Annotated in this window: 45 protein-coding genes, 1 tRNA gene and 3 pseudogenes (1 of these 49 only partly in view); 15 read left to right on the top strand and 34 right to left on the bottom strand. The window is 69.0% G+C overall.

Annotated features, from left to right (window positions below):
* Window positions 1-2,025, top strand: partial view of an aminotransferase gene (locus tag GA0115254_RS18480; protein ID WP_256102653.1) — the 3' portion only. The gene continues 90 nt to the left of window position 1, outside the view; 2,025 of the gene's 2,115 nt are visible here — the last part of the coding sequence; its start codon lies beyond the left edge, outside the window; the stop codon is at window positions 2,023-2,025.
* Window positions 2,026-2,240: 215 nt separating this feature from the next.
* Here GA0115254_RS18480 and GA0115254_RS18475 read toward each other — a convergent pair whose 3' ends face one another.
* Complete coding sequence (locus GA0115254_RS18475; protein ID WP_093896408.1) at window positions 2,241-2,966, bottom strand: TetR/AcrR family transcriptional regulator; 726 nt, start codon at window positions 2,964-2,966, stop codon at window positions 2,241-2,243.
* A gap of 117 nt (window positions 2,967-3,083) precedes the next feature.
* On the opposite strand from GA0115254_RS18475, the pseudogene GA0115254_RS18470 reads away from it, so the two are divergent.
* A pseudogene (locus GA0115254_RS18470) lies at window positions 3,084-4,308 on the top strand (saccharopine dehydrogenase family protein).
* 419 nt (window positions 4,309-4,727) lie between these two features.
* Entirely contained in the window at window positions 4,728-5,477 is a 750-nt protein-coding gene (locus tag GA0115254_RS18460) for a hypothetical protein (RefSeq protein ID WP_093896406.1), read from the top strand.
* 129 nt (window positions 5,478-5,606) lie between these two features.
* Here the strand turns inward: GA0115254_RS18460 and GA0115254_RS18455 are convergent, their stop codons facing one another.
* Window positions 5,607-6,287 (bottom strand): sigma-70 family RNA polymerase sigma factor, encoded by a 681-nt coding sequence (locus GA0115254_RS18455; RefSeq protein WP_093896405.1) that lies wholly within the window; start codon window positions 6,285-6,287, stop codon window positions 5,607-5,609.
* A gap of 128 nt (window positions 6,288-6,415) precedes the next feature.
* On the bottom strand, window positions 6,416-7,207 hold the full coding sequence (locus tag GA0115254_RS18450; RefSeq protein WP_093896404.1) for a hypothetical protein: 792 nt from the start codon (window positions 7,205-7,207) through the stop codon (window positions 6,416-6,418).
* A gap of 235 nt (window positions 7,208-7,442) precedes the next feature.
* Between GA0115254_RS18450 and GA0115254_RS18445 the strand changes: the two genes are divergently transcribed.
* Window positions 7,443-8,594 (top strand): MFS transporter, encoded by a 1,152-nt coding sequence (locus GA0115254_RS18445; RefSeq protein ID WP_256102652.1) that lies wholly within the window; start codon window positions 7,443-7,445, stop codon window positions 8,592-8,594.
* Window positions 8,591-9,670 (top strand): sugar ABC transporter permease, encoded by a 1,080-nt coding sequence (locus GA0115254_RS18440; RefSeq protein ID WP_256102651.1) that lies wholly within the window; start codon window positions 8,591-8,593, stop codon window positions 9,668-9,670. Before GA0115254_RS18445 ends, GA0115254_RS18440 begins: the two co-directional genes overlap by 4 nt.
* 10 nt (window positions 9,671-9,680) lie before the next feature.
* On the opposite strand, the gene GA0115254_RS18435 is transcribed toward GA0115254_RS18440, so the two are convergent.
* Window positions 9,681-10,811 carry an acyl-CoA dehydrogenase family protein gene (locus GA0115254_RS18435; protein WP_256102650.1) on the bottom strand — a complete coding sequence of 377 codons (1,131 nt, stop codon included), beginning with the start codon at window positions 10,809-10,811 and terminating at the stop codon, window positions 9,681-9,683.
* 191 nt (window positions 10,812-11,002) lie between these two features.
* Between GA0115254_RS18435 and GA0115254_RS18430 the strand changes: the two genes are divergently transcribed.
* Window positions 11,003-12,784, top strand: a complete 1,782-nt coding sequence (locus GA0115254_RS18430; RefSeq protein ID WP_093896401.1) for a CoA transferase — start codon at window positions 11,003-11,005, stop codon at window positions 12,782-12,784.
* Window positions 12,781-14,460: a class I adenylate-forming enzyme family protein gene (locus tag GA0115254_RS18425; RefSeq protein ID WP_093896400.1), complete on the top strand. Its 1,680-nt coding sequence runs from the start codon at window positions 12,781-12,783 to the stop codon at window positions 14,458-14,460. Before GA0115254_RS18430 ends, GA0115254_RS18425 begins: the two co-directional genes overlap by 4 nt.
* Window positions 14,461-14,574: 114 nt before the next feature.
* Here the strand turns inward: GA0115254_RS18425 and GA0115254_RS18420 are convergent, their stop codons facing one another.
* The 3 genes from GA0115254_RS18420 to GA0115254_RS18410 are packed head-to-tail and all read right to left on the bottom strand — an operon-like array spanning window position 14,575 to window position 16,837.
* Complete coding sequence (locus tag GA0115254_RS18420) at window positions 14,575-15,381, bottom strand: metal ABC transporter substrate-binding protein (protein ID WP_093896399.1); 807 nt, start codon at window positions 15,379-15,381, stop codon at window positions 14,575-14,577.
* A complete protein-coding gene (locus GA0115254_RS18415) occupies window positions 15,339-16,205 on the bottom strand; it encodes a metal ABC transporter permease (RefSeq protein ID WP_093896398.1) in 867 nt (288 codons plus the stop codon). Before GA0115254_RS18415 ends, GA0115254_RS18420 begins: the two co-directional genes overlap by 43 nt.
* Window positions 16,202-16,837 (bottom strand): ATP-binding cassette domain-containing protein, encoded by a 636-nt coding sequence (locus GA0115254_RS18410; RefSeq protein WP_093896397.1) that lies wholly within the window; start codon window positions 16,835-16,837, stop codon window positions 16,202-16,204. The genes GA0115254_RS18415 and GA0115254_RS18410 overlap by 4 nt, the downstream gene beginning before the upstream one ends.
* Before the next feature lie 191 nt (window positions 16,838-17,028).
* Here GA0115254_RS18410 and GA0115254_RS18405 point away from each other — a divergent pair, with 191 nt between their 5' ends.
* The gene (locus tag GA0115254_RS18405; protein WP_256102649.1) at window positions 17,029-17,229 is read left to right on the top strand and encodes a hypothetical protein; all 201 of its coding nucleotides are present in this window, start codon (window positions 17,029-17,031) and stop codon (window positions 17,227-17,229) included.
* A gap of 18 nt (window positions 17,230-17,247) precedes the next feature.
* Here GA0115254_RS18405 and GA0115254_RS18400 read toward each other — a convergent pair whose 3' ends face one another.
* Window positions 17,248-17,775 carry a copper chaperone PCu(A)C gene (locus GA0115254_RS18400; RefSeq protein WP_093896395.1) on the bottom strand — a complete coding sequence of 176 codons (528 nt, stop codon included), beginning with the start codon at window positions 17,773-17,775 and terminating at the stop codon, window positions 17,248-17,250.
* Window positions 17,772-20,069 carry a heavy metal translocating P-type ATPase gene (locus tag GA0115254_RS18395; RefSeq protein ID WP_093896394.1) on the bottom strand — a complete coding sequence of 766 codons (2,298 nt, stop codon included), beginning with the start codon at window positions 20,067-20,069 and terminating at the stop codon, window positions 17,772-17,774. The genes GA0115254_RS18400 and GA0115254_RS18395 overlap by 4 nt, the downstream gene beginning before the upstream one ends.
* Before the next feature lie 866 nt (window positions 20,070-20,935).
* Between GA0115254_RS18395 and GA0115254_RS18385 the strand changes: the two genes are divergently transcribed.
* Window positions 20,936-21,355, top strand: a complete 420-nt coding sequence (locus tag GA0115254_RS18385) for a hypothetical protein (RefSeq protein ID WP_176740176.1) — start codon at window positions 20,936-20,938, stop codon at window positions 21,353-21,355.
* An 871-nt stretch (window positions 21,356-22,226) separates the two neighbouring features.
* Here GA0115254_RS18385 and GA0115254_RS18380 read toward each other — a convergent pair.
* A complete protein-coding gene (locus GA0115254_RS18380; RefSeq protein WP_093896391.1) occupies window positions 22,227-22,838 on the bottom strand; it encodes a TetR family transcriptional regulator in 612 nt (203 codons plus the stop codon).
* A 63-nt stretch (window positions 22,839-22,901) separates the two neighbouring features.
* Here GA0115254_RS18380 and GA0115254_RS18375 point away from each other — a divergent pair, with 63 nt between their 5' ends.
* Complete coding sequence (locus GA0115254_RS18375) at window positions 22,902-23,384, top strand: hypothetical protein (protein WP_093896390.1); 483 nt, start codon at window positions 22,902-22,904, stop codon at window positions 23,382-23,384.
* A 323-nt stretch (window positions 23,385-23,707) separates the two neighbouring features.
* On the opposite strand, the gene selD is transcribed toward GA0115254_RS18375, so the two are convergent.
* Window positions 23,708-24,739 (bottom strand): selenide, water dikinase SelD, encoded by a 1,032-nt coding sequence (selD, locus tag GA0115254_RS18370; protein ID WP_093896389.1) that lies wholly within the window; start codon window positions 24,737-24,739, stop codon window positions 23,708-23,710.
* Between the two features lie 140 nt (window positions 24,740-24,879).
* Here selD and GA0115254_RS18365 point away from each other — a divergent pair.
* A tRNA-Sec gene (locus tag GA0115254_RS18365) sits at window positions 24,880-24,975 on the top strand.
* 20 nt (window positions 24,976-24,995) lie between these two features.
* On the opposite strand, the gene GA0115254_RS18360 is transcribed toward GA0115254_RS18365, so the two are convergent.
* From GA0115254_RS18360 to GA0115254_RS18335, 6 genes are all read right to left on the bottom strand, one after another.
* Window positions 24,996-25,283: a hypothetical protein gene (locus GA0115254_RS18360; protein WP_093896388.1), complete on the bottom strand. Its 288-nt coding sequence runs from the start codon at window positions 25,281-25,283 to the stop codon at window positions 24,996-24,998.
* Window positions 25,280-25,609, bottom strand: a complete 330-nt coding sequence (locus GA0115254_RS18355) for a hypothetical protein (protein ID WP_218105552.1) — start codon at window positions 25,607-25,609, stop codon at window positions 25,280-25,282. Before GA0115254_RS18355 ends, GA0115254_RS18360 begins: the two co-directional genes overlap by 4 nt.
* 106 nt (window positions 25,610-25,715) lie before the next feature.
* Window positions 25,716-26,210: a hypothetical protein gene (locus GA0115254_RS18350; protein WP_141720853.1), complete on the bottom strand. Its 495-nt coding sequence runs from the start codon at window positions 26,208-26,210 to the stop codon at window positions 25,716-25,718.
* 163 nt (window positions 26,211-26,373) lie between these two features.
* Complete coding sequence (locus tag GA0115254_RS18345; RefSeq protein ID WP_141720852.1) at window positions 26,374-26,706, bottom strand: hypothetical protein; 333 nt, start codon at window positions 26,704-26,706, stop codon at window positions 26,374-26,376.
* Window positions 26,703-27,227, bottom strand: a complete 525-nt coding sequence (locus GA0115254_RS18340) for a hypothetical protein (protein ID WP_093896384.1) — start codon at window positions 27,225-27,227, stop codon at window positions 26,703-26,705. Before GA0115254_RS18340 ends, GA0115254_RS18345 begins: the two co-directional genes overlap by 4 nt.
* An 8-nt stretch (window positions 27,228-27,235) precedes the next feature.
* Window positions 27,236-27,883 (bottom strand): MauE/DoxX family redox-associated membrane protein, encoded by a 648-nt coding sequence (locus GA0115254_RS18335; RefSeq protein WP_141720851.1) that lies wholly within the window; start codon window positions 27,881-27,883, stop codon window positions 27,236-27,238.
* A 167-nt stretch (window positions 27,884-28,050) separates the two neighbouring features.
* Here GA0115254_RS18335 and GA0115254_RS18330 point away from each other — a divergent pair, with 167 nt between their 5' ends.
* Entirely contained in the window at window positions 28,051-31,356 is a 3,306-nt protein-coding gene (locus GA0115254_RS18330) for an AfsR/SARP family transcriptional regulator (protein ID WP_093896382.1), read from the top strand.
* Between the two features lie 154 nt (window positions 31,357-31,510).
* Here GA0115254_RS18330 and GA0115254_RS18325 read toward each other — a convergent pair whose 3' ends face one another.
* Together GA0115254_RS18325 and GA0115254_RS18320 are read right to left on the bottom strand one after the other, a co-directional pair.
* A complete protein-coding gene (locus GA0115254_RS18325; RefSeq protein ID WP_093896381.1) occupies window positions 31,511-32,110 on the bottom strand; it encodes a cysteine hydrolase family protein in 600 nt (199 codons plus the stop codon).
* A 96-nt stretch (window positions 32,111-32,206) separates the two neighbouring features.
* The gene (locus tag GA0115254_RS18320) at window positions 32,207-33,475 is read right to left on the bottom strand and encodes an MFS transporter (protein WP_093896380.1); all 1,269 of its coding nucleotides are present in this window, start codon (window positions 33,473-33,475) and stop codon (window positions 32,207-32,209) included.
* Between the two features lie 134 nt (window positions 33,476-33,609).
* On the opposite strand from GA0115254_RS18320, the gene GA0115254_RS18315 reads away from it, so the two are divergent.
* Window positions 33,610-34,545: a LysR family transcriptional regulator gene (locus tag GA0115254_RS18315; protein ID WP_093896379.1), complete on the top strand. Its 936-nt coding sequence runs from the start codon at window positions 33,610-33,612 to the stop codon at window positions 34,543-34,545.
* 110 nt (window positions 34,546-34,655) lie between these two features.
* On the opposite strand, the gene GA0115254_RS18310 is transcribed toward GA0115254_RS18315, so the two are convergent.
* Together GA0115254_RS18310 and GA0115254_RS18305 are read right to left on the bottom strand one after the other, a co-directional pair.
* Window positions 34,656-36,866 carry a HelD family protein gene (locus GA0115254_RS18310; protein ID WP_093896378.1) on the bottom strand — a complete coding sequence of 737 codons (2,211 nt, stop codon included), beginning with the start codon at window positions 36,864-36,866 and terminating at the stop codon, window positions 34,656-34,658.
* 437 nt (window positions 36,867-37,303) lie between these two features.
* Complete coding sequence (locus GA0115254_RS18305; RefSeq protein WP_176740179.1) at window positions 37,304-38,287, bottom strand: helix-turn-helix domain-containing protein; 984 nt, start codon at window positions 38,285-38,287, stop codon at window positions 37,304-37,306.
* Between the two features lie 217 nt (window positions 38,288-38,504).
* Here GA0115254_RS18305 and GA0115254_RS18300 point away from each other — a divergent pair, with 217 nt between their 5' ends.
* Together GA0115254_RS18300 and GA0115254_RS18295 are read left to right on the top strand one after the other, a co-directional pair.
* Complete coding sequence (locus tag GA0115254_RS18300; protein WP_093896416.1) at window positions 38,505-39,917, top strand: aminopeptidase P family protein; 1,413 nt, start codon at window positions 38,505-38,507, stop codon at window positions 39,915-39,917.
* Between the two features lie 324 nt (window positions 39,918-40,241).
* Window positions 40,242-41,206, top strand: a protein-coding gene (locus GA0115254_RS18295; protein ID WP_256102648.1) for an IS5 family transposase whose coding sequence is annotated in 2 segments (ribosomal slippage) — window positions 40,242-40,610 and window positions 40,613-41,206 — 963 coding nt in all. Because the reading frame shifts where the segments join, the coding sequence is not laid out codon by codon here.
* A 4-nt stretch (window positions 41,207-41,210) separates the two neighbouring features.
* On the opposite strand, the gene GA0115254_RS18290 is transcribed toward GA0115254_RS18295, so the two are convergent.
* The 13 genes and pseudogenes from GA0115254_RS18290 to GA0115254_RS18230 form a co-directional block, all read right to left on the bottom strand.
* Complete coding sequence (locus GA0115254_RS18290; RefSeq protein WP_093896376.1) at window positions 41,211-41,645, bottom strand: hypothetical protein; 435 nt, start codon at window positions 41,643-41,645, stop codon at window positions 41,211-41,213.
* A gap of 48 nt (window positions 41,646-41,693) precedes the next feature.
* Window positions 41,694-42,446, bottom strand: coding sequence for a hypothetical protein (locus GA0115254_RS18285; protein WP_093896375.1), 753 nt, complete (start codon window positions 42,444-42,446; stop codon window positions 41,694-41,696).
* Between the two features lie 489 nt (window positions 42,447-42,935).
* A pseudogene (locus GA0115254_RS18280) lies at window positions 42,936-43,154 on the bottom strand (transposase family protein); the annotation flags it as partial.
* A 188-nt stretch (window positions 43,155-43,342) separates the two neighbouring features.
* Window positions 43,343-43,522, bottom strand: a pseudogene (locus GA0115254_RS46170) (transposase); the annotation flags it as partial.
* Between the two features lie 31 nt (window positions 43,523-43,553).
* Window positions 43,554-44,138: a S1 RNA-binding domain-containing protein gene (locus GA0115254_RS18270; protein WP_093896415.1), complete on the bottom strand. Its 585-nt coding sequence runs from the start codon at window positions 44,136-44,138 to the stop codon at window positions 43,554-43,556.
* A 112-nt stretch (window positions 44,139-44,250) separates the two neighbouring features.
* Window positions 44,251-45,693 carry a dihydrolipoyl dehydrogenase family protein gene (locus tag GA0115254_RS18265; RefSeq protein WP_093896373.1) on the bottom strand — a complete coding sequence of 481 codons (1,443 nt, stop codon included), beginning with the start codon at window positions 45,691-45,693 and terminating at the stop codon, window positions 44,251-44,253.
* A 641-nt stretch (window positions 45,694-46,334) separates the two neighbouring features.
* The gene (locus tag GA0115254_RS18260) at window positions 46,335-46,793 is read right to left on the bottom strand and encodes a CBS domain-containing protein (RefSeq protein ID WP_093896372.1); all 459 of its coding nucleotides are present in this window, start codon (window positions 46,791-46,793) and stop codon (window positions 46,335-46,337) included.
* A gap of 216 nt (window positions 46,794-47,009) precedes the next feature.
* Complete coding sequence (locus GA0115254_RS18255) at window positions 47,010-47,309, bottom strand: hypothetical protein (protein ID WP_093896371.1); 300 nt, start codon at window positions 47,307-47,309, stop codon at window positions 47,010-47,012.
* A 220-nt stretch (window positions 47,310-47,529) separates the two neighbouring features.
* The gene (sbnA, locus tag GA0115254_RS18250) at window positions 47,530-48,606 is read right to left on the bottom strand and encodes a 2,3-diaminopropionate biosynthesis protein SbnA (protein WP_093896370.1); all 1,077 of its coding nucleotides are present in this window, start codon (window positions 48,604-48,606) and stop codon (window positions 47,530-47,532) included.
* 209 nt (window positions 48,607-48,815) lie between these two features.
* On the bottom strand, window positions 48,816-49,886 hold the full coding sequence (gene sbnB / locus GA0115254_RS18245) for a 2,3-diaminopropionate biosynthesis protein SbnB (protein WP_093896369.1): 1,071 nt from the start codon (window positions 49,884-49,886) through the stop codon (window positions 48,816-48,818).
* Window positions 49,883-50,887 carry a TauD/TfdA family dioxygenase gene (locus GA0115254_RS18240; RefSeq protein WP_093896368.1) on the bottom strand — a complete coding sequence of 335 codons (1,005 nt, stop codon included), beginning with the start codon at window positions 50,885-50,887 and terminating at the stop codon, window positions 49,883-49,885. The genes sbnB and GA0115254_RS18240 overlap by 4 nt, the downstream gene beginning before the upstream one ends.
* 23 nt (window positions 50,888-50,910) lie before the next feature.
* The gene (locus tag GA0115254_RS18235) at window positions 50,911-54,198 is read right to left on the bottom strand and encodes a non-ribosomal peptide synthetase (protein ID WP_093896367.1); all 3,288 of its coding nucleotides are present in this window, start codon (window positions 54,196-54,198) and stop codon (window positions 50,911-50,913) included.
* Between the two features lie 64 nt (window positions 54,199-54,262).
* On the bottom strand, window positions 54,263-56,794 hold the full coding sequence (locus GA0115254_RS18230; RefSeq protein ID WP_093896366.1) for a Pls/PosA family non-ribosomal peptide synthetase: 2,532 nt from the start codon (window positions 56,792-56,794) through the stop codon (window positions 54,263-54,265).
* Between the last annotated feature and the right edge of the window lie 877 nt (window positions 56,795-57,671).

Below are 57,671 nucleotides of genomic sequence, written 5' to 3'. Positions count from 1 at the left end.
GCCGCACTCGACCGCGAGTGGCGCATATTCGAGCAGGCCACCCGCCTGCCGCTTCCGGTGATGACCCACCTCGTCAAGGACGCGCTCGGCATGGCCGACGCGCCTGCTCGAGCCGATGCACCCGGACACTCCCTGCTGCGCGGCCTCGCCGCCGACGACATCACCCTCCTCGACCTGTCCACCGGCGCCGACTCCATCGACCACGGAGCCTGGCTCGAAGCCGAAGCCGAAGCCGAAGCCGAAGCCGAAGCCGAAGCCGAAGCCGAAGCCGAGGGCCGACTGGCGGCCGCCGCGCTCGCGGACGGAGCGGCTGCCGTGGCCACCCGGTACGCGCACGCACGACTCACTCAGGCTCCGGCACTGTCAGCCGATTCTCCTGCCACGGTGCCCACCGGTGTCGATCTGTGGCTCGGCCGGGCCGCCGTAGCGCAGGCCCCTGCCGCAGCAGAGGTCCTTGCCGCGTCTCCGGGCCGCGTGGAGATCAACTACGGCCCGCAGGTGCTGACGCTGACCCTCCCCAGCGCGGTCGAGCCGGTCGTCTGCACCGGCTCGACCGTTCAGGCGGGCGATGACCTCGCCGATGTCCCCTCCGGAGCCTCGATCCACGTCGCGCTGCGCAGCGCCGACAGCCCCGCCATCCCGCACCTGGTACGCCCCGAGTACGCCGCCGGCTGGCTGGCGCTCACGGCCGACCCCACCCCACTCATCGGTCTCCCGGCCGTCGACCGTGCGGAGCACTTGGACCTGCTCGAACGACATGACGCCGTGTTCGCGACAGTGCAGGAGCACTACTACGCCAACCCTCCCCGCATCGAGCGTGGTTGGCGCCACCATCTGCTCTCCGCCAACGGCCGTTCCTACCTCGACATCGTCAACAACGTCACCCCGATGGGGCACGCACACCCTCGCGTGGAGGAGGCGGTCTCCCGGCAGCTGCGACGGCTCAACACCAACTCGCGCTTCCACTACGCCTCGGTGGTGGAGTTCACCGAACGCCTCGCTGCCCTCCTGCCCGAGCCGCTGGACACGGTGTTTCTGGTCAACTCCGGTTCCGAGGCGGTGGATCTCGGCCTCCGGCTGGCCACCGGTGCCACGGGACAGCACGACGTCGTCGCCTTGCGCGAGGCCTACCACGGCTGGACCTATGCGTCCGACGCGGTCTCCACCTCACTCCAGGACAACCCGAACACCCTTGCCACCCGCCCGAGCTGGGTGCACACAGTGGACTCGCCCAATTCGTATCGCGGCCGGCACCGCGGGGCTGACGCGGTGCGCTACGCGCCGGAGGCCGTCGCGTCGATCGACGAGCTCGCCGCTTCGGGCCGCCCGGCAGGAGCCTTCGTCAGCGAGACCTACTACGGCAACGCCGGGGGAGTGGCCCTGCCCGACGGCTACCTCGCCGAGGTGTACGCGGCGGTCCGCCGCCACGGCGGCCTGGCGGTCGCCGACGAGGTGCAGGTCGGCTACGGCCGTCTGGGTCACTGGTTCTGGGGCTTCGAGCAGCAGCAGGTCGTCCCCGACGTCGTCTGTGTGGCCAAGGCCATGGGCAACGGCCACCCCCTCGGCGCAGTCATCACGTCCAAGGCAGTTGCCGAACGGTACCGGGACCAGGGCTACTTCTTCTCCTCCACCGGTGGCAGCCCGGTCTCCAGCGTCGTGGGTCTCACCGTCCTGGACACCCTGAGTGACGAGGACCTGCAGGGCAACGCGGTGCGGGTCGGAGATCGCCTCAGGAACCGACTCGAAGCACTGACAGATCGCTACGGCATCATCGGCGCCGTCCACGGCTCGGGCCTCTATCTCGGCCTCGAACTCGTCCGTGACCGCGGCACCTTGGAACCCGCCACGGAAGAGACCGCCGAACTCTGCGACCGTATGCTCGACCTCGGCGTGGTCGTACAGCCGACCGGCGATCACCTCAACATCCTGAAGATCAAGCCGCCGTTGTGCATCGACGTCGCCGCGGTCGACTTCTTCGCCGACATGCTGGACCGTGCCCTCGCTCAACTCGGTCACTCCGGCTGACTCCCGCGCAGAGCGGCGAACGAGTGGGACTGCGCCCCGGTCATTCCCCTGCCCGAACCGGATAAGGGTGGCCTCGCCGGATCCAGGCAGGTTCAGCCACCGTTCGCACCGACGAGGGCCGCCGGGACAAGCCGTTCCTGGAAGGCGCGCTGGAAGGCGTTGAGTGGTGCCTTCCAGCGCGTGGTCCATCGCTTGCGGCCCTTGCCGGTCGGGTCTCACTCAGTGCCGGTGGCCTGGTTTCGCGCGGCGACGAGCCGTGCCTCCGTCCTGTTCAGGAGCGTGTCCAGCACGATCGGATAGGCACTGAGATTCATCCGGTCCGCCAGCAGGTGTGCGGTGGCGGCAATGTGCGGATGAGTTTCGGAGGGCAGCCGGGCATAGGTGGAGGTCCACATTTCCTCGTCCGCCTCCCTGACCTCGTCCTTGATGGCCAGTGCACCTGCGTCCAGGGCGGCGAAGGCCAAGGTCAGGTCGATGAATGCGTGGTATACGCCGACGGTGTCCGCGTCGCCGAAGCCCGCGCCACGAAGGATGCCGAGGATCGTCTCGTCCACCTCGATCTCCCGGGGGCGGCCGGTGACGCGGCTGGCAGTCAGCAGGGCGGCATGGGGGTGGGAGAGGTAGGAGGCGTGGATGGCCAGGCCCAGGGCGCGCAGGTCGGCGCGCCACTTCCCGGTGGCCGTCCAGCTGTCCAGGGCGCACCCCATCAGTTCCTCGCCGATGGCCCGGGTCAGGTCGTCCAGGCCGGCGAAGTACCGGTAGAGGGTGCTCGGGTCGGCGCCGAGAGCGGTGCCCAGACGGCGAGCGGTCAGGCCGGCACTCCCGTGCTCGCGCAGCATCCGCAGCGCTGTGTGCACGATCAGCTTCTCCGACAGTACGGTGCCCTGCCGGGTCGGCCGTCGCCTGCGTCGTTCCGCCTCCGGAACCACCTTCTTGGGCATCGTGCCCTCCCTCGGAGCTCCCTTATGCCAACGTCGTAGACCTTAACTGTCGGGTTCGTGTTGCATCGAGGCGTCCCGGGCGTTCGCCGGGACTGCCTCGAAGAAATGGTGTGTGACATGCGTGTACTTCTCGTGGGTGCGGGCGGCGTCGGAACCGCCGTCACCCGTATCGCCGCCCGGCGAGACTTCCTGACCCACATGGTCGTCGCCGATTACGACCTGACCCGCGCCGAGGCGGCCGTGGCCGCGCTCGACGACCAGGAGAGCCGGTTCAGCGCGCTCCGCCTGGACGCCTCCGACGAGGCGGCGGTCCGTCGTCTCCTCGTCGAAGAAGGCTGCGACGTGCTGCTGAACGCGACCGACCCGCGGTTCGTGATGCCGCTGTTCAACGCGGCACTGGCCGCCGGCGCGCACTACGTCGACATGGCGATGTCGCTGTCCGTGCCACACCCGGCCGCCCCCTACGAACAGTGCGGGGTGAAGCTCGGCGACGAGCAGTTCGCCCTGGCCGAGGCATGGGGGAGCGCCGACCGCCTGGCTCTGGTCGGCATGGGCGTGGAGCCGGGCCTGTCGGACGTGTTCGCCCGGTACGCGGCCGATGAACTCTTCGACGAGATCGAGGAGATCGGCGTCCGTGACGGCGCGAACCTCACCGTCGAGGGCTACGACTTCGCGCCCTCCTTCAGCATCTGGACCACCATCGAGGAGTGCCTCAACCCGCCCGTCGTCTACGAGAAGGGCCGCGGCTGGTTCACCACGGCACCCTTCAGCGAGCCGGAGGTCTTCGACTTCCCCGAAGGCATCGGCCCGGTGGAGTGCGTGAACGTCGAGCACGAAGAGGTACTCCTCATGCCCCGCTGGCTGGACGCGCGCCGCGTGACGTTCAAGTACGGCCTCGGCGACGACTTCATCGCCAAGCTCAAGACCCTCCACGACCTGGGGCTCGACTCCACGGCGAAGGTCACCGTCCCGGGCGCGGACGGTCCGGTCCAGGTCTCCCCGCGCGACGTGGTCGCCGCGTGTCTGCCCGACCCGGCCACGCTGGGCGACCGCATGAAGGGAAAGACCTGCGCGGGCACCTGGGTCAAGGGGGACAAAGGATGGTGTCGCACGCGAGGTGTACCTGTACCACGTCGTCGACAACGAGTGGACGATGCGCGAGTACGGCTCCCAGGCCGTGGTCTGGCAGACCGCCCTCAACCCGGTGATCGCCCTCGAACTGATCGCGGACGGTACGTGGAAGGCAAGCGGCGTCCTCGGCCCCGAGGCACTGCCGCCCCGGCCGTTCCTCGACCTGCTCGGCGCCTACGGGGCTCCGTGGGGGCTGCGCGAGGGGCACTGACCCGCCCGTTCCCACAGCGAAGCGCCGCCACAGCGCGACGCCCGGGCGGCTATTGCCGGGCGACATATCGGCCCGGGGCCAGGTGCTTTCTTCCACGGCGTTCGACGAGGGTGACGTGGATGGGCTGACAACGGAGGACCACCGGGGCTTCTCGGACGAGGAGGCCCCGGCGGTTCATGGCGTTGAGCAGCTCCGCATGTTTCCTCAGGAACTCTGCCCGGGCACCGAGAGAACGCAGCGTCCCTGAGCATGGTCAGACCCTCGTGTGACTGGCCTGCCTGCGGATCGTTTCGGCGGACGTGGGGGGCGCGTGATCAACAGCACCCTCTTCTGGTTGAGGACCGGCATCCCGTAGGGGGGCGGGGCCAGTGCTGCGATCATCGTGACAAAGAGGGAAGGCGCGTCCGAGGGGGAGCAGGATGATTTCCGAGCCGGAGATGGCGGGGGATTTCGATGGGGTTGAAACCCGCGAGGTGCTGGGCGACTTCGACCGGGAGTTCGTGGGGAAACGTCGGCCGCGAAGGCCGTGGCTGTGGGCGCTGGGCGGGATGGTCATGGCGTCGGTCCTCTGGGCGGCGGCGCTGTTCCTGTACGGATTAGGCGATCGGAAGCCGGACATGCATGGGTACCAGCTGGACCAGGACCCTTGCCCATCTCTACAGCTGAAGTCGATCGGCGACGCGATCGCACCGAGAGAGCCCACCACCAAGGTCGAATCACGGCTGTTGAACCATGCCGTCCTCGACCAGATCCAGTGCTTCGTTCCTCTTCGGTCTCGGGCCGGGGCGGAGCGGCCCGGAAACGGCTGGTCCATCGACTACACCGTCGGAATCACGGTGGCACTCCACAAGAAGACCGACCCCGGCGCCGAATTCGAGGCGCGGCGACGAGTGACCGATCTCGGCGTTGATCCTGAAGCGAAGCTGGAGACGGTTCCGAACCTTGGCGACAAGGCGTATCTGCTGACCCGGGACGACGGCAACGCGGAGCTGCGGGTGCTGGAGGGCGGAGCGGTCCTCGCGCTGAGTCTCTCCGCCTTCACTCAGTACCAGGGCGACGATTACAACGAGGACGAGCCCGGTGATGAGCCGGACATCCCTGACCTGTCGCCCTACCAATCGGCCATGATCAGCGACATGCGTGACCTGATGTCAAGCCTCAAGCAGTGAGCTTGAGATCCCATCCGGCACCGCGACAACGCGTATGCGCGTGCGGCCCGGATGAAGGGCGGCGCCGACGGGCGCCGGCGCCGTTCATCTCTGCGCCGGCGACCCGTGGAGCCTGTGGTCCTTGACTTCTCAGACAGCTGCGGCGAGAAGTGCCGGCACTCGGCCACGCGAGATCGGCCGCACCGGCTCCCTGTGCGCGGCGGGAGTTTCTGCGTCCTTCAGTAGTTCGAGCAGGGTGCTGCGGGCCCGGGCCACACGTGAGCGGACGGTGCCGACAGGGCAACCCATGGCTGCCGCGGTCTCCGCGTAGGGGAGTCCCAGGAGTTGGGTGAGCAGGAACGATTCACGGCGTTCTGCCGGGAGGTTCACCAGGAGTTCGGCGAGTGCGATTCCGTCTTCGAAGCCGGGCAGGTCGCGTGGCTGTGTCCGCTCGGCGGCGGACTGCCAGTCGTCCCGGTCCGCGATTCTGGGTCGAGCGGCGGCATGACGGAGGCTGTCCACGACGGTACGGCGGGCGATCGAGAGTAGCCAGGTACGAGCGGATGAGCGTCCCTCGAACCGATGAAGGCTGCCGAGTGCGCGCAAGAACGTGTCCTGAGTGAGATCATCGGCCGCTTGGGGATCGGCGCTGAGGTGGGCCACGTAGCGCCAGACGTCGCGGTGCAGGGCGCGTACGAACCGGTCGACGGCGTCGGGGGAGCCGTCGCGCGCAGCCAGCGCCAGTCGTGTCACCGGTTCGTCGGCGCTATGGGTATGACGTGATGTGCCGTCGCCGGCTGTGGCGTTGTGTGGCGGCAGGGCAGGGGGCATCGCCTGATGTCCTTCCGGGATCCGGTTCCGCGCGTGCGCGGGCCGGTGAGATGTACGGCACCGCCCGTGGGCGATGCCGAGTCCCGAGGCGTGCGGTGAAGGACACCGGCACGTCGGGAATTCAGCTGTCAGATGACAGCGATCCCGGACGGTGGACCTCGCGAGGTGAGGGCGTGGATGAGGAAGAGTTGCCGCGGTCTGCGGGCTCCGTAGTCGCGGCGAGCACGGATGCGTGGCCGGTCAATTGGTGTGGGAAGGCGGAAGAGCAGGTGCAGTGGGGCGGTGACCCACCCGGCGAAGGTGCGCAGCAGACGGAAGGCGGCTCGTTCTCCGCAGGCGAGCCAGAGGCCGCACAGCAGGGCTGCCAGCAGGTGGGCTGCCAGCATCCCGGCCGGCGACATGCCTCCCATGTAGTGCCCTGTGGGCATGACCGTCGAGGGGTCGGTCATCGTGTGCATGCCGGCATGGGCGTGCTGCATCCCACCCGGCATGGTCATGTCCGTGGTGCCCGGCGGTGGCTGGTGCAGGCGGCTGCCGAGCCCGGCGTCGGTGACGATGCGTACCGCTTCCGACTCCGAGATCGAGGTGGAGCTTGTCGGACCGCAGAGCAGAGACCGGGCCCATTGCTGGGCGAAGGACGGAGCGTCGGCCACGGAGGGGAGAACCGCTGTCTGAGCCAGTGAGAATCCGGTGTGCAGTGCGGCCTGGGCGGCAACCATCATCGAGGTCACCGCGAGAACGCCGCGCTCACTTCCACTGAGGAACCAGGCCGTGGCGGCAGTCGCCGCGAAGGCGGCGGCCACGGCCCACCAGGGGACGGCCGTTCCCGACATGAGGACGTGGCCGAGGGCAGCGAGCAGCACGCAGGTCGCTGCGAACACCGCAGCGCGTACCGCGCGACAACATCGGCCTGGAGTCATGGCGGGCCCATCCTTGCATTCCTCCCCCGGTCGCCACGGGTGGGTAGGCAAAGTGCGGGTGGCGGCGCTCAACCTGACGCTTGTGGCGCACGTCACATGAATCGCAGGGAACTCCAGTGCCGTGCGGTCCGACTCCTGACCTGGCGACAAGGTGAACCAGCAGCGCGGGACGGAGACACCGGTGCGGACAGGACGGGGAACATCGGCGGCCCCGGCGGCAGGCGCTGACAGACCGTTGACGGCGCTGCTCACCTGCGCCATGGCATTTTCGATGCTGCAGCTCTTCCTCCTGGGAACCCTCAGCCCGTACCTTGTCGACGAACTGGGGATTTCGCCCTCGGTGCTCGGCCTGACGACGACGATCGGCTTCGGGACCGCGGCGGTTCTTTCCCCAGTGGGCGGGCGCATCGTGGACCGGGTCGGCCCCAGGCGGTCACTCGTTGCCCTGCTGCTCGTGTCCGCCGGTGCCCTCGCCCTGATCGCCGCGGCGCCCGGCACGGGGTTTCTCCTCGGCGCCGTTGCACTCGGGGGTCTGCCGCAGGCGTTGGCCAACCCGGCTACGAACAAGGCGATCCTGACTGCCGTTGCGCCGGCCCGGCGGGGTTCGGTGACCGGAATGAAACAGTCGGGCGTGCAATTCGGGGCGTTCGTCGCCGGGCTGCCCCTGGCCGCGCTGGCCTCAGGGGTGGGTTGGCGTAGTGCGCTGTGGACGGCTTCCGGCACCGCTTTGGCCGTGGCTGTGTGGGCCATGCGTGCGCTGCCCTCCGATCCACCGGCAAAGGGGGCGCCGCTCCGCACCTCGCTGGTGCCGCAGGGTGCCATTGCATGGCTGGCAGGATTCTCGTTGCTGCTGGGCTGTGGCATTGCTTCGGTCAACACTTATCTGGCGCTCTTCGGCGCCCAGGAACTCGGAATGAGTCCCTCGACGGGCGGTGCACTGGTGGCCGTACTGGGCGTGGCAGGGATTGCCGGCCGGGTGGCCTGGTCGAAGGCCGCCCGGCCCGGGCGGGCCGAGTGGCTGCCGGGGTGGCTGGCGGCCGGTGCGATCGGAGCTGCCCTCTTGCTGGCCGGTGCGCTGCTCGTTCACCCGCTGGCGTGGGTGGCGGCGACAGCCGTCGGTGTGTTCGCCGTGTCGGGCAATGCCGTCTCCATGGTGCTGGTGATGCAGCGCGCCGCCCCCGGCCGTGCGGGGCAGGAATCGGCACTCGTCTCCGCCGGGTTCTTCGCCGGTTTCGCCATAGGCCCACCGGTCTTCGGCGTGCTCGCGCAAGCCGGCCACTACGGGCCCGGGTGGCTGCTGGTGGCTGCGGAGTTCGCGGCGGCCTGCGCTGTCGCTTTCGTATGGGCGGCGCAGGAGCGCAGGCAGCGCACGGCGGTTCAGGCGTGACGGTGGTGGGGGACTGGCCCGAACGCGCCCTCGCGGACATCCTGCACCGGGTAGACGTCACCCGAGCCGAAGTCGGCGCAAGGTTCCCGCTGTTCGCCGATCCGGATACGGGCCGCTGGGAAACGACCGGTCGCGGATCGTGGACCGGCGGATTCTGGGCGGGTCTGCTGTGGCTGCGGGCCCGGTACACCGGTCACGAGGCCGACAGGGCCGTGGCCTCGGCTTGCACGGCACGGCTGGCGGGATGGGTGGAGGCCGATACTGTCGCCCGCGGTCTGATCCTCTGGTACGGAACCGCCCTGGCCGTCAACGACCGGTCGGCGCAAGAGCTGCGTAACCGGGCTGCCCGTGCCTGCCTGGCCGCGCTGGAGCCCGAACTGGGCCTGGTTCCCCGGGGATCCGCGTTCGGTCGTCCCAGACTGCTGGCCCGTGTGGACGGAGTTCCCGGCACGGTGCCGCTGCTGGCTTCGGCGGGCGTCGAGGGCGCCGCGGCAGCCGCGTCCCATCTCCACCGGCATATCGATCTCTGCCGCGTCGATGGTTCTGTTGTGCCCGCCCTGAGGTTCGAGCCGGGCACGGGCTGGCAGCCGTGCGACGACCCACCGCCAGGTTGGAGCCGGGGGCGGCCGTGGCTCCTGCTGGCCGTGGCCGACGCCCTGCATCAGCCCAGGACCACGCAGTGGAACCACCAGCGGCTGGAAGCGACGGCTGCAGGACTGGTCGCCGCCCGGACCGGGCTGCCACGGTGGGGTGTTCCGCCGGCTGACGAGGGGCAACCGGACGGCCCGCAGGACACCTCGGCTGCCGCGATCACAGCGGTAGCGCTGCTGAAGCTCGCGCGCGTCCCGGGGCCCCGGGCAGCGGAGTACTCCTCCCGTGCACTCGCGATTCTGGACCACCTCGTGGCCTCGCACCTCACCGGGCCGACCGGCGCTCGCCCCGCCGGGATACTGCTGAACGGCTGCTACGACGCCGGACGCTCGGTCGCCGTGCGCCACGAACTCATCTGGGGTGACTTCTTCCTGGCTCTTGGACTGGCAGCACTCACCGGACTGATCGACATCCGTACGGTGTAGAAATGGCCGCTCAGGTGTCGTGGCCGCGCAGCACGCGGCGTGCGACGGACGTGATGTGCAGCTCGTCCGGGCCGTCCAGGATCCGGGCGGCGCGGCCGGTACGGAAAAGCGCGGGTAGAGGAGTGTCGGGTCCCAGGCCGGCCGCGCCGTGCACCTGAATGGCCGCGTCCGTCACCTGCTGGAGCATGCGGGCGGCGGCGACCTTGGCCAGGCCCACCTCGACGTGCGCGTCCAGTCCGGCATCGATCCGGGCCACGGCCTCGTGGACCAGAGGACGGGTCGTACGCAGCGCAAGCAGCGACTCGAAGACATGCTGCTGCACGAGCTGATGACCGCCGAGCGGACCACGGGAGCCGGCACGGTCGTTGACGCGCTCACACATCAAGTCGAAGGCCCGCTGCGCCTGACCGATCCAGCGCAGGCACCGCAGAGTACGGCCGAGCTGGAGCCGTTCCCCGGCAATGGCCAGAGCACTGCCCCGCCCGCCGATGAGATGGTCGCCGGGGACACGGACACCGTTCAGTTCGACCTCCCACTGGCCACCCGCGCCAAGGACAGGCAGCTCGCGTACGACGCGGCAGCCGGGCGCGCCGGCCGGCACCAGAAACAGCGAGAGCCCGCCGCGGTCCGCGGGTGCCCCGTCGGTGCGGGCCAGGACGGTCACCAGGTCGGCGCCGGCGGCTCCGGAGGTGAACCACTTGCGGCCACTGACCCTCCAGCTCCCGTCCGCTTCCTGTACGGCGCGGGTACGGGTCATGGAGGGGTCGGTACCCGGGACGTCCGGTTCGGTCATTGCGTAGCAGGCACGGAGTTCCCCGGCGGTGAGTCGTTTCGGATACTCCTCGCGTATGCGCGCGCTGCCGTGGCGGTGCAGCATCAGCACGTCCAGCAGCGATGCCGACCCCAGGGCGGCAGGTCCGTGGTCGCTTGCTCCTTCCACCTCGGCCACCTGGGCGTACTCGGTCAGGGAGAGTCCCTGACCGCCCAGCTCGGCGGGCAACGGGAGGGCCCATAGACCCTGATTGTGGGCTTGGCCCTGCAGGTCGCGCATGGTGGCGGAGGAGGCCGGTTCGCCGGCGTCCAGGACTCTTTCGTACGGCATTACCCGCTCGCGTATGAAGCGGTCGACCTGCCGCCTCAACTCAGCTGCTGCGCCTGCACCTTCAGAGACTCGGTCTCGGCTCTCCACCACTTTCCTCCAGTCTGCCGGGAACCCGTGGGAGCGACAGCCCGACTGCCTCTCCACGGAACTGGTCGGGCGCGAAGGTGCCCTGGTTCCCGTGTTGAGGACATCCCCGGCCCCGGCCATCGCCGGGCGAGGAGAGGAGAGGCATGGCGTCACCAGTCACCACGCAGACGGTCCGCCCGCTGGACGGGCTTGACCTGGACACCTCGGGGCCGCCCGAGCTGACCTGCCGTGCGGCGCAGCACCTGCGGCTCCTGGGGGCCCGCACCCGCTCGGAACCGGCCTCGCCGCAACCCGTGACAACTGCGCAGATAGCGCTGACCGGACGGGGAATTCTGCCCATCGAAGCCGAGGTGAACTGGGCGGATCCGGAGAGTGGGATCACCGACGAGGTCACCGTCCAGGCCGCTACCGGGATCATGGCCGTGCACGGGCGACGTGACGGCGGGCCGCGGGGCCTGGCCGTCGACTACGCCACCACCGCCGCCTCCGTTCTCGCGGTCCAGGGAATGCTGGCAGGGCTCTTGGGCCAGGCCCGCGGGGGAACCACCGCACGCGTCAGCACAAGCGTCGACCGGGCCGGACTGCTGACCGTCTCCCAGTACCTCGCCGCCGCCGGAGCCGACGAGGGTGAGATCGCCGAACTCGCGCCGGGGGGACCGCCCTTCACCGACACGGCCGGCACACTCTTCGAGCTGGAGACTTTGGACCCGGCGGCCTGGGCTGCGTTCTGGCGGGCCCTGGAAGCACCCCCCGAGGCGATACGGGCCGGCTGGCGGCCCTTCCAATTCCGGTACGCCACAGCCTGCGCTCCCTTCCCGCAGGCACTGCATACGACGACGCGCGCCCACCCCTGGCAGCGCATCCTCCAGGCGGCAGCGGTCTCCGGCGCAGAGGTCTGCCCGCTGGGATCCCTGGCCGGACGGGCAGCAGAACACGACGGTGCACCGCCCTGGTCACTCACCTCCCACAGCCCCGGCCACCGTGCCCCCACCGTTCTCCCGCCGGCCGAACGGCCGCTGGCAGGGCTGACCGTGCTGGAGGCCGGCCGCCGTATCCAGGCACCGCTCACCGCTCACCTCCTGGGACTGCTCGGCGCCGAAGTGATCCGGATCGAGCCGCCGGGCGGGGATCCGCTGCGCGGCATGCCACCGGCCTGCTCCGGCATCTCCGCCCGCTGGCTCGCGCTCAACCGCGGCAAGCAGGCCGTGGAGGTCGACATCAAGGCCGAGACCGACCGGCGCCGGCTGCGGGAGATGGCGGCAGAGGCCGATGTCTTCCTCCACAACTGGGCCCCGGGAAAAGCCGCCCAGCTCGGTCTCGACGCCGACCACCTGGCCGCAGTGAACCCCGCACTGGTCTACGCGTACACCAGCGGATGGGCCGACCGGATCCCCGGCGCCCCGATGGGGACCGACTTCATGGTCCAGGCACGCACCGGAGTCGGAGAAGCGGTACACCCGGCAGGCGAAGCGCCGGCGCCGTCCCTGATGACCCTCCTGGACGTCCTGGGCGGGCTCCTGGGAACAGAGGCCGTCCTCGCGGGCCTGCTGCTGCGCGAACGCAACAGACAGGGCGTCCGGGTCGACTCCTCGCTGCTGGGAGCAGCCGATGTCCTCATCGCCCCCGCCCTGCGCCGGGCCGCAACGGGAGGGACCGCTAGAAAGCCGGCCGGGTTCCGTCACCCGCTGCGCACCGCGGACGGCTGGGTCGCTCCCACCGATGCCTCCGCAGAAGCAGCTCGTGCTTACGACCTGAGCGGACTGTCCACCCACAACGCCCTGACACAGCTGCGCACGCACGGACTGCCCGCCACCGCGGTCACCACCGACCTGGCCGCCCTGCCTCATGATCCGCGCTTCGCCGACTCGATCAGCCGCGACGCGCACGGTGCCCCCACTGTTCCCGACCCCTGGAGCTTCACGTGACCGTCGCCCTCCACGACCTGCTGCCCGCTGACCTCCGCCGCTCCTGGGTCATCGACGGGACCTGCCCCGACCTCGACCTCTACAGCCTCTTCCGCGCCCGGCAGATCGCGGACCTCCACCGCACAGCGATCCTTGATGCCAAAGGCAAACTCTGTTACACCGCCCTCGACCGTAAGGTGCGATGTCTGGCCACCGGTCTGAGAGACCTCGGCATACGCCAGGGCGACGTGGTCGGTGTTCAGCTGCCCAACGGCCGCAACGCCGTCATCGCCGATCTCGCCCTGGCCGCCCTCGGCGCGGTGGCGCTGCCCTTCCCGGTAGGCCGCGGCAGCCTGGAAGCCGAATGCCTGCTCCGCCGCGCGGAGGCCGTCGCCGTCATCGCCGCCATCGATGACCGGGGCAACCACCACGCGGCCGACCTCCAGGCGTTGGCCCCGGCGCTTCCCTCCCTGCGCCACGTCATCGCCGCCGGCCCCGGCGACACACCCGAAGGAACGACTCCGCTCTCGCAGCTGCTGTGCTCCGACCCCAGTGGATTCGTTCCGGCACGGCCGGACCCCGACAGCGCCGCCCGCATCCTCGTCTCCTCCGGCTCCGAGGCCGAGCCGAAGATGGTCGCCTACTCCCACAACGCGCTGGCCGGCGGTCGCGGTAACTTCCTCGCCTCGCTCATCCCCGACCGGACTCCGCCCCGCTGCCTGTTCCTCGTGCCGCTTGCCTCAGCCTTCGGCTCCAACGGCACGGCCGTAACCCTCGCCCGGCATGGCGGGACTCTCATCCTCTTGGACCACTTCACGCCGGAGGCCGCGCTCGACGCCGTACGCGAACACCGGCCCACCCACATCCTGGGCGTTCCCACCATGGTGCGTATGATGCTCGGCCGCCCCGACACCACAGGCGGGAAGCTGCCCGCCCCAACGGCTCTGATCCTGGGTGGCTCCGCGCTGGACGAGACCACGGCGGAACTCGCCGCGAGTGTATTCGGCTGTCCTGTCGTCAACCTTTACGGATCGGCCGACGGCGTCAACTGCCACACAGGACTGACCAGTTCCACTCCGGACGCGGACGACCGGGGGGGCGTGGCCGGGCGCCCCGACTCGCGGGTGGCCGACATACGCATCACCGACACCGGGACGCATGAAGAGCTGCCGGACGGCGAGATCGGGGAGATCGTGGCGCGGGGCCCCATGACCCCCATGTGTTACGTCGCCTCCCCGGAGCTGGACGCCCGCTACCGTACTCCCGACGGGTGGGTGCGCACCGGGGACCTCGGGTTCCTCGACGGCGACGGCGTCCTGCACATCGTCGGACGCCTCAAGGACGTCGTCATCCGCGGCGGCGCCAACATCAGCCCCGCCGAGGTCGAAAGGGAACTCGCCGCCCACCCCTTCGTACGTGATGTCGTGTGCGTCGGGATCCCGGATGCGTTGATGGGGGAGCGGCTGGCGGCGTGCGTCGTGTCCCGCGCCACGGAGCCCCTGACGCTGCGGATGCTGTGCGAGCACCTGACCGAACGGGGACTGGAACAACGCAAGCACCCCGAGCGCCTCCTGGTCGTGGACGAACTCCCCCTCACCCCTGCGGGCAAGCCCGACCGGGCGGTACTGCGGGACCGTATGACCGAGATCAACCGCCCCCGCGTGAAGAAGGAAGGCCCCCTCGCGCAGGCAGGCTGAACAGTGCCACAGCCGTGGGACCGGGACACTCAGCCGCCCGGTGACTCCTTCTCGGCACATGCACGAGCGAACGTGGGGGCGGCCCGGCGCTCCGGACTGCCCCCACGCGGTGCTTCAGGACGCGGGCATGGCCTCCTTCAGCGCGGTTGCTGCGTTGCGGTATACGGGCAACAGGTCGAGGTCATCCCCTGGGTAGTTGACGATCTCGACCTGCTGGGCGCCGGAGCCGGGCAGAACCGTGCCGGTCGACATGTGGGCGTTGTCCAGGACGAGGGCGGGCTTCTCCTTGCCCAGCTTCGCCAGCTGGGCAGGGGTGACGGCTTCGGGCCCGTAGGTGCCGACCAGGTTCGCGCCCGCCAGCTTTGCGGCCCAGGTGGTGAAGACCTGGCTGACGACCACCGGGCTCTTCCCGCCCGGCCACTGCGCCTTGAGATCCTTGGACAACTTGGCGTACTCGCCGGCGAAGGCCGCCGTCCACTTCGCTGCGGCGTCCTCGGTGCCGAACAACTTGCCCAGCTCGGCCACCTCGGCGTCGACCTTGTCCGCGTCGTTGTCGAGGTTCACCTCGACCAGTTCGGCCTCGGAACCGGCGGCCTCCTTGATCTTCCCGGCGTACGGCTCGAAGGGGGCGTAGAGCACGAAGTCGGCACCGGCTACGGCCGCGAGGTCGGAGGGCTTCGGGTCGTAGTCGGGTGCGTGCTGCACGGACTGGGGGACGATGACCTGCACGTTCTCGGCGCCGGCAGCTTTCGCAAGGGCCCCTTCCCAGGTCGTGGTGACGACCACCACCGGCTTCCCGTCGTGCTCGCGCTTGTCGCCGCCGCCACCGGCGGACGACGAGCCGTTTTCACAGCCGGTCACCAGGGCCAGTGCAGCACTCAGTGCGAGGAGGGAAGTGGTACGGCCGCGGGTGTGCGCCATGAGGCGATTCTCCGTTCGGGTATGAGATGGACGGCGAGGACGGCGGCCCCCGCAGTGAGGACGAGGACCGGCCCGGGGGGCCAGTCCAGCCACAGTGCGGTGAGGAACCCGGTCAGGTTCACGACGATGCCGATGGCAATGGCCCAGTGAGTGATCGACTTCAGCGAGGTGCCCAGGCGGCGCGCGGCGAGAGCCGGCAGGAGAGTGAGGGCGTCGACCAGTAGTGCCCCCGTGAGCTTGATCGCGCCTGCGACGGCGACCGCGACCAGCACCAGCAGTACGAGGGTCAGCGCGCGCACGGCAACGCCTGAGCACTGGGCGAGCTCCCGGTCGTACAACAGCAGAGCGATATCACGGCGCCGCCACAGGAACAGGCCCATGACGACGACGGCGAGCACGCCGAGCACGACCAGGTCGGCGGTCCCGACGGACAGAATCGATCCCCAGAGCAGGGCGAACGCGCCAGAGGCATTGATCCCTGAAACAGCGAGCACCAACAACGCTGCCGCGATCGCGATGCTCATGAGCAGCCCCATCGCTCCGGACAACCCGTCGGGCGTACGGGCGAGAGGAGCGACGGCGGCCCCGGACAGGGCACACGCCACAAGCGCGCACAGCATGGGGTCGAGGCCGGTCACGATGCCGACCGCGATGCCGAGCAACGCGACGTGCATCATCGCGAACCGCACCGGCATGATGTCGAGACCCACGATGACCACACCGACCACCGGCAGGCCGATAGCAGCGAGCAGCAGCGCGAATCCCGCCCTTTGCACGGGGAGCAGTTGGAGAAGTTCACCGAGATCGGCGGTCGCGAGCGTCACCGGACCTCCCGAAGACGGCCTGCAGCCATTTCCAGCAACCGGTCGCAGCGTTCCGCCAGCGCCCGGTCGTGCGTCACCACGACGAGGGTCACCGGCAAGGAGGTGAGGACGTCGGCCGCTTCCTCCTGGCCCCCGAAGTCAAGAGCGGCGGTGGGCTCGTCGGCCAGCAGCACCTGCGCCCCGGCTGCGACACAGCCGATGGCCCGGGCGAGATGCATCCGCTGCAACTGCCCGCCGGACAGGGTGTGCAGAGGCCGTTCGGTCAGCGCCCCGACACCGAGCTGTGCCGCTGCCGAGGCCGCCTTCGTGTGAGCGCTGCTGCTGGCCAGCAGCTCGGTCCCGAGAAGAGGGAAGCGGCCTGCCGCCGGCTTCTGCGGAATCCAGGCGCAGACACGGCGGCGCCACGCCCACTCGGCGGGCGAGCGGGTGCCTCGCCCGCCGACCAGGATCGATCCCGTCACCTGTCGGTGCAGACCGAGCACCGCACGCAGCAGTGTCGTCTTACCCGAGCCGTTGGTTCCGGTCAGTGCCACCCGTTCACCGGCGGCGATCTCCAGATTCACGTCGGCGACGGCCTCCAGTCGGCCATGTCGGCAGGCCACCTCCCGCATACGCACATCCAGCCCACCCATCACACGCCCTTCCATCGTCAGCCACTGCCATACGGATCGGGTGGCTGGTCAACTTCCCAGCCCCCGGCAGTAGTCGGATGACGGACGGATCCAGTTCCCAGGAGACGAATGCCGCTCGCGGTCCGGTCCGCGGGAGCCGGTTCTGCGGTGGGGCGTACGGAGAGGCGGAAGTCATGGCTGATCCTGGTTCCATGGAGCCTGTGGCAACGTTCTGCGGTAACTGCAACTGCGGTTGCCCTCAGCTGTTCGTCGCTGAGACCGCTCCTGCCGAACGCGGCATCGTGATCAACGACGACTTCGCACAGCAGGCCCGGATGAGCGCCGGCCAGGTCGGCTCCCTCGTCGAGGACGCCGAGGCGGCAAGCCGGACTTCGTTGTTGCGGGTGAAGTGATCCCGGTCAGAGGCTGATTCAGCTACCGGGACGGACAACGACTGCCAGGGTCTCGACCGGATCGCTGTGGCGGAAGTGCAGGACGAAGGGAAGCATGTCGCCCACTTGCCGGCGGCCCTTCACCTTCACCATCACGTCCACCGTGCTTGCCGACATGGCCAGGGTCTCTCCCGCCGGCAGACCGACTGAGCTGACCATGCGCATGGAGCCCGCACCGCTGTCGTGACGTACGTGCCGGCTGAGCATGGCGCTGTCTGCGGCCGCGGAAGTGACGGAGACGAGCCGGTCGTCGGCTCCGCCGCTGTTGGTGATCCGGAAGAACGCTGCGGTGCCCACGTTGCCGCTGTAGGGCAGGAAGACCCGCCCGTGGCCGATCTCCAGTCGCGGTGGGGTCCCGGCGGCCCCCGATGCGGTCCAAGCGGTCAATCCGCCCAGGGCCACCGCGAAGGCTGCCAAGGGGGCGACCACGGCGAGCAGCCCGTCGTACAGGCGACGGCGCGTCGGAATCCAGCCTTCGGCAGCGGTCCGTCGCGCGGGGTCCGTCACAGCGGCATCCTTCCTCGGTGGCGCGAAGGCCGCGACGCGGGGCGGCGTGCGGGCGACGGTTGCCAGGCCCGCAGGCGCAGGCTGTTGCCCACCACCAGGAGCGAACTGACGGACATGGCTGCGGCAGCGAACATCGGGTTGAGCCATCCGGTCGCGGCCAGTGGCACGGTGACCGCGTTGTAACCGAACGCCCACATCAGATTGATGCGGATCGTCCCCAGCGTGCGACGCGCGAGGCGGACGGCGTCGGTGACTGCCTCGATGTCACCGCGAACCAGCGTCACATCCGCGGTGCCGATCGCCACATCCGTTCCGGTACCCATGGCGATTCCGAGATCCGCGCCGGCCAGGGCGGCGGCGTCGTTCACACCGTCACCGATCACGGCGACCCGGCGGCCCTCACTTCTCAACTGGCTCACCAGATCCCTTTTCCTCTCGGGGCTGCATCGGGCGTGTACCTGGATGATGCCGAGTTCACCGGCTACGGCGTGGGCGGTGAACTCGTTGTCGCCGGTGGCAAGAACCGGTTCCACGCCCAGGCGCCTGAGCTTGTGCACGGCCCGGTAACTCCCCGGCCGCAGCACATCCCCGACCGCGATGAGAGCCTCGTCGACGCCGTCCACGCGCACCAGGACCGGGGTGTGCGCGGCCGCTTCGGCTTCGGCCAAAGCCCGCGTCAGGGTCTCTGGAAGGTCACCTTGCGCGGCGCACACCTCCACCTGACGGCCCTCGACACAACCCGCGATGCCCACCCCGGGTGTCGCCCTGAAGACGGAGACGTCCGGCAGGGGGCGCTCGGGCAGTGCGCGTCGCGCGTACGCGGTGACCGCTCGACCCACCGGGTGCTCCGATCCCTGCTCGGCCGCACCTGCCAACCGCAGCACGGCCTCCCGCCCGATTCCCTCCGCTGCTACGGTGATGTGGGAGACGGCCATGTGACCGCTGGTGAGGGTGCCGGTCTTGTCCAGCACGACCGTGTCGATGTGGCGCAGCGTCTCCAGGGCCTGCGGCCCGTTCACCAGAACCCCGAGTTGAGCACCTCGGCCGGTGGCGGCGAGAAGGGCGGTCGGGGTGGCCAGCCCCAGTGCGCAAGGGCAGGCGACGACCAGGATCGCCACGCACGCGGTGATGGCCGTCTGCGGGTCTGCTCCAGCACCGAGCCAGAACCCGAGGACGGTGACGGCCAGCGCCAGTACAGCCGGTACGAAAACGCCGGCCACCAGGTCCGTCAGACGCTGAGCACGGGCCTTCCCCGCCTGAGCTTCGGTGACCATGCGCGTGATCCGGGCAAGCCGGGTGTCCGCGCCGACCGCCGTGGCACGTACGAGCAGCATGCCGCCGGCGTTGACAGCGGCCCCGACCACGGCCTGGCCCGGGCCGACTTCGGCCGGGTCGCTTTCCCCGGTGACCAGAGACAGATCAAGAGCCGAGCTGCCGGAGACCACCACTCCGTCGGTGGCGACCCGCTCCCCGGGCCGGACGACGAACTCCTGCCCGACGCGGAGCTGTTCGACAGGAATCCTTCGCTCCTGGCCGCTGTCCCGCAGGGTCACGTCCTTGGCGGCCAGACCGGCCAGCGAGCGCAGAGCCTCACCTGTGCCGTGCCGGGCACGCGCTTCGAGAAACCGGCCGGTGAGGACGAACAGCGGAACCGCGACAGCGGCTTCCAGATAGACGTGCGCAATGCCTCCGCCGACGGAGGGAAGCAGAGTGAACGGCATGCGCATGTCCGCGGCGCCCGCCCCGCCGAGGAACAGGGCGTACACCGACCAGGCGAAAGACGAGATGACGCCGAGCGAAACGAGAGTGTCCATGGTGGCGGACGACTGGCGAAGCCCGCGCAACGCGCGCAGGTGGAAGGGCCAGGCGCTCCACAGCACCACCGGAGCGGACAGAGTGAAGCACAGCCACTGCCAGTTGCGGAACTGCAGGGAGGACACCATGGAAAGCACCACCACGGGGACGGCGAGCAGGGCGGTGATCACGAGCCGATTGCGTTCCGACGTGGTCTCGTCCCGTGTCCGATCCGACTGACCGGCCGCTTCGAGGGGTTCGGGCGCCGAGGGGAGTTCGGCTGTGTAGCCCGCGCGTTCGACAACGGCCACGAGAGCCTCCGCTGTGACCTCAGGGGGGTGGCTCACTCTCGCCTGTCCGGTGGCGAGGTTGACCGTGGCGGTCACCCTGTCGAGCCTGGCCAAGCGCTTCTCCACGCGATTCACACAGGCCGCGCAGGTCATACCGCCGACGACCAGGTCGGTGGTCGTCGGCACGCTCTCCGACTGTGCTGCCGTCATCCTGCATCACTTGAGTGCATGTCACCCATGTCACCGCCGTGCGGATCGGACTGGCCGTCGCCACCGCCACCTGTACCGGTGGAGTGCATCCCGGGTGCTACCGGGCCGACGGCATCACCGATCCTGTACGAGACGGCGAACATCGACACAAGCAGCACAAGGAATCCGATCAGCCCGGGGGGCGGCAACCACCGGGGGAAACCCGCAACGGGTCGTGGGGATCGTTGCTGTATGTGCATCGCCGCTCCAGGTAGGGACTCACGCTGAAGGCGCAGCGCGGGGACAGAGAAACGCCAGAGGGTCCGGCAGTCGGTGCCGCTCGGCCCACGGCTCTCATGCTGGCACCGACAGAGCATCAGCAATCCCTCTACAGGCGTCTGTTCACGCGTGACTCTTCTCGCGGCATTTCTTCGGAACTCAACCCATGGTTGCCACGACTTCCTCAGGACGGATCGCAGGGCGGAGGTGTCGATGGTGAGCGGGGTGCCGAGTTTCTCGGGGAAGGCGCTGATCTCGCGGCCGCTTGCGATGGCGGGGAAGCCGTTCACCCGTCCGGTGACCGGAGCGGAGATCGCCCACAACATGACCCACGGACACCGGCTCGATCGGTTTTGCGGCGTGTGGGCCGCTTGGGTCGCCCAGCGCCGGCATGACGAGATCGTGGGGCACCGACCCGCCGCCACCTCGCCGCCGAACTGTTCCAGGCGCCATCGCCCCGGCCCCGCTCGGCTGTTACAAGACAGCGACAGAGTTCCGATGAACGTCTGCCTCCTCTGTGTCGTCGTTTCTAGTGACCATGCCAATCGGCACTTAGGTGCTCTTTGGTGCGAAAGATTGTTCCCACCCTGGAAAGGGGCAGATCTGTGATGGTCTCAAAGCGGCGCTCCCTGCGCATTGCCGTCGTCGGTGTTCTCGGCGCGGCCTCCCTCGCCCTCGCGGGCACCGCGATGGCAGCAACCCCGGCGGCGCACACCGCAACCCCGGCCGTCGTCGCGCAGAAGGCCGTACCCGCGAAGGCCGGCATCACGGCCAAGCCGTCGGTGTCCTCCGTCCGCGCCTGGCAGTTGTTCCGGGTCACGGGCCAGACCACTGGTCTCAAGGCGGGCAGCAAGGTGACCCTTCAGCAGAAGCAGCACGGCAAGTGGGTCAGCCTGCCCGCATCCACGGGCATCTCGCGGAACGGCTCCTACTCGCTCGGCGTCAAGCTCGGGCTGAAGGGCAAGAACGACCTGCGCATGGTCAGCGGCACCACGGTCTCGCCGGTCTTCAACGTGACGGTCCGCTGAGACGCGCTGCCACCGCGACAGAAATGGGGTGTCGGCACCGGGGCGGTCTCATCTGCCCCGGTGTCGCCGAAGTATTTCGCCGGGGGAGACGTGCTGGTGATGAACCGTTTCCAATTCGTCGCGAACACCAGCGCCGCTTCGGCGTGAAGCGGCTGTGCGTTCCCCGGCATCGCCCGCGCGAGTTTCTGCTGCCGCGTAGGACCGCAGCCGATCGGGCGGCCCGGCAGGCGGCCGATGCCAGGCTCGACGCCCGCGTACGCAAGATGCACCAGGACACGAACGGCACCTACGGCGTCCCCAGGACCACCGCTGAACTGCGTGAGACGGGCGAGTCGGTCAACGGACAAGAGGGTCGCCCGCATCATGCGCCAGGGCGGCCTGGCCGGGCTGCGGCTGCGGCTGCGCAGGAAACACCGGACCACCAGCGTGGACCCGGCCGCCACGAAGGCAGCCGACCGCATCACGCGTGACTTCACCGCAGCGGCGGTAAACACGAAGTACGTCGGCGACATCACTCACCTGACACTGACCGGCGGACAGTTCCTGTATCCGGCCACGGTTATCGATCTTGCCTTCCGGCGCCTGGCAGGCCTCGGTGACGAACTCGGTACGCGTGTGGTCGGCGATCGCCGCGCCGACGACGGCGGCAGCCGCCCGAACGGTGTACGCCGTGCACCGGGGTGGCGGAGCAGAGGGCCAGGGGGAGGGAGGGACCGTCGGGCGGGGCGGCGTGTGCCGTGCCAGTGGATGCCGGGGCGACATTGGTTACGAAGCCGCCGCGGTCCTCACCATTCATCGGCGGCCGGAGGAGCCCGCGGGGCCAGTCGTCAGGCGACGTTGGTGTCCCGCTCCATCGCCACGACGCGGTTCTTCAGTCGGTAGAGGCCGGCCTGGCAGGAAACGTGCCGAGCAGTGCGGTGGCGGATTCCTCGGCCAGATCCTCGGCAAATGCGGGGAGGGGAGTTCCGGCCCGCAGATGGCGGCGTACCAGCGCCAGAGGCAGGTCGACCAGGGCGAGAGCGACACACTCGGTGGCCTGGGGGCCCTCGGCGCCCAGAGCCACGGCGACGGAGGCGAGGGCGGTGCGCACGCGCTGGTTGCCGCAGTCCGCACGGTGGAGGTGTTCCTCGGCCCAGTTGGAGCGCCCGAAGTCCTCGGCGCCGTAGAGGAGCAGAGCGGCTTCCTCGGGGTGGGCGCGGCTCCAGGCGACAACGTGGCGGGCCGCCGCGGGCCCGGCGCGCCGCGCGTCGACATCCGCTTCGAGGATCTTGAAGTAACCCTCCTGGAAGCTCTCGACCGTCCGCAACCACACTTCGGCGAGCAGGGCCGTTCGCCCGGCGAATCGGTGGTAGACCGAACCGCTCGGGGCTCCCACCTCCTTGGCCACCGCGGACATGGTCACCCCGGCCGGGCCCAGGGCGGCGGCCTGTCGCACGGCGGCGTCGAGGAGCTGGTTCATATCGAAGCGTGGTGGTCTCGCCATGTAATAGAGAGTATCCTCCACAATATTAGAGACCACCCTCTATAACCGGCTCGGGGAGGACGCATGGGCGTCTACAACGTTCACGAACGCCTGCTGGCCAGGAAGGAGAGCGAGGTGGGAACGCTGATCGACACCCTCGCCGGCACCGATGACAAACTGTGGGCGCGAGAGCAATGGCCCCCCATGGAGTTCGATCGCCCTCTGACGGCCGGGGCAGCCGGCGGGCACGGCCCCATCCGCTACACCGTCACTGCCTACGTCCCCTCCACCTGGGTGCGCCTTACTTTCAGCGGGCCACGCGGATTCCACGGATTCCACGAATACACCGTCCTGGCCGCCGACAAGGAGCACACACTGCTGCGCCACACCCTCGCCATGAACGTTCGCGGCCCGGCCCGGCTCACCTGGCCACTCATCTGGCGGCCACTCCACGACGCATGCCTGGAGGACAGCCTGGACCGCGCGGAACTCGTCTGCACCGGAACGGTGGCACGACCGGCCCGCTGGGGCCGATACGTGCGACTGCTGCGCAACCTCGCACGCTGACTGCCGAGCGCGGAACGTGACACGCGCCGGGGCGGCGGCGGAAGAGCAGCCGTTGCCGCCACGCCGTGGCCCGGCAGAAGGCACCGCGGTCGCGACCGCACGGGCGCGGGTCGCCGAGGAGGGCCGGTCGCCATCGGCTCAGGCGCGCGACCCCTCACCAGGAGGGTCCGGCCGGTCGGAGGCAGTCGGACCCCCGGTGCGCAGCCGCCGCGGGGCCGGCCGATCCGGGCGGCGGCCCGGACGAGCCGCGGCTCGGCCAGGAGCGTGTCGGTACGGGGGACGGCGCTGCGCCGGTCGGCGTTCTCCTGCGGGCTCGTGGCGGCTCAGCCGATGATCAGGGTGTGTTCGCGGGCGGGGACGAGTTCCCCGATGACCGGGGCGCCCGGGATCTCACCGGCAACGAGCAGACCGCCGGAGGTCTGCGCGTCGGCGAGCAGGAGACGTTCGGTCTCGGGTACGTCGCCCCAGGCGGTGTGCGGGTCTGTCCAGGCGAGATTTCGGCGCGTGCCGTTGCTCACGAACCCCGCCCGGGCCGCTTCCCTGGCTCCGTCGAGATAGGGAACGGCCGAAGGGTCCAGGACGGCGCTGACGTTGCTGGCCCGGGCCATCTTGTGGAGGTGGCCGAGCAGTCCGAACCCGGTGACGTCGGTGGCACAGGTGATGCCTGCGGCGAGCGCGGCCTGCGAGGCCCCATGGTTGAGACGCGTCATGGCGTCGATGGCCTGGGGGAAGGTTTCGCCGGTGGCCTTGTGACGGGTGTTCAGTACGCCGATGCCCAGCGGCTTGGTCAGCGAGAGCGGGACGCCGGGCCGACCGGTGTCATTGCGCAGCAGACGCCCCGGTTCGGCGAGTCCTGTCACGGCCAGACCGTACTTGGGCTCGGCGTCGTCGACGCTGTGGCCGCCGGCGAGGTGGCAGCCCGCCTCACGGGCCGTATCCATGCCACCGCGCAGAACCTCTGCTGAGAGCTCCAGCGGAAGAACGTCGCGGGGCCAGGCCAGCAGGTTCACCGCGAGGAGCGGGGTGCCGCCCATCGCATACACGTCGGACAGGGCGTTCGCCGCGGCGATGCGCCCCCAGTCGTACGCGCTGTCGACTACCGGGGTGAAGAAGTCGGTGGTGAGGATCAGAGCCGATTCCCCGGCCAGACGCACCACGGCTCCGTCGTCCCCGGTGTCGAGGCCGACCAGCAACTCGTGTGCGGATCGGACGGGTTGGGTGCGGGCAAGGGACGCTACCGCATCCTCCAGCTCGCCGGGCGGGATCTTGCAGGCGCAGCCACCGCCCCGTGCGTACTGCGTCAGCCGCACCTGCTCGGGGGCGAAGGCGTGCGACGGCTGCTGCGTGAGTGTCATGTCATCCGGTTCGTTCGTGGTGAGCGGCTCGGTGCGGTGGGGGAGACCGGCCGGTACGGCGACGCGGTCGAGTCCGCGGCGGCGGTCCGGAGCCCTGAACGGGCTGCTGTGCTGCGGCTTTTTGCTCTAGGGTGTGTGGCGGAGGCGTCAGGGTTCCTGGTGGGCCTCCCCGCCTTCAAAGCGGGAGGGACGGGGCATCCCCGTCCGGCGGGTTCGATTCCCGTCCGCCTCCGCCACACGTCCGGCCGGGCCGGGATCAGCTACCGAGCAGCGTTCCCGGCCCGGACCGTGCTGCCCGGACCCTCACGACACTGTCGGGGCCGGCCCATACGTGCACGGCGGAAATGGTCCGGCGCACGGAGCCGGTGTCGACGGTCTCGACGGCGGAGTCCAGATCGACCTCAGGGCGCCGCAGATGCACGGCGAACACGTCCTCCGGGGTGCCTTCGGCCGCGATACCCATGGCGACGTAGACGTTCTTGGTGCCATCGGAATTGCTCTTGATGAACGCGTACCCCCGGTCTGTCGGGGTGTGGTTTCTCATGACGGATTTCCTTTCCCAGTCGTGGACACGGAACCGGCGGCGAACAGCGGTTCGCCGCCGGTGGCGGGCGCGCCGAACATGACGTGCTTCCAGTCGCCCGCGTACGGGTACACACCGCACGCCGTACGGATCCCCGTGCGCGCGGGCATCCGGGAGGCCACGATGTGGTGGCCGACTCTTCCCATGGAGTAGACGCTGTCCAGGTCCTGCCACAGCGAGATGCTCAGCACGGTCCTGCGGCGCCACTGGACGAGTGTCGTGCCGCCCAGGAATCCCTCGGCGGCCCGACGCACCTCCCGCTTGACCTTGACGTGCAGCGTGAGCACGAGCAACAGCCTGAACAGGCTCTGGCATTCGAACCTGGTGACGAATATCTGGCCTCTCGGGTCACCGGCCCGTTCACCGGAGTTGTTCACACCGCCCCTTCCCCCGTCACCACGTTCCCGCCGCCGTCAGCACGCCGACGACCACCAGGAGGGCTCCCGCCGTCCGCCGCATCGGTACGAACCACGGCTGCAGACGATCGCCGAACTCCGAAAGGGGAACGAAGTTCCAGGTGACGCTGCGCAAGGCGATCGTGAGCACGCCGACCACCGCCATGCCGACGAGGTAGAGCCAGGAGAACGAGGGGTGGAGCAGCAGCGCCGCGGCCAGCGCCGCCCAGGTGAGCGACGTGGACTTCTGGGTGGTGAACAGCAACGCGAGGTCGAAACCCCACGTAAGGCCCAGCATCCCCGGTGGGTGGGTGCGCACCAGCGACTGCGGGACCTGTCGCCAGATGTGCGGAGTGCGGTTCAGCAGGTCCGCCACTCCGAGGGCCACCGCCACCACCGCCATGACGACCTGCAGCCCCGTATGCGGGACGAGCAGCGTCAGGCCGGCGCCGATGACGTAGACCACCAGACTCATCAGTGTTGCGGCGATCACTTCTCCTGCGAACAGACCGGTCAGGAAACGCGTTCCCTCGGATCTGCTGCGGGTCAGCATGGGACCGGCGACCCCGGCCATGGACTGGCCTCAAGGGCTGAAGACCTGCAGGACCGCCGCCATGCCGGCGATCGCCAACCACGTCACCACGTGTGCTCCTCGTTCAGTTGTACTGGCAGCGGTAGGCGGACTGTGCGTTGCCGGCCGTCTCACAGCAGTAGCAGTGCAGGTAACCGCCGCTGGACGTGCAGCCCCAGATGTATGCGGCCCTGGACGAGCAACTGTTGTAGTCGGACAGGTAGCCGGACGTGCCCGGCGGGTGTGCGAGGTTGCAGCAGTCGGCGTTGCCGGCGTGCGCCGTGGACGAGCTGGCGAACACCGCCGCCGAGGCCATCAGACCGCTCGCTCCGATACCGCCCAGCACACGCCGTCGACCCACTCGGGCCTTCTCCCCGCCACTGTGGGCGTCACGCGATCTCTTCCTGAAAACGGTCATGCCATTTCCTCCCTGGCTGTTCCGATCTGGATGCGTTCCAGAAGTGGGCTGACCTTGCTGAACGCGAAGGCCTCGGTGAGTACGCCCCCGTTGAACACCAGGGCGGACGGGCTCTTGCCGACACCGAAGTTCTCCGCCACCCAGACGCCACCCGCGTCGATCGCGTAGGTGCCCGGGGGAAGCGCGTGGTCCGCGGCGAACTTCTCGCCCTCCTCGGCACTCGCGCACGTGACCACGGTGCCGACGGGCCTCCGGGCCACGAGTTCAGGGTGGCGGCCGATCTCGTCGGCCACCGTGGCACACGTCGCGCACACGGTGCTCAGCACCAGGAGCGCGGAGCGCCGGGCATGGACCAAGTCCGACAGCGGCTCGGGCCATTGATCGGCTTCCGCGCCGGGCCGGTATTCCTCCAGGGCGACGATCCGGCCGTCCTCGGAATCGGGGACACGGGAACTGAGTTCGCCCATCATCGCGAACAGCAGGACTACCGCGGCGGTCAGTATCAGCAGTGCGAACGCCATAGCGACCATCATGATGCGGATTCCCATCGCCGGAAGAAATTCTTTACCACGACCCAGCCAGTTCGGCGTTGCGAGAAGATCACCCAACCACTGGAAAGGATCGTCACCAAAAGCACGGTGGAAGTCAGGACGTATGTGTCGAGGTGTGAGGAGCCGAGTGCGTGAGCGATCCCCGCCGCAACGAAGAATGCCCCGGTGGCCGTGTTCACCCTGCCCAGCGGCCGATCCGAGTCGGTTCCGAAACAGCCGCAGGGCTGCTTGCTTCCGCGTATGGACCCGGCTGTTCCCAGTGCGGCGAAGCACAGGCCGAGCACCGCGACCATGGCGCTCGCGGCCCAGCGCAGAGCCGGCACCAGGAGTGCGACGGCGGTGAATGTCTCCACTGCCGAAACGGCGCGGATGAATACCGGCGAGAAGACACTTCGTCCGCCGATGGCCTCATTCACGGCCTCGGACGCCACACCGGGTGCTACGGCCTTGGCGGCGGCGGAACGCAGGAGCACGGTCGCTATGACCGCGTCCGTGAACGACGAGACAGGCAGCAATGTGTGCACACCTTTCGAGGCGCAAACGGGTCGGACCACCCCGCCGTCATGCACGCCCACGGCAACAGCACCGAGTCCGCGCCTGATCGACGCCGACATGCTGGCCCGCACGACCAACAGCTCTCCAACAGAACGCCAACCCCCCTCGCCCGTCCAGGAGAACCGGGGACACGACGAAGCCCCACGGCAGAAGGCCGACGCGGGGCTACGATGCAGCTCACGCGGCCGGAGCGACGCGGGTCCGGCAGGCCGGACGGGCTCAACACAGGGGGAACAACGTGAGATTCGGACTCCTCGGTCCGCTGACGGTCCACGACGAGGACGGGGTCGACCGGACACCCGGATCCGTCAAGGCCCGGACACTCCTGGCCGTCCTGTTGCTCGCGCCCAACCGTGTCGTCTCCCACGACCGCCTCGAATCCGCCCTGTGGGGTGAGCGGCCACCGGCCACCGCCCGGGCCTCCCTGCACAACCATCTGAGCCGTCTGCGCCGCGCGCTGGGGGAGGAGAGCCGGATCCAGGCCCCGCGCAACGGATTCCTCCTCCACGTCCGCGAGGGCGAACTGGACACCGACGTCTTCAACCGGAGACTTGAGGCGGCGCGCACCTCACGCCTGGAGAGCGACTGGGAGAGTGTCGTCCGCGAGACCGGGGCCGCCCTCGGTCTCTGGCGTGGCAGCCCTCTGAGCGACCTGCCCGCAGCGGCGGAGAAAGTCTACGCCCATGTCGACGAGTGGCAGGAGGCCCGGCTGCAAGCCCTGGAGTGGCGCAACCATGCGGAACTGCAGCGCGGCCGGCATGACGGCCTGCTGCCCGAACTGCGGCGTCTGGCAGCCGAATTTCCGCTCCGGGAGCCCTTCCACACCCAGCTCATGCTCGTCCTCCACCGCACCGGCCAGCAGGCCGGAGCCCTGGACGTGTACCACCGACTGCGCCGCACCCTGGTCGAAGACCTGGGGGTCGAGCCGGGCCCCGAAGCCCGCGCGGCCTACCAGTACATCCTCGACGACACCGACCGCACCCCGCACCAGCCCCCGGCGGACGGCGCGTCCGACACCCCGACCGTCCCTACCGAACTGCCCAGAGACATCGCATCCTTCACCGGCCGGGACGACGAACTCCGCCTTCTGACAGCCGCGGTACGCGGCCGCACCCAGGAGCCCTCGGGCGTGATCAACATCCACGCCATCGACGGCATGCCCGGAGTGGGCAAGACAGCATTCGCCGTCCACGCGGCCCACCACCTGAGCGAGGACTTCCCCGACGGTCAGATCTTCCTCCCGCTGCACGCGCACACACCGGGCACGCCCCCCGTCGATCCGGCCGACGCCCTGACCACCCTGTTGCGCGCCATCGGTGTGGACCCACAGCGCATCCCGGCCGGCCTGGAGGCCCGCGCCGGACTGTGGCGCAGCGATCTGGCCGGCCGGCGGATGCTCATCCTGCTCGACGACGCCCACAGCAGTGAACAGGTCGAATCTCTCCTTCCCGGCACCGGCCCCTCCCTCGTTCTGATCACCAGCCGCCGAAGGCTCACCGCCCTCGACGACGTCGTGCCGCTCACCCTGGAGGTCCTGGAGCCGGAACGCGCGGTCCAGCTCCTTGTCGCGAAGGCCGCACGAGCCGACCTCGACGCCACCGACCTCCCGGTCGCCGAACTCGGCCGGCTGTGCGGCTACCTTCCTCTGGCCCTCCAGCTCACCGCCGCACGCCTGCGCCACCACCCCACCTGGACGGCCGCCGACGTCGTGGCCGACCTGAACGACCCGGACGGACAACTGAGCGGACTCTCCACCGAACACACCTCGGTCGCGGCCGCGTTTCAGCTCTCCTACCGAGACCTGCCGGCCGACCGGCAAACGCTGTTCCGGTACCTCGGGATGCAGCCGGGGCCCGACTTCGACGCCTACGCGGCCGCCGCACTCCAGGACACCGGAGTGTCCGACGCCCGCCGCATGCTCGAAGAACTCGAGGACCATCACCTCATCGAGGAAACGACCCGGGGCCGCTACCGCATGCACGACCTCGTCCGCGAGTACGCCCGTACCCTCGCCCGTGAAGCCGGAACCCATGCCGTACAAGCCGCAGTGGAGCGGCAGTTGGACTACTACCTCCACGCCGCGACCCGGGCCGACCACTTCTTCGACCGCTACAACGGCCCCGCGCCCCGGTACACGACCGGACGGCGACCGCAGATGCCCGAGATGCCGGACGCGGACTGCGCGACCGCCTGGATGCGCGCCGAGCACGTCAATCTACAGGCGGCGGTCGAGTACGCGGCTCGCCACGGACACACTGCTCACGCCGTGTATCTTCCCGCCGCGATGAAGGAGTTCCTGCGCGTCCACGGGCACTGGAGCGAAGCCCTCGCCCTGCACGGGACCGCACTCCAATGCGCCCTCGACGTCGCGGATCTGCTCGGGCAGGCGACGGCGTTGCGGAACATGGCGGTGATCCATCGCGTGATGGGCCGATACGAACAGTCCGAGGCGAACCTCGTGCAGGCACTGGAGCGCATCGACGGGCTCCCGGACACCCATGAGCGGGCCATAGTCTTCAGCGATCTGGCGAGCGTCCTTCGTGTGACCGGGAGATACCAACAGGCCGACGAAACGTATCACCAGGCACTGCGGCTCTTCCGTGACGCGGACGACACCCGCGGTATGGCTCACGTGCTCGTCGACATCGGCCACGTACAGCAATTGACCGGTCGCTACTCCGAGGCTGCCGAGAGCCTCGAACAGGCGCTGGAACTGCATGGTGCTTCGGGTAACCGACTCGGCCGGGCGAATGCCCTCACGGCCCTCGGCGACCTGCACAAATCCGTCGGCCGCTATACCGGAGCCATCAACGCCCACCGCGAAGCCCTCGTGAGCTATCGCATACTCGACAATCGCTACGGCGAGGGCAATGCCCTCGCCGATCTCGGCGACGTACTGCGGCTGAGGGGGGAGTACGAGGAGGCCACCGAGTGCATCGAGCGGGCGCTCGACATGTTCCGCGCACTCGGCGCCAGGCTCGGGCAGGCGAACGCGCTCATGTATCTGGGCCGGGTCAAGTTCCGTACAGGGCAGCTCGAAGCGGCCGAGAAGGACTTCGACGAAGCGCTCACCATCTGCCACGAACTCGGCAGTCGTATGGGACGGGCTCACGTTCTCATGCATCTGGCCGAGACACAGGCCGCGAGCGGCGCATACGGTACCGCGTTGAAGAATGCCCGCACGAGCGTTGAGCTGTGCCGCGAGCTCAAGGACCGTGGAGGTGAGGCCGAAGCCCTCAACATTCTCGGTGCCGTGTCCCTCGGGAGCGACAGCACGACCCGCACCTCCGAGGCCCGTGACTGTTATGCGCAGGCGCTCGAACTGGCACGCGCCATCGAGTCGCCGTACGACGAAATGCTGGCCCTCGAAGGTCTTGACCGGAGCCGGTACGGTCACGGAACGGCGGGCAGCGGCACCGACTGGCTGTCGCTCGCCCTCGGGATCGCCCGACGGCTCGACGTACCCGATGCCGACCGTATCCAGGCGCGTCTCGGTACGAGGCCGGGGGCCGCCTCGCCTCCCCGTACCACCGCGACGACATGAGCGGTTCGTCCGCCGTCACGACACCCGTGTGACCGGGGCACCGGGCGTGCGATCCCGCCGTGGCGCGCGTCCACAGAATTGGTACCGGGGTGCGGACGGCCGCCACACCGGGCGGGTGCGGCGGCCGTGGGTGGGATCGGCCCGACGGTTCGAGTCAGCCGGCCCGGAGCAGGGTGTGCAGCTCGGCGGTGTCGATGATGTGGGCCCGTGAGGGGAAGACTTGATGGAGCAGGACGTCGTGGACTTCGGTGTCGGGGTCGGCGACGCCGTCGGACAGGACGTAGAGCTGGTAGTCGCGGTCGGCCGCGTCGATGACGGTGGACAGGACGACGCCGCTGGTACTGAGGCCGGAGACGACCAGAGTGGTGATGCCGCGCTCGCGCAGCTGCTGGTCGAGGTCGGTGGTGGAGATGCCGCCGTAGCGGATCTTGCGCACGATGATGTCGCCGCCCTGGGGAGTCAGGCGCTCGTGGATGGCAGCGGCAGGGTCCTCGTGGTGCATGACGCGGTGCTGGGCCAGCGGGGCGAAGGACTTGTTGGTGGCCGGGATCGCGTCCCAGTCGGCCTCGGTGAAGCCGACGCGGACGTAGGCGATCGTGCCGCCGTTGGCGCGAACGTCGGCGATGGCCCCTTCCACGCGGCCGAGCAGGGCTTCGCGGTCCCCGCCTTCGGGCAGAAGGGCCAGCATCGCGGGCTGGTAGTCCATGACGAGAAGAGCGGTGCGCGCGGGGTCGAGTGCGGGGGCAGTGCTCATGCGAGTGTTCTCCTTGCTCGGTGGTGTCCGGTCGGCGCGGACAGGAATCGGCGGACCGGCTGCGGCCGGCGGGCTTCAGTGGCGAGTTGCGGTGTGTCAGGTGTGGGTACGGGCCAGTTCCGGCTCGTGCAGTGGCGTGTGGTCGCGCCGGGGGAGCAGCAGCGGCGTCGCCAACAGGAGCACGCCGGCCAGGCCGATGGCCGTACGCGGGCCGAGCAGGCTGCCCAGCACGCCCCAGACGGCTGTCAGGAGCGCGGTCGTGGCCTTGTTCGTCACCGCCCATGCGGACAATGTGCGGGCGACCCGGTCGGTTGCGGTGCGCTCGAGGCGGTAAGTGGTGTAGACGGGGTTGAAGACCCCGCAGCAGAAGATGAGCCCGAGCTCGACGCCTATCACCAGCCACAGTCCGCCGGTGCCCGGCCCCAGGAAGGCCAGGCCGACGGGCCAGATCGCGCGCAGCGTCCCGGCCACGACCAGGACCCGGTGCTGGCCGAACCGGGTGACGAGCGGTCGGGCCAGCCGTGAACCGAGCAGTCCGCCGATCGAGGGCGCGGCGAAGACGAGGCCGTACTGCCACGGCGCGAACCCGAGTGGGCCGAGCATCAGGACGGCCAGCAGCGGCTGGGCGGCCATCACCAGGCCGTTGAACAAGGCGGTGTTGAAGAACAGCGGACGCAGCGTCGCGTCGGCGAGGATGTAGCGCCAACCGTCGAGCAGGTCCCCGGCCCGCATGCGTGCGGCCTCCCGGCGCTCGGGCCGCGGCTCGTGCCCGCCCGTCGCGCGGATGCCCAGGGCCGAGAGCAGGTAGCTGACCGCGTCGGCCACCAGCGTCGCCACCGGACCCAGGAGCCCGATCGCCGCGCCGCCCAGCGGCGGTCCGATGATCGTGGTCGTCCAGGTCGTGGACTCGAATCGGGCGTTGGCGACGAGCAGGTCCTCGGCCGGCAGCAGCGTCTTCAGGTACGCGCCGGAGGCGGCGCGGAAGGTGATGTCGGCCGCCGCGACGACGACCGAGACCAGCAGGAGCTGAAGGAAGGTGAGCACGCCGAGCGCGAACGCGGCGGGGATCGTCAGCAGCGCCGCGAACCGCACCAGGTCCATCGCGATCAGCACCGGCCGCTTGCGGCGGAACTCCACCCACGGGCCGAGCGGCACCGCCACGGCCGCACCCACCGCAGCCCCCACCGAGGAGAGCGCGGCGACCTCGGCCGGTCCGGCATGCAGCACCTGGATGGCGATCAGCGGGAACGCGCCGAAGGCGAGCCACGTGCCGAGCGCGCTGGTCCCGTACGCTCCCCAGAGCCACCCGAACTGCCGCCCCAGCCGATGCCCGAGCAGATGTCCCAGCCGGTGTTTGATCTTCATACCCGCCGCCCCTCGCCACTCACCTGTACAACCGATCCGCGATCGGACGTATCAAAGCGAGCACCACACCCGGGGATCAAACAACCGCAGGACCGCCCGGCCACAACCAACGGTTGTACCCATAGGGTGCCGGTATGGACCTCGACACCGTCCGGACCTTCGTCGCCGCCGCCGACGCGGGACAGTTCCAGGAGGCCGCCGCCGAGCTGGCGGTCACCCAGCAGGCCGTCTCCAAGCGCATCGCCGCGCTGGAGCGCAACCTCGGCGTGCGGCTGTTCACCCGCACTCCGCGCGGCGCCGAGCTCACCATCGACGGACAGGCGTTCCTGCCCCACGCGCGCGAGCTGCTGCGCGTCGCCGAGCGCTCGGTCGCGTCCGTACGCACCGGCCGCCGTCCGCTGCGCGTCGACGTGATCTCCTCACGCAGTGCGGCGTCGGGCCTGATGCGCGGCTTCCACCGCGCGCACCCCGAGATCGAACTCGACGTGGTATGGCTGTTCGACATCGAGACGGCCGTCGCCGCCATCCGGTCCGGTGCGATCGACGCGTCCTTCCGCGCCGTCGCCGTGCCCGGCCGGCCCCTTCCCGAGGACATCGAGTCCGTCCGGGTGCTCGACGAGCCGCTCCAGCTCCTCACCGGCCCCGCCCACGCGCTGGCGGGCGCCCGATCGGTGCCCCTCGCTCAGCTCGCCGGACACCGGATCTGGATGCCCGGCATCGTCCCCGGTACCGAGTGGGCCGCCTACTACGACGATCTCGTCGCCGAGTTCGGCCTCACCATCGAGGCGACCGGTCCCAACTTCGGCTCCGACGCGCTCCTCGACACCGTCGCCGACACTCCGGCCCTGGCCACCTTCATGGGCGGGCGGACCAGCCTCGTCTGGCCCGCCGACCACGGCCTGCGCCGCATTCCGGTGACCCACCCGGCGCCCGTCTACCCGCACTCGCTCCTCTGGCACCGCGACAACCCCCACCCAGCGCTGGCCATCCTCCGCGCCCACCTCGCCGCCACAGCGGCCGGCCACGACGCCGCCGGGACCTGGGTGCCGGGCTGGGTGATTCCGCACTGAACACCGCCTCGTCTTCGAGCCTCGTGGCCGGATCGACGAACGATGACTCGCGGGACCCGGAGCGGCGGCACCCATGGCCGGTGCCGTTCGAGTGCCGCGCCCGGGCGCCCTCAGCGCAGTGACTCGGGCAGCTCCTCCCGGTGGACGATGCCCAGGCGCTGCGTGGCGCGGGTCAGAGCCACGTACAGGTCGCTCGTCCCGTACCTGGCGGGCTCCACGACCAGCACATGGTCGAATTCGAGCCCCTTCGCCTGCCGGGGGTCGAGCAGAACCACCGTGTGGGTCAGATCGGGTTCGGTGCCGGCCCTGACTCCTTCCAGCGGAGCGGCGATCTCCTCGTGGAGCGCCCGCGGCGCGATCACCGCGAGGCGTCCCTCCTTGGGCATCAGCTCCGAGACCGCCTGCGCCACCGCCCCTGCCAGGTCCTCCCCGGCGTCCCGCGTCCACGGCACCTCGCCGGTGGACCGCACCGAGCCGGGCGGCTCGAAGGAGGGGTCGCCGGCGCGTACGACCCTGGCGGCCAGCTCCATGATCTCGGCGGGTGTGCGGTAGTTGACGTCGAGCCTGACGTGTTCGAAGCGGTCACCGACGTACGGCTCCAGGATCTTCTCCCATGAGCCGACACCTGCCTCCTCGGAGGTCTGCGCGGGGTCGCCGACCAGGGTCAGCGAGCGGTTCGGCGACCGGCGCATCAGCAGCCGCCACGCCATCGGCGACAACTCCTGCGCCTCGTCGACGATGATGTGCCCGAACGCCCAGGAGCGGTCGGCGGCGGCCCGCTCGGCCGCGCTGCGGTGATCGGCCTCCTCCTGCCGCTCCGCCATCCGCTCGGCGTCGACGATGTCGTGGGCGGCCAGGACCTCGGACTCCTCGTCCTCGAACTCGTACGTCTCCGAGCCCCTCGACAGCTCCAGAACGCCCTGCGCGTACGCGATCCGCTCCTGGCGCTCGGCCTCGGCCGCGGCCCGCTCGGCGCTGTCGTCGACCCCGAGGAGTTCGGCCGCCTCGTCGAGCAGCGGAACGTCGGCGGAGGTCCACCTTCCGCCGCCGGGTGCGCGCCGGATGGCTTCGGCGTCCTCGTCCGGTACGTACACGGGGTCGGCCAGGTAGTCGGTGAGAAATCCCTCGGGGGTGAGCGCGGGCCACAGCTCGTCGACCGCCGAGTGCATCGCCCTGCTGACGGCGACACCCTTGCCGAGCTGGGCGATGTCGTCGGGGCCCAGGAAATTGGGACCGCCGTACGGGTCGGCCCCGATGCGCTCCGTGAGCTGCGCGGTGAGGGCATCGATGATCCGGAACGCGAAATGCGGGCGGGCGAGATTGTGCGGCAGGCGGGTGTCGCGGGCCGCCTGGCGGGCCTCGTAGGCGATCTCCCAGTCGAGGAGGAGGTCCCCGTCGTCGTGCGGGATGACCAGCGGGGCGCCGGGCTCCGGCAGCCGCTGCCGGTCGCGCACAGCGAGCGCGAGCGCCTCGGCCATCGGCTCACCTCCCTTGACGGCGGCGGCACGGGGTGTGTCGCTGCCGTCGGCATGGACCCCGGGGAAGAGCTCGGCCTGCGTGGCGAGCAGGACACCGGTCTCGCCGAGCGCGGGCAGCACCTCACCGATGTAGCTCAGGAAGGCCGGGTTGGGGCCCACGATCAGGACGGCGCGCTTGGCGAGCAGCTCACGGTGCTCGTACAGCAGGAAGGCCGCCCGGTGCAGCGCCACCGCCGTCTTTCCGGTACCGGGACCGCCCTCGACGACGAGCACACCGCGGTGCGGGGCGCGAATGATGCGGTCCTGCTCCGCCTGGATGGTCCGTACGATGTCGCCCATGCGGCCGGTGCGGGCGGAGTTCACGGCGGCGAGCAGTACCGCGTCGCCGCTCGGGTCCTCGAAACCGGTGCGCTCGCGGTCCCCGACGTCGAGGATCTCGTCGTGCAGCTCGGTGACGACGCGGCCCTCGGTGGTGATGTGTCTGCGCCGGCGCAGGCCCATCGGCGTGTGCCCGGTGGCGAGATAGAAGGGGCGGGCGACCGGCGCACGCCAGTCGATCAGAAGGGGCGTATGCGCGGTGTCGTCCTCGCGGATTCCGATACGGCCGATATGGTGCGCGGTGCCGTCGGAGAGATCGATGCGGCCGAAACACAGCGAGCCGTCCACCGCATTCAGCGCGGCCAGCAGACCCGAGCGTTCGGCGACGAGCACGTCGCGTTCGAGACGGGCCTGCAGTCCGGTCCCGACCGGCGTCAGCGCGTCCTCGACGTGCTGCGCGGCGACTCCGCGCAGCACGTCGACACGGTCGTAGAGCCGGCCGATGAATTCCTGCTCCTTCTGCAATTCGGCACTTTCGCGAGTTGACAAAATGGCTCCCTGCCGGATATGGTGTCTTTAGTGGCCCCCATTATGGGGGTATTTCTGTGAGTGCACGGAAACGCTCAATATACCCGGGAAAATCCCCGGTCCGTAATTGCGGACCGGGGATTTCTTGTGCTGCCCGTACTGCGGGCCGCGCACCGGGGCGACCAGCGCGAGGCCGCGCGCCTCGGCGCGTGGCCCGGTGGGGGCGTGGAGCGGGTCGGTCCCACCGGTGCAGTTCGACCCGCACCGGATCGCGGGTCGCCACACAGCCCAGTGCCTCTCCGCCGTCCCGGCCCCGACCGTCGGCCACGGCCCCCGCGACGGGCGATGCGGTCCGCCATGTGGCGACAGTCCTCGGCGTTACCGGCCGAGCACGTTCGAGCTGCTCGCCTTGGTTTCGTCCGGCAGTGTGCGGGTCACAACCATCCGCAGCGCTGTGCCTGCAAGGCCATCTGGAACCGGTTCGCGGCGCCCAGCTGGGCCATCAGGATCTGCATGCGGCGAAACAGCGTGCGACGGCTGATTCCCAACTCGCGGGCGATGACGTCGTCGCTCGCGCCGCCCGCGAGGAGCCACAGCAGGCGGCGGTCGGCGGGGGGCAGGCCGCCCGGGCGGGTGGTGCGGCCGTGGAACGGCAGGGCATTCTGCCAGGACTGCTCGAACAGCGCCACGAGCGCCGAGAGCAGGCCGCACGGCTGCACGACCAGCGTGGTGTTGTGCACGTCGGCCTCTTTGATCGACAACGACACGAGCGCGTACGCCTCGTCGATGATCACCAGCTTGACCGGTACCGACGGCAGTACCCTGGCCTGTTCGCCGGCCTTGATGCACGGTTCGATGACGTCCTTCAGATGGCCCGGATGCTCCAGCGACTCCCGCGAGTACACGACTCGCTGTGTCACACCGCGGGCGAGCGTGGCCAGTGCGTCGTCCGTGGCCTCGGACAAGGGGAAGTAAGGCGGTGACTCGAACTGCCGGATCTGATCGCGGGCGCTCGCCCAGGCGTGACGAATCCTGGGGCCGACGGCGTCGCCGGTGACGACCTCGACGAGATGGTCGTTGTACGCGGCGAGCCGCTGCCGCCGGAACGACTCGAACGCGCCCCCGACGGTGATGCGCGATTCCTCGACCTCGGCCGCCCGATGCCGGGCGAGGATCTCCAGGCCCGCGGTGGGCGGAACGGGGGCCACCACGTCCCCGCCCTCCTCGGCGGCACTGGCCAGACCGGCGTCGATCAGCGCGCCGTAGGCCGTGGCGAGTTCCGCACCGCCCAGACCGGCCGCGGTTCCGATCGCACTCAGCGGAGCGGGGGCCAGCTCCAGCAGCGCCAGATAGACCTGGCCCGCCGCGTGATCGATTCCCAGAAGCCGAAGGGCCTCGCCGAGTTTCGCGTTCGTCATATGCCGATTATCGACGGCTCCTGCCGGGGCCATGGCCGATCTGTGCCAGTGGCAGTCTTCGGCACCGAGCACGCGCGCTGCGGGATACCGTCCGGGAGCCGCCATCGACCGGCGGCAGCGAGGGCGCCCCGGCCGCACCGGGAGGGAGCTCGGCCTTGTCCGTAGGGCCTCCTCTGCCCTCGCCGCTGAGGAACCCACCCAGAGGAAGGTGTATGACGTGGCGAAAGGCCGAAAGAACGGTCTCTACTCAGGGATCTCCGAGGAACTGTCCGCTCTGATGCGGACGGGGTGGGCGGACACCGAGCGGCACGACCTGCAGCTCGGCGAGCAGGCTCCGTACGCGGCCCGCCGCCGTGCCGCGCTCTCTGCACGCTTCCCCGGCGAACGCCTCGTGATCCCCGCGGGGAATCTCAAGGTCCGCTCGAACGACGACACCTACCCGTTCCGCCCGTACTCGGGCTACGTGCACATGACCGGAGACCAGGCCCGGGACGGCGCGCTCGTCCTCGAACCCCGTGCGGACGGCGGCCATGACGCCTACTGCTACCAGCTGCCGCGGGACAGCAGGGACAACGACGAGTTCTGGACCGGCGCCACGGCGGAGCTGTGGATGGGCCGACGCCGCTCCCTGGCCGAGTCGGAGATCGTGCTCGGCCTGTCCTGCCGCGACGTCCGTACGGCGGCCCGTGACCTGGCCGCCGCCTCCGGTGCGCCGACCCGGATCGTCCGCGGCATCGACCTGTCCCTGGAGGCCGCCGTCACCACCGACGAGGAGCGTGACGCCGAACTGGAAGAGGCACTCAGCGATCTCCGCCTCGTCAAGGACGACTGGGAGATCGCCGAGCTCCGCGAGGCCGTGGACTCCACCGTGCGCGGATTCAACGATGTGATCGGTGAGCTCTCCCGGGCGATCGCGTCGTCCGAGCGGTGGATCGAGGGCACGTTCTTCCGCCGCGCACGCCTCGAGGGCAACTCCGTCGGCTATGGCTCGATCTGCGCCGCGGGCGAGCACGCCACGATCATGCACTGGACGGACAACGACGGTCCGGTGCGCCCGGGGGACCTGCTCCTGCTCGACGCCGGCGTGGAGACGCACACCCTCTACACCGCCGACGTCACGCGCACGCTGCCGATCAGCGGGACCTTCACACCCCTGCAGCGCAAGGTCTACGACGCTGTGTACGAGGCCCAGGAAGCAGGCATGGCCGCCGTCAAGCCGGGCGCCGCGTACCGCGACTTCCACGAGGCGTCCCAGCGTCACCTGGCGGCCCGGCTGGTCGAGTGGGGCTTCATCGACGGCCCGGCCGACCGCGCGTACGAACTCGGCCTCCAACGCCGCTTCACCATGGCGGGCACCGGTCACATGCTCGGTCTGGACGTGCATGACTGCGCGCAGGCCCGGCACGAGGAGTACGTCGACGGCGTGCTGGAGCCGGGCATGGTGCTCACCGTCGAGCCCGGCCTGTACTTCCAGCCGGACGATCTCACCGTGCCCGAGGAGTGGCGCGGCATCGGCGTCCGGATCGAGGACGACCTGGTCGTCACCGACGACGGTCACGAGAATCTGTCGGCGGGCCTGCCGCGGTCGGCGGACGACATCGAGGCGTGGATGGCCCGGTTCGCGGGTTGAGTGCGTCGTAGAAGGGGCCCGGTGCCGGATCCCCCGGTTCGAACGGGTACCGACCGGCGGCGCCTGGGCCTGCCGCAGGGGCCCGGCCCGGAAAGTCGTCCTCGGAGGGCCTCGTCGCGACCGGCGAACCGGCCCGGGCCCACCGGGCCCCAGGTCAGACACGCAGCCGAACGTTTCCCTGCCGCCGCAGGACGGTCACTGGCCGGCCGCGTCGACAACCTGAGCAATCCGCTCGAAGGTGCCGTCCAGGGCCCGGCGGCGAACCGGCTGTGGAGCGTTGCCCACGGAGATGCCGCCTAGTACTAGACTTGTCCGGTCGATCATGTGACCACTCCGTGCCAGAGTCGTTCCTGTGGGCATGGGGCGGGTGATCTGCGTGATGCCGAGTGGGCACGGCTGCGGCCGTTCCTGCCCGTGAGCAACGGGCGTTGTGGCAGGTGGCGGGATCACCGGCAGGTGATCGACGGGATTCTGCACCGGGTGCGGACCGGGGTGCAGTGGCGTGATCTGCCCGAACGGTTCGGGCCGTGGAAGACCGTCTACGAACGCCATCGCCTGTGGTCGGCCGACGGCACCTGGGAACGTCTGCTCCAGCAGGTCCAGGCCGCGGCCGACGCCGCCGGAGAGATCGACTGGGACATCTCGGTCGACTCCACCATCGTCCGCGCGCATCAGCATGCAGCCGGTGCCCGCACCGACCCACCGCCAGCCCCGAGGTCAAAGGGGGCCGAAGGGATGGAACACCAGGACGAGACGCCGTGGCAGAGCCTTGTCGCCCGCCTGGTGGAGGTGGTGCTGGAAGCGAGGGCCTGGGCCGCTCGCGCGGCGGGTTCACCAGCAAGCTCCACCTGAGCGCAGATGGCCGCTGCCGCCCACTATCCCTAATCGTCACTCCAGGTCAGCGGGCGGACTGCACCCAGTTCAAGCCGGTCCTGGACAAGATCCGGGTGCCCAGACCTGGCCTGGGCCGGCCACGCAAGAAGCCCGACAGCCTCACAGCCGACAAGGCTTACAGCAACGGCCCCATCCGCGAGTACCTGCGACGATGGGGAATCCGCCACACCATCCCGGAGAAGGCCGACAGCCAGGCGGCCCGCATACGCAAGGGCTCACGCGATGGACGGCCGCTCGGCTTCGATGAGGACCGCTACAAGAAGCGCAACACCGTCGAACGGGCGATCAACCGCCTGAAGCAGTCCCGGGCCGTCGCCACGCGCTACGACAAACGCGGCTACGTCTTCCTCGGCACCGCCACCGCGGCGGCGGTCGCCATCTGGCTCCGCACATGAACTCCTACGCAACCCAGCAGTAGACGCCCTGGTCATGGCGCCGGGCGCTGCTGACGAGGCCAGCTAGATCACCCACGATCGCCTCGGCGATCTCGGTGTCGATGACCTCGCCATCCTCCGCACGCAGCTGAGCCCACGAGGCGGCGACGTCACGCAACCTGGAGGGCCCAGCGTCCGCGAGCGCAGTGGAAAGGCGAGGCGAGATCGCGAAGACGACGCATCCGTCGTTGTCCTGGTCAGCGACGATGCGAGGCTCACCGGCATCGACAAGTTCCTCAAAGCTGCCACCGGCCAGAAGGCATTCCCACTCAATCACCGCCTCTTCGGGATCGAAGTTGCCGAAGGAGAGCGACTCGAATGCCTGTCCCAGCCCGGTCCTGAGGGCCAGACCCGCTGACGTGTCGTCCGGCGCCACGAAGAACTTCACGATGATGCTCACCCGGGCATCATGCCCGCCAGCCCACGACCACGATCGGCCGGACAAGGCCTAGGCATCCGGCACAGGGACGCTTTGCCACGCCCCGGGCGCCTCCCCGTCCTGTGCCGCCAGTATGGCAGGCCAGTGCTCTTGGATGATCGCCTCGGCCTGGGCATCCTCGGCAGCGAACGGGCGGAGGTCATGGCGGGTGTAGGTCCGCCATTGGATGTTCCCCATTGACGCGCCCCGTTCCGGCAGCAGTACCTCGGTGCACCTATGCCTGTTCCAGGTAACCCGAACCCTGCGGCCTCGCGGACCATCCGCGAAGTCGTAGAGGGGCTCTGACTCCGTAAAGCGGACGAGTACCCGGCCCTGGACCCGAGAGACTTCCGACGCTGTGTTGTTGAAGTCCGCTGATCGGAATCTGACGGGCTCCGTGGGGTAGACCGCGACGCCCGCGAGCGCCAGGGCGAATACTGCGATGTCGTGGGCTTCGACATCCTTGATCCGCCGTCCGCCCTCCCCCCGCATGCGCCGCGCCATGGCTGCCATTGCCGATCGGGCCCGGTCGTAAATGACGTTGCCGATGACTCCTGAGACCGCGGCCTGGATGGACCACAGCGCAAGAGCTTCGGCGTTGGCCACGACTGCGATGTAGTCGATATCACCGGTGTGGTTGTCGTCGCTGCCCCAACTGGTGCCGTGGGCGTCCTGGACGATCTTGCCGCGAAAGTCCTCGTAGGCGACACGCTGCGTCACGTGGAGGAGTTGATCGATGTCGTCTACTGCCTCGGCGTGGCTCTCGGGATTCCCCTTCGACACGTCGCGCCCCCGTTCAACCGCCTGGATTCACCGTGGTGTTCACCCCGAGAGTCCCACGCCGATGGAAGGGATGCAGCACAAGTTCCGGACATGGCGGCCAGCGAGCGACCGGTTGCCCCTGGTCTACGGACTCAGCGCAGACGGGTAGGGCACGGCCCGTCTGCGCTCTCGTCCGGACTCCCCCCACCACCGCCCACACCGACGGCTTGCTCGGTACACACTCCGTGCGGGCCGGCCAGGAAAGCGAGGGCCGAGCAGGGGCGCGATGATGGCCACGATCGCGGAAGCTCAGAAGACCGCTGTCGGGTAAGTTGCCCGCGCAGCGTCGCACGGCGTGGCAGGGCGCGGCTGATGGACAGGCAGCGCGGGCGTCTGGAGCAGGTCGGCATCGTGCCACTTTCCCCGGGTGGGGCAGGAAGCGCCCGTGCTAAAGCGTGTTGCAGAAGGCTGTGGCTGGGCAGGCGGAGCCGGGTTCTGTGACGTTGTGGATCACGCGGCCAAGGCGTGGTTGTGGAGGGTGGCGACGGCTTGGACTGCGTAGTGGAGGCCGTTGCCGCGTTGCCGGCAGTCGCGGAGGATCTTGTAGTGCTTCATGCGGGCGAAGGCGTGTTCCACACGGGCCCTCACGCGTCGATGTTCGGCGTTGTCCGCTTCCCGGCCGGGCAGGAGCGGGCGGCCGGGTCGCTTCCGGTGCGGGATGACGAGGCCGTGTTGGTTGTCTGGCCGATCGTGGTCGTGGGCTGGCGGGCATGATGCCCGGGTGAGCATCATCGTGAAGTTCTTCGTGGCGCCGGACGACACGTCAGCGAGCCTTGCCCTCCGGACCGGACCGGGACTGACATTCGAGTCGCTCTCCTTCGGCAACTTCGATCCCGAAGAGGCGGTGATCGAGTGGAGGTCTTCCACGGGCCGAACCGTTCGGGCAGATCACGCCACTGCGCCCCGGTCCGCACCCGGTGCAGAATCCCGTCGATCACCTGCCGGTGATCCCGCCACTTGCCACAACGCCCGTTGCTGACCGGCAGAAACGGCCGCAGCCGTGCCCACTCGGCATCCGTTAGATCGCCCCGCCCCATGCTCACCTCAACGATTCGGGCACGGCGGCCGTCACGTGGGCAGCACGACACGTGCGCACTGGCCGTTCTCTGGCCTGGAGAGGAACACCCGGCGGCGTGGCAGCTCGATTTCCGCGACGACGACGGCGATCTCCTCTCCGACCTCGAAATCTTCTACCGGACTCGCCGCAGGGCGACCGTCGATCTCCCTGAAGGGGACCAGCCCGAAGATCCCGTCCCCGAGGTTGACGAAGATGCCGATGGGAACCACCTTCTCAACCGTCCCGCGGAGTTCCTGGCCCACCACCGTGCGGTCAGCGAAAACCTGGAGTGGATCGGGCTCCAGTGCCTTCAAAGACAATCTGGCCTCAGCGTTGTAGGTGTCGAACCCAATAAACTCGCACGAGACACGCTGCCCTACCTGAACAACATCGGTGGGATCACCGAAGCGCCGCCAGGACAGTTCGGGGACACCGAGGAACCCGACACCGGGCAGGGTGGGATGGCCAGGCCCGTCGTCCAGGGCCACGAAGACCCCGAACCGTTCGATCGCCGCGATGGTGCCGGACAGGATGTCGCCGCAGTGCAGGGACTCCAGGAACGCCCAGAGTTCCGGGCTCTCAGACTGCCAATCCATACCCGCAACCATGGCACACGGCGTCGTGTGCCAGCCATGTCCTCAAGCTGAAGCGACCGTCCGCAATCCCGCCATGTCTCAGCCGCCAGCACCTTGATCGCCCGGACAAGTCCTAGCTGCGGTGGTAGGCGGCGAGGAGGAAGAGCCAGATCTCGCTGACGGTCGGGAAGCAGGCGACCGCGTGCCGCAGTCGTTTGAGCGGGACCTCGCCGGCGACGGCGATGGTCGCGGAGTGGAGCAGTTCGCTGATTCCGTAACCGACGAAGGTCACCCCGAGCAGAACCTCCCGGTCGAGGTCGACCACCATCCGGGCGTGGCCCTGGTAGCCGTCGGCATAGAGGTTGGCGCCCTGAGCGGCGCTGAGGTCGAGGTCGACGACCTTGGCGCGGTGGCCGGCCCGGGCTGCCTCCTCGGCGGACAGGCCCACCGCGCCCGCCTCGGGGTCGGTGAAGAAGACCTGCGGCACGGCGTGCTGGTCGGCGGTGGTGGCGTGGTCGCCCCAGGGGGCGTCGTCCAGCGGGAGGCCTGCGGCCCGGGCGCCGATCGCGTCACCCGCTGTCCGGGCCTGGTACTTGCCCTGGTGGGTGAGGAGAGCGCGGTGGTTGACGTCACCGAGGGCGTACAACCAGTCGCCTTCGACGCCGCGGACCAGACAGGTTGTGTCCACGTCCAGCCAGGAACCTGGGGTGAGGCCGACCGTGTCCAGGCCGATGTCGTCGGTGTGGGGGGCGCGGCCGGTGGCGAACATGACTTCGTCGGCCTCCAGCTCACTGCCGTCGTCGAGGGTGAGGGTGACCGAGTCGGGGCGACGCAGGGCGGTCACCTGCACTCCGATCCGCACGTCCACGCCCGCCTGAGTCAGGCCGCGTGCGATGAGCTCGCCCGCGAACGGTTCCATCCGGGCCAGCAGGGAGCGGCGTGCGAGCAGCGTGACACGGGAGCCGAGGCCCTGCCAGAGGGTGGCCATTTCGACGCCGACCCCGCCGCCACCGACGATGGCGAGCCGGGCGGGGACGGTGCTGGAGTCGGTGCCGTGCCGGTTCGTCCAGGGGCGAGCCTCTTTGATGCCCGGGATGTCGGGCAGCGCCGGGCGGCTGCCGGTGGCGATGGCCACGGCGTGCCGCGCGGCGAGCGTCCTGCTTGCGCCGTCGTCCTGGGTGACCGTGACCCGGCGGGGGCCGTCGATCCGGCCTCGGCCGCGGAAGAGGTCGGCGCCGATGGACCTGACCCACTTGGCCTGTCCACTGTCGTCCCAGTCGGTGACGTAGTGGTTGCGGCGGGCGAAGACCCGGGTGGTGTCGAGCCGGCCGGTTACGGCCTGCCGGGCGCCGTCCACCCGCTGGGTGTCGGCGACGGCGACGACGGGCCTTAGCAGCGCCTTGCTGGGGACGCACGCCCAGTAGGAGCATTCACCGCCGACGAGCTCACACTCCACGACGGCGACGGTGAGGCCGGCGACACGGGCGCGGTCGGCGACATTCTGTCCGACCGGCCCTGCTCCCAGCACAATCACGTCATATATCCCATTTTCATGGCTTTCTGGTGATTCATTCATTTCTCCATCGCATCACGATCAGCGGTCGATCGCGCAGTCATGGGTTGCGTTGCTCGACGACAGTCCTCGGTCCGCACGGGCGGACAAGCTCTGGAGTGCCTCGACATCTGCCGCGTTCGGCCCCCGAGGCGGCATCGGGCGCTGCCACGCCCCGGGGGCCGATCAGTCGACGGCGAAGTGGTGTTCCGCGGGGCCGAGTTCACGGTTGTACCGTTCGCGAGCTTGCCGGTGGCCGGGACGGCGACTGTGCAGTGTGCCCTTGGCCCTCAGCCCTCGGCCGTTCAGTTCGTGCGGTCGTGTGCGCACACCGAGACGCACTTCTGTCGACTCTGCTGACAAGTAATCAGATTCGTGGCCATCGCTGGGCGGTCGATACCGGGCATGGCCGGCGGACGGTCCGGTCGCTCTCTCCATCTCCTCTCTTCGATCACGGACCGAAAGAGCGCCATCACCGTGCGACCGGATTCCTGGTCGGCGAAGCAACGGGGCTGGTCTCGAACGCCAGGAGCATGGTCCGTGCATGCATCGCGGACCATGCATTCTGCGCCTGCGGCATCCACCAGCGCATCGGCGCCGCGGCCGAGTGCCGTGCGGATCGGACACCCGGTCGGCGACTGTTCACCGGGGTTCGAGGAGACGCCTCAGTGTGCCGGCTGACCGGACGTTCCAGCGCTCGCGTATACGCGGCTCGCAAACTCGGCAATCTGTTCGTCGCTCAGGTTCTTCGCAAGATTGGCCTCCGTGATCATGCCGACCAGACGGTGGCCGCTCTGGACGTCGATCACCGGCAACCGCTTGATCTGATGTTCCTCCATGGTCGTCAGGACATCGGTGGCGTCCGCTTCGGCATCGATCCAGTGCACCTTGGCATTGAGCGATCCGGCCTGCACGGTTGCCGGGTCGACGCCCTCGGCGCAGCACTTGACGACGATGTCACGGTCGGTGATCAAGCCTGTGAGCTTGTTGTTGTCGCCGCAGATGGGCAGGCAACCGACGTTCAGATCGCGCATCATCTTCGCCACGTCGAACAGTGACTGGTGCGCGCCGACGCACTGCACCCCGCCGGACATGATGTCTCGCGCTCGCAGCTTCTCAGCCATGATTTCCTCCTGTTCTCGACAGCGTTTGTTTCCCACGCCATCGATCACAACACGAATGGCTCAACACCGCTCCCCGGAAGCGTCAGCAAGACAGGGAAACCCGGCCCGGCCGCGATCGCGCACGGATCCGGGCGTTCGTGCAGTCCTCTCGGTGCCGTCGGCCGTGACTTCGACCCGCCGACGCCACGGCGCCGTCAACACGTGGAACGATGACTGCTACGGCTCCAGGTGACTGAATCCCACCTCGAAGCGCTCGACCGAGACAACCCGTTGGCCTTCCCTCTTTGCGATTTCCTCGCGGAGCCGGGTAGTCCTTTCCTCGCCGGCCTGCATGGTCTGCTCGTCATCCCACAAGGTCAGCGATTTGGCCTTCCCGGAGGCTCGGTCGACGAGGTAGTACACGCCCCGGAAGCCGGAGACCTCCCGGACCCGTTCGAGAGTCTCGTCCCAGTTCGCGGTCAGGTCTCCCTGCGCAGGAACCGGTGATCCCTCATAGGTGCTCAGCCTCGCGAACATCGCTGCCACCCCTTCCTGGCCGGCTGCCGGTCGGGGGACAGGCAGCCTCACGATCAGAGTGCTCCGGCATGGTGCACGTCCCATGCCGAGCAGCCGTTCCGACCATCCACCGGCCCGGTGGGGGGCCGGGCTGCCCGGCCGCGGATCCCGTGCCGGGCGGCCACTGGTAGAGGCGTGCCTGTGCCGCCACACCGTAGGAATGCCCGGGAACACCCAGGTCTTACGATCCTTGAGCTGATGGAGTCGGTTGACATTGCGGTTGCCGGTCTGCAGGGTCCAGCCGCCGGCTCCACCGTGGTGGTGGCGCGGGGGAGGCCGCCCAGGAACCGGCAGCCACCTCGTCGGAGTCGAGTACGTCCTCGCCGTAGAGATCCTGCAGCCAGTTGGTGTGGTAAATGGTGTCGAGGTAGCGCTCACCGAGGTCCGGGGCGATGGCCACTGCGGTGAGTTCGCGCGCGTCATGCCGGGCCAACCAGTCCGTCGCTCCGCTGACCACCGTGCCGGTGGAGCCGCCGAACAGGAATCCGCGCCTGGCCAGACGGTGGCAGGTACGGATGGTGTCCGCCTCCTCGATGTTTATCACCTCATCCACATAGGACTCGTCGAGCAGCGGCGGGCGCATGCTCATCCCCAGGCCGGGAATCATCCGGCGGCCCGGCGCACCGCCGAAGGAGACCGAGCCGACGCTGTCCACCGCGACGATCCGCACCGGCCGGTGCCACTCCCGGAAGTAGCGCGCGCAGCCCATCAGGGTCCCGGTGGTGCCGGCCCCGACGAACAGCACATCCAGCTGCGGGAACTGGCGGGCGATCTCCGGTGCCGTCGTGCGGTAATGCGCCTTCCAGTTGCTCGGATTGGTGTACTGGCTGAGCCACACGTATCGGTCGTCGGAGGCGCACAGCGCGCGGACGTACTCGATCCGCGCGCCGAGAAAGCCGCCGTTGGCCTCCTGCCCGGCCATCACGTGCACCTGGCTGCCCAATGCCTCCATCATCATCCTGGTCGACAGGTTGCCGCGGGAGTCCGTCACGCACAGAAACCGGTAGCCCTTGCTCGCCGCGATCATGCTCAGCGCCACGCCGAGGTTCCCGGACGAGGACTCGACCAGGATCGATTCCGGCGTCAGGACTCCATCCCGCTCAGCGGCCTCCACCATCTCGAGCGCGGCCTTCAACTTGATCGAGCCGGCGAAGTTGAAGCCCTCACACTTCAGGAAGAGCGAGTGCCCGATGATCGACCGAAGGTCGACATAGAGCTCCTCTTCGTTGAAGGCGTAGGGAACGGATACGACGGGCACGATGGTCTCCTCTGTTGGAGCAGAGCACTTTCGGAACGTCCGTCCGATCGCGGGCGGGCTTCTCGCTCGGCGGGCGGAAGCCCGTGCCCGATCGAGCCGGACGGGGCCCTGCATCAGCGGCCGCTGTCCCGTGCGTCAGGGCCTGCTGAGACTTGAGTGGTGATCTCCTGGGATCAGCCGTGGATAAGCCTCCTGAGCTCTCGGCCGGTTCATCCGTACCGGCTGAGTTCGTGGAAGAAGTCGTCGATGACGTGCAACTCTCCGCGGCGGACCACTTCGGCGTAGACGTACTTGCCCACCGCGAGATCGAGCACCCCGAGGCCGAAGGGCGAGAACACCACCGGCCGGTCCGCCGGCACCGTCACCCGCCCGGCCATCACGTCGTCCAGCGTGCCGTGCAGGAAGTCCCGGTTGCCCGTGAGCTGCTCGGCCAGATGCGGCGAGGTGTCGGCCTTCAGACAGTGCTCGATGTCATCGACGACGTTGGTCGAGGCGAGCAGGATCTCCGGCGCGAGGTCGCGCAGCGACACGTGCAGCACCAGCGGATTGTGTGCGAACCACGACAGGTCGCTGACATGCGGCTGACCGGCGACGGTGGCGAAAACCACCAGGTCGCTGTTGCGGATCAACTGCTCGGCGCTGTCGTGCACGGTGATCCGGCCGGCGGTGCCCGACTGCTCCAGGTAACACCGGAAGCCTGCTGCGCTGTCGGCGGACAGGTCGTGCACGCCGATCTCGTCGAACGACCAGCCGGTACCGGCCAGGAAGGTGTGGATGTAGCGGGCGATCAGGCCCACGCCGAAGAACCCGACACGCGCCGGTCGCGGCCGGTCTCGGCTGAGCCAGTCGGCCGCCGACGCCGCCGACGCGGCCGTCCTGGTGGCGCTGATGATCGAGCTCTCCAGACAGGCGAACGGGTAGCCGGTGTCGTGGTCGTTGAGGATCAGCACGGCCGAGGCCCTCGGGACGCCGGCCGTCACGTTCTCCGGGAAGCTGGAGATCCATTTCAGGCCGTCCACCTGCACCTCCCCGCCGATCGAGGCGGGCAGCGCGATGATCCGGGAGGACGGGCGGTCGGGGAAACGCAGGAAGTACGACGGCGGGTTCACCGAATCACCGGCACCGTGCACCCGGTAGGTGGCCTCGACCAACTCCACGATCTGTTTCTCGCATCCGCGCAACGCCCGTTGGACCTGGGCACCGGAGATCACGGCGAACGGTGGCACGCTGATCGGCGCGGTCATTGTGGACGTTGTCGCGCTGGAAGTGATGGTGGTCATCCTGCGGTCACCTCGACGGTCGGCGAGCAATCGGCCAGATGCACCCGGTCGGCCATGGCGACGAGTACTTCGCGCGGTCCCTCGAAGGTCTCCCTGCTGTGCGCGGTGCGGATGTTGTCGACGAGCATCAGGTCTCCGGCCTGCCACGGCTCGCGTGCGGTGTTGGCCTCGTACACGCTGTTGAGCAGCTGCACGACGTCCTCGCCGATCGGGTCGCCGTTGCCGAAGCGGGTGTTGAACGGCAGCCCGTCGGCGCCGTAGACGTCCACCAGGTACTCGCGCACCTCGGGGGCCATCGTCCACTCGTTGAGGAACGCGATCTGATTGAACCAGCAGCGGTGGCCGGTGACCGGGTGACGCACCACGGCGCTGCGGCGTTGTCTGGTGCGCAATCCACCGTCGGGTTGCCACTCGAACGTGATCGCGTTGGCACCGCAGTAACTCTCGACAGCGCCACGGTCATCGGTGCCGAACGCCTCGGCGATGGACGCCCCGATCTCTCCATTGTAGCTGCGGTCGAGCAGCCAGCCCTCCCGCTCGAACCGCTCTGTCAACTCGGCCGGCAGCGCGTCGAGCACGGTCGGTGAGTCGGCCACGGCTGTCGCCCCGCCATCGGTGGGAGCGCTGAGGCAGGCGAACATCATCAGGCCGGGGAACTCGAGCGTGTAGCTAAGTTCATGATGCATGCACATCGGCTGGTTCGGCGGCCACTTCGATGAGGAGTACACACCGTCGGAATAGGTCTGTCGGGGCGCGAAGACCTCTTTCTCGGTCATCAGACCGGTGGCCAGCTTCGAGAAGACGGCGCCGGTCTCGGCCGCGTCGCGCAGCCCGAGGCCGCGGACCAGTACCGAACCGTGTTCGGCGACGACAGCGCGTAGCGCGTCCCGGTGCTCGGCCGCCCAGCTCAGCGCGTCGCCGGTGGCCTCGGCCCGCAGTAGCGGAGGTTTGCCGGGTTGAAGTTCCACGTCGGCCAGCGACGCCGTGGACATGAACGACATCTCGATTTCCTTTCAGTTGCCACTCAGAAAGCAGCGAACAAGTCGGCGGCGCGCAGCACGGCCTGGGCTGCCTCGGTCGGACGGGTGCGCAGGAAGTGGTGGCCGCCGTCGGCGAGCTCGAGCAGGTCGACCTGCTCGGCCAGGAGCTGCCAGTCGCGGTACCGGTGCGGGTACTCCGCCGTGCTCGGGTCGTCGGCGGCAACGACCACGGTGACCGGCGCGGACAGCTTCGGCGCAGGCGGGCTGTCCAGGGCGTCGGCGAAATAGCGGTGTGCGGACACACAGTCGTGCCGATAGACGGCACCGACGTGCTCGGCGTGCTGTGCGTCCAGCTCGACAAGCTCTGTGTACCCGCCGTCTGCGCTCAGCTCCGCGGCGATCTCGGCGTCGCTCAGCCCGGTCAGCTCAGCGATGGTGGCGCGCCGGTGGGCGGCGTCACCGAGCAGCTGTGCGGCGAGGAACACGCGCTGGACCTCCACCCCGCGCTCCTGCAGCTTTCTGGCCGTCTCCACGGCCAACGCGGTGCCCGAGGAATGGCCCCACAGCAGGACCCTGGTCAGGTCGCGTCGGATGATCTCGTCGACGACCTGCTCGACCACCAGCGTCATCGACGTGGTCGGCTCGCTCCCGGCGGCCACGTCGTGACCGGGCAGCTCGACGGCGTAGACCGTCGGCCCGTCGCCCGCCAGTACCCTGGCCATCGGCTGGAAGTTCACCGCGTTGCCGCCGGCGTAGGGGAAGCACACGAGGGCGGCGGTCTGCACACCGTCCGATTCCGACAGTGGCTGAAGCAGCCCGGAGCGCTGCTCGGACCTGCCGTCGACCGGCCCGGAGCGCTGCTCGGACCTGCCGTCGACCAGTCCGGCCAGATCGGCAAGGACGGGGTGACGGGTGACGTCCTTGAGGGACACCGCACGGTCCAGGGTGATCGCCAGCTTCACCGCCGACAGCGACGTGCCGCCCCGGTCGAAGAAGTGGTCCCGCCGTCCGATCTGGTTCCGCGGGATGCCGAGCACCTTCGCCCATGCGGCCGCCAGCTGCCGTTCGGTCGGCGTGTTCGGCGCGCTGTAGTCGTCCTGGACGGCGTGGAGTTCTTCGGCGAGCGCCCGCAAAGTCTTCCTGTCGATCTTGCTGTTGGCCGTCAACGGCAGACTTTCCCGCCAGTGGAAGGCCGACGGGACCATGTACTCGGGCAGCGACTCACCGAGCCGGTCCAGCAGGACGTCGGCCTCGAGCGGCTGTCGACCGGAGTAGAACGCCACCAGGTGCTTGCTCCGGTCGGCCCGCTCGGTGACCACCACTGCGCCGTCGCGAACACCGGGCACTCGCACCAGGGTGTTCTCGATCTCGCCGATCTCGATCCGGAAGCCACGAATCTTCACCTGGGTGTCCCGGCGTCCGAGGAACTCCAGCTTGCCCTCGGGCTGCCAGCGGCCGTAGTCGCCGCCCCGGTAGAGCCGGGCGCCCTCACGGTGCGGATCGGCCAGGTAGGCCTGCCGGGTGCGCTCGGGGTCGTTGACGTATCCACGGCCGACGCAGACGCCGGAGAAGACGATCAGACCGGGGGCGCCGAGCGGCACCGGGGTCAGGTGCTCGTCGACGACATAGACGTGCACGTTGTTGACCGCGGGACCCAGCAGGACCCCGTCCCCGTCCGGCACGTGGTCCATGACCTCGTGGTTGGTGTCGTCCGAAGTCTCGGTCAGCCCATAGGCGTTGACCAGCTTGATCCCGGGCTGGGCGGCGAACCAGCGCTGCGTGAGCTCCTTCTTCAGCGCCTCGCCGGTGACCGACACGCACCGCAGGTCCGGCAGTTCGCGGGGGTGCTGCTGCAGACAGGACACGACGACGTCCAGGTAGGAGGGTACGACCTGGAGGACGGCGACCCGGCCGTCAATGATCTCGTCGACGAACCGCTGGACGTCCAGGATCACCTCCTGCTCCACCAGCAGGGTTTGCCCCCCGACGAGGAGTCCGGACACCAGTTGCCACAGCGAGATGTCGAAGCACTGGGGTGCGGTCTGGGCGACCACCTGTCCCTCGCCGATCTCCAGGTCATCGATCTTGGCGTAGAGATGGTTGAGCATGCCCGCGTGCTCGCACATCGCGCCCTTGGGCTCGCCCGTGGAGCCGGAGGTGAAATAGATGTAGGCGAGTTGGTCGGGTGCGACGCGGAGGCCCAGATCGTCGTCGGCATGGTCCTCCTCGTAGGCTGCGCCGACGAAGAGTTTCTGGACCCCGGACAGCGAGCCGAGGGCCTGGTCGAGCGTGGAGGTGCTGCCGGGTTCGGTCAGCACGAGCCCGCATGCGGCACGGGAGAGCATGGTCCCGAGGCGATCGGCCGGGAAATGCGGCTCGATGGGCAGATATGCGCCGCCGGCCTTGAAGACCGCGAGGACGGCGGCCATCCAGTCCAGGTTGCGCTCCGTCACCACCGCGACCACACCCTCGGGACGCAGCCCCCGCGCCAGGAGGGCTCGTCCCAACCGGTTGGCACGTGAGTTGAGTTCCCGGTAGGTCAGCTGCCGCTCCCCATGCACCGCCGCGATGGCATCCGGGTGTGCCGCCACCCGTTGCTCGAACAGCTCGTGGAACCGGCGGTCCGGCAACTCCCGGCGCGGACCGGCGAGTCCTTCGAGCTGGAAGCGGAGTTCCTCGGCGGAGAGCAGGCTCTGCCGCGCGTGCTCGGCGTCGGGATCTGCGGCGATCAGCGCGAGCGCGGTCAGATGGTAACCGGCGATCCTCACGGCGCAGTCCGCGTCGAGCGCGTCGGTCCGGTACCGCAGCCGCAGCGCGAGGCGGCCTTCGCGTGGTGAAAAACCCACCCACAGCACGGTGTCACCGGCGAGTTCGCCACCCGAGCCGTGCGGATCGAAAACTGCCTCGACCGACGGTTCGGCCAGGCCCAGCTCGCGCCTGAGCTCATCGACCGCAAAGTCCTTGTGCAACAGCAGATCGGACGCGACTCGATGGGTGTCCAGCAACAGCGTCCGCCACGAGTCGGGTTCGGTCGTCAGTCGGCAGGGCAGCAGCGGGCCGCCCTCCACGGTGACGTAGCCGGTCGCGACCTCGTGCTCGCCGGACAGCGCGGCGAGCACCTTGGCGTGCGCGGCCAGCAGCACCGAGTCGAGCGGCACCGCCAGGTCCTCGGTCAATCGGCCCAACGCCGCCACGACGTCGTCCGGGACCGTCGCCTCGTGTTCGCCGACGCCCGTCACCGGTTCGAGTGTCCACCGCGGGATTGCGGTGAATCCACCGGCGACGAGCACAGCGAGCCAGAACTCCCGGTCGGCCTGCACTTGCAATTCCATCTCTGGTCGTCCCTCTCGAATCACCGTCGCCACCGTGCTTTCAGCGCCGACATGGGCGGCGCCGCTATCCACGCGTCAACGCTTCGGGCTGATACGGGGCATCTCGCATTTCCGTGGCGGGGTTTCCTCCCCATCGTGCGTGCTGTGGGACTTCCTCGCCCTTCATGAGAAAGGAGTCGGAGGCGAGCACCGCGCCGCTGCCCATCGTCACGCCGTAATGGACGTGGGATCCCACACCGAGGGTGCAGCCGGCGCCGATGGTGCTGCGGTCGGACTTGAAGGTGCCGTCCTCCTGCGAGTGGCACTGGATCTTGCTTCCCGCATTGAGCGTGCAGTCGTCCCCGATGGTGGTGAGCGTCCGCTCCGTCAGATAGCAGCCGTCATCGAAGACCCTGCTGCCGATCCGAACCCCCAGCATCCGCCAGATCACGTTCTTGAAAGGGGTGCCGTTGAAGACGTTGAGGTACGTGTCAGGCACCTTCCAGAGGCGCTCGTGCCACCAGAAGTACGGGGCGTAGATGGAACACAACTGAGGTTGCAGCGCGCGGAATGCCGCGATGCCGCGTTCCACCAGTACGAAGTAGACCGCGGTGAACCCAAGGCTGAACACCAGGAACGCGACGATCAGCAGATGCCCGTAGGAATCGTAAAGATCGACGTTCGCCAGGCCGAGCAGCGTGAGCACGAAGAAGTGCAGCCACCGCACGAGCAGGAAGAAGACCATCGAGCGGATGTTGTAGCGGTTCTTTGCGGCGAGGTGCCGGCGTAACTCGTCACCGTCCCGCAGATGATCGAACCGGGAGTCGCGCTCGACCGACCGGGGAATCTCGAAGGACGGCGAGCCGAGCAGACCCACCCCTTCGCGTACCTCGCCGTCGAGCGGAACCATCACCTTCGTCGCGAGGAGGCAGTTCTCGCCCGTCCTGGCCCCTGAGGGAAAGGCGATGTTGTTCCCGATGAAGTTGTGTGGCCCGATCGAGGCCCGGGACACACGGAAGGACGTGCTCGAGAATTCGGCATTGACGATGGAGAGCCCGTCAGCGACCATCGTTCCGCTGCCGACAGAGCACAGATACGGGGTCTCGTGTTGCACTTCCGTGCCGAAGTTCGACCCTGTCTGCTCGACCCGGGACAAGTCGTACCCGAGGCCGCGCAGATAGTGGACGATATAGGAGCTGTCGCCGAACAGCCATTTGAAGAACTTTACGTTGGTCATACGCCCGATCGCCCGGTGCGCCGAGTAGTGAAACCCGTACAGCGGATAGACCTTGTCCGGCTCGATGAGCAGGTTCAGCAGGCGCGGAACGGTGAACATTACGGCGAGTCCCACGACGACGAAGCCGAAGAACAGAATGAAGGAGAGGATCAGCGCGTCGATGTAGAGATCTGCCGATGTGAATCCCGCCGTGCCCGGGCCCAGCCGGTTGTGCAGCGCCGGGACCAGGGTCACCAGCATGTACGCGCCCCCGACAACCAGTGGCACGTAGAGGAAGAACAGTTGAAGCGCGGTGATGAGGCCGAAGCCGGCCCGGCGCAGCGTGCCGCACTTGGCCGGCCCGATCGTCATGTAGTCGTGCTCCGTGAGCTGTGCCGGGGATCCGTGCCAGTGCTGGCCGTCCGGGATCGCCTGCCCGCTGTACAGCGTCGATGTGTGGCCGAGTTGCGCCCCGTCGCCCATGGACGTGTCGATGTCGAGCACGGTCTTCTCGCCGATGAACACGTCCTGGCCAAGGGTGACCCGGCCGGTCTGGATACGGCCGGCGTGCGCCCGGTAGCAGAGGAAGAACGAGTCTTTGCGGATCACCGTGCCGGAGCCGATCGTGAGCAGATCGGGGCAGACCGGAACGCTGTGGGAGAGAATCGTGACCCCCTTGCCGATCCGTGCGCCCAGGGCTCGCAGGTACAGCACGTACAGGGGATTGCCGACGAAGAAGATCATCGGGTTGGCGTGGATCAGCACCTTGACGGTCCAGAAGCGCAGATACGTCAGGCCCCAGACCGGGAACTCGCGCGATTTCCACCGGCCGACGAGGAGCCATTTGGCCACGATCGGGAAGGTGCACATGCCGACGAAGCCGAGGCCGCCGAAGACGAACGATCGCAGGTAGATATCGATCGCATCCGAGCCGGCGGAGACCCATGCATAGCCTCGGTCGGCGACAAGTCCGGCGAGGAACGAATATCCCAGGAAAAGCAGGAACTGCAGCGTTCCGCAGAGGGCGTACTGCACCGTTCCGGCCGGCTTCACCGCCTCCGTCGGCGCCGGGACCGACGACTCGACAGGGGCGGGCGCAGCGTCCGCGAGCTCCGTCGCCAGGCTTCGGATCGTCGGGTGCCGGTAGATGTCCTTCATCGATGCCGATGGGAGATCCGCCCGCTTTCTGACCCGTGCGCAGAAATGAGCCATCACCAACGAGTTGGCGCCGAGGTCATCGAAGAAGTGGCTGTCGACCGACACCCGTTCGACGCACATGACGTCAGCCAGCACTTCGGCGAGGTCTGTCTCGATGCCGGTCCCCGGGCCGGGGTAGCTGTGCGTGTTGAGCGCAGATTCATCCGGCCGTGACATCAAGACCTCGACGGATTTCTCCTCCATGCGGGCTCCCTGTAGCGAACTTTCGAGTGCCGTCGGCCATTACGGTCGGCGCCCTGTTACTCGCGTTTTCGATGGCCGGAGCGAGTGGTCCGGAAGTGCACGAGGTCGGGATCCGTTGTCCGATTCCCGAACCGTCGATTTAGTCTCAGGTGTCCACCGCCGGGCTGCCACTCGAACTGCTCCTGGCGTCCGCAGTGCGGAGCGCTCGTTGCCCGGTTCATTCCTCACCCACGACGCCGTTCTACCGGCGACGACGAGCTGCGCACGGGTCTCGTCCTACTGCATGGGAGTGGCGTGTGCCTGATCCGGGAGGGAGCTGAATTGGGGCGCGCAGCATCCGCCGAAAGAGGTGACGGGCCCGCAGGGGCGCGTGGATAGGGACAAGGCGCTCGGGATCGATGCCCAACTCGCCCGCCCTCTGCGTACTCGTCCTCCGTGACAGAAGACTGACCGGGACGCTCGGCGAACCGGGTGCAGTCGGGACGGGCGCCGTCTTGGGGGCGGACGGGTCCGTCCGGGTCAGCGATCGACCCGTACCGCCGCGTCGTACGGAGACGATTTCGGCTGTGACGGCGAACGCGGTGTCCTTCGGGGTGACGATGCCCGGGCCGAGGCTGATCGGGTGGTGTCGGCAGGCGAACAGGTTCGCGTACAGCCGTTGGTGAAGGCCGCGCGGGCATCGCACACGGTGACGTGGAACCCCTGTTATCGGTCGGCCCCGGAGAACGAGGTGGCATGGTCCCGCGCGCGGAGGATCAGCTGTCGGGGTGGTGCCGTCCGAGGTTCGAGACCGGGCGGACGGGGTGTTCCCGTGGACGCGACCTCCAGGTCCGGCCCGTGGACCGCGCTCTCCGCGGCCGTCGCGGACATTGCCGAG

The sequence above is a fragment of the Streptomyces sp. Ncost-T10-10d genome, assembly GCF_900091955.1.
Taxonomy (GTDB): Bacteria; Actinomycetota; Actinomycetes; order Streptomycetales; family Streptomycetaceae; genus Streptomyces.
This window is presented reverse-complemented; position numbering and strand designations above follow the sequence as displayed.

Coding starts and splice junctions, on each gene's coding strand:
- GA0115254_RS18455 (WP_093896405.1), bottom strand. CDS start 6,287: ATGCCCCCTGCCCTGCCGCCACACAACGCCACAGCCGGCGACGGCACA.
- GA0115254_RS18385 (WP_176740176.1), top strand. CDS start 20,936: ATGGTCTCAAAGCGGCGCTCCCTGCGCATTGCCGTCGTCGGTGTTCTC.
- GA0115254_RS18375 (WP_093896390.1), top strand. CDS start 22,902: ATGGGCGTCTACAACGTTCACGAACGCCTGCTGGCCAGGAAGGAGAGC.
- selD (WP_093896389.1), bottom strand. CDS start 24,739: ATGACACTCACGCAGCAGCCGTCGCACGCCTTCGCCCCCGAGCAGGTG.
- GA0115254_RS18320 (WP_093896380.1), bottom strand. CDS start 33,475: ATGAAGATCAAACACCGGCTGGGACATCTGCTCGGGCATCGGCTGGGG.
- GA0115254_RS18255 (WP_093896371.1), bottom strand. CDS start 47,309: ATGTTCGCGAGGCTGAGCACCTATGAGGGATCACCGGTTCCTGCGCAG.
- GA0115254_RS18260 (WP_093896372.1), bottom strand. CDS start 46,793: ATGGCTGAGAAGCTGCGAGCGCGAGACATCATGTCCGGCGGGGTGCAG.
- GA0115254_RS18230 (WP_093896366.1), bottom strand. CDS start 56,794: ATGGAGGAGAAATCCGTCGAGGTCTTGATGTCACGGCCGGATGAATCT.
- GA0115254_RS18420 (WP_093896399.1), bottom strand. CDS start 15,381: ATGGCGCACACCCGCGGCCGTACCACTTCCCTCCTCGCACTGAGTGCT.
- GA0115254_RS18380 (WP_093896391.1), bottom strand. CDS start 22,838: ATGGCGAGACCACCACGCTTCGATATGAACCAGCTCCTCGACGCCGCC.
- GA0115254_RS18450 (WP_093896404.1), bottom strand. CDS start 7,207: ATGACTCCAGGCCGATGTTGTCGCGCGGTACGCGCTGCGGTGTTCGCA.
- GA0115254_RS18235 (WP_093896367.1), bottom strand. CDS start 54,198: ATGGAATTGCAAGTGCAGGCCGACCGGGAGTTCTGGCTCGCTGTGCTC.
- GA0115254_RS18240 (WP_093896368.1), bottom strand. CDS start 50,887: ATGTCGTTCATGTCCACGGCGTCGCTGGCCGACGTGGAACTTCAACCC.
- GA0115254_RS18460 (WP_093896406.1), top strand. CDS start 4,728: ATGATTTCCGAGCCGGAGATGGCGGGGGATTTCGATGGGGTTGAAACC.
- GA0115254_RS18305 (WP_176740179.1), bottom strand. CDS start 38,287: ATGACGAACGCGAAACTCGGCGAGGCCCTTCGGCTTCTGGGAATCGAT.
- sbnB (WP_093896369.1), bottom strand. CDS start 49,886: ATGACCACCATCACTTCCAGCGCGACAACGTCCACAATGACCGCGCCG.
- GA0115254_RS18410 (WP_093896397.1), bottom strand. CDS start 16,837: ATGGGTGGGCTGGATGTGCGTATGCGGGAGGTGGCCTGCCGACATGGC.
- GA0115254_RS18315 (WP_093896379.1), top strand. CDS start 33,610: ATGGACCTCGACACCGTCCGGACCTTCGTCGCCGCCGCCGACGCGGGA.
- GA0115254_RS18325 (WP_093896381.1), bottom strand. CDS start 32,110: ATGAGCACTGCCCCCGCACTCGACCCCGCGCGCACCGCTCTTCTCGTC.
- GA0115254_RS18345 (WP_141720852.1), bottom strand. CDS start 26,706: ATGACCGTTTTCAGGAAGAGATCGCGTGACGCCCACAGTGGCGGGGAG.
- GA0115254_RS18395 (WP_093896394.1), bottom strand. CDS start 20,069: ATGACGGCAGCACAGTCGGAGAGCGTGCCGACGACCACCGACCTGGTC.
- GA0115254_RS18475 (WP_093896408.1), bottom strand. CDS start 2,966: ATGCCCAAGAAGGTGGTTCCGGAGGCGGAACGACGCAGGCGACGGCCG.
- GA0115254_RS18340 (WP_093896384.1), bottom strand. CDS start 27,227: ATGGCGTTCGCACTGCTGATACTGACCGCCGCGGTAGTCCTGCTGTTC.
- GA0115254_RS18265 (WP_093896373.1), bottom strand. CDS start 45,693: ATGAATGAATCACCAGAAAGCCATGAAAATGGGATATATGACGTGATT.
- GA0115254_RS18405 (WP_256102649.1), top strand. CDS start 17,029: ATGGAGCCTGTGGCAACGTTCTGCGGTAACTGCAACTGCGGTTGCCCT.
- GA0115254_RS18270 (WP_093896415.1), bottom strand. CDS start 44,138: ATGGATTGGCAGTCTGAGAGCCCGGAACTCTGGGCGTTCCTGGAGTCC.
- GA0115254_RS18430 (WP_093896401.1), top strand. CDS start 11,003: ATGGCGTCACCAGTCACCACGCAGACGGTCCGCCCGCTGGACGGGCTT.
- GA0115254_RS18360 (WP_093896388.1), bottom strand. CDS start 25,283: ATGAGAAACCACACCCCGACAGACCGGGGGTACGCGTTCATCAAGAGC.